The sequence below is a fragment of the Micromonospora sp. DH13 genome, assembly GCF_020873825.1.
GTDB lineage: Bacteria > Actinomycetota > Actinomycetes > Mycobacteriales > Micromonosporaceae > Micromonospora > Micromonospora haikouensis.
Map to the genome: position 1 here is coordinate 1 of NZ_JAHWGR010000023.1, position 57671 is coordinate 57671.

46 protein-coding genes (1 of these 46 running past the window's edge) are annotated in these 57671 nt (G+C 74.0%); 25 read left to right on the top strand and 21 right to left on the bottom strand.

Going from position 1 to position 57671, the window contains the following annotated elements; genetic code table 11:
* Positions 1-84 precede the first annotated feature (84 nt).
* The 10 genes from LPA42_RS21185 to LPA42_RS21230 form a co-directional block, all read right to left on the bottom strand.
* Positions 85-1659 carry a DHA2 family efflux MFS transporter permease subunit gene (locus LPA42_RS21185; RefSeq protein WP_043963454.1) on the bottom strand — a complete coding sequence of 525 codons (1575 nt, stop codon included), beginning with the start codon at positions 1657-1659 and terminating at the stop codon, positions 85-87.
* A 254-nt stretch (positions 1660-1913) separates the two neighbouring features.
* Positions 1914-2363 (bottom strand): hypothetical protein, encoded by a 450-nt coding sequence (locus tag LPA42_RS21190; RefSeq protein ID WP_077937834.1) that lies wholly within the window; start codon positions 2361-2363, stop codon positions 1914-1916.
* Positions 2360-2983 carry a hypothetical protein gene (locus tag LPA42_RS21195; RefSeq protein WP_077937835.1) on the bottom strand — a complete coding sequence of 208 codons (624 nt, stop codon included), beginning with the start codon at positions 2981-2983 and terminating at the stop codon, positions 2360-2362. Before LPA42_RS21195 ends, LPA42_RS21190 begins: the two co-directional genes overlap by 4 nt.
* A 169-nt stretch (positions 2984-3152) precedes the next feature.
* Positions 3153-5270, bottom strand: coding sequence for an alpha-glucuronidase (locus LPA42_RS21200; protein ID WP_077937836.1), 2118 nt, complete (start codon positions 5268-5270; stop codon positions 3153-3155).
* Positions 5267-5959: a hypothetical protein gene (locus tag LPA42_RS21205; protein ID WP_077937837.1), complete on the bottom strand. Its 693-nt coding sequence runs from the start codon at positions 5957-5959 to the stop codon at positions 5267-5269. The genes LPA42_RS21200 and LPA42_RS21205 overlap by 4 nt, the downstream gene beginning before the upstream one ends.
* Entirely contained in the window at positions 5956-7542 is a 1587-nt protein-coding gene (locus LPA42_RS21210; protein ID WP_077937838.1) for a xylan 1,4-beta-xylosidase, read from the bottom strand. The genes LPA42_RS21205 and LPA42_RS21210 overlap by 4 nt, the downstream gene beginning before the upstream one ends.
* A gap of 85 nt (positions 7543-7627) precedes the next feature.
* Positions 7628-9262, bottom strand: coding sequence for an extracellular solute-binding protein (locus LPA42_RS21215; RefSeq protein WP_077937839.1), 1635 nt, complete (start codon positions 9260-9262; stop codon positions 7628-7630).
* Between the two features lie 49 nt (positions 9263-9311).
* Positions 9312-10244 carry a carbohydrate ABC transporter permease gene (locus LPA42_RS21220; RefSeq protein WP_228986802.1) on the bottom strand — a complete coding sequence of 311 codons (933 nt, stop codon included), beginning with the start codon at positions 10242-10244 and terminating at the stop codon, positions 9312-9314.
* A complete protein-coding gene (locus LPA42_RS21225; protein ID WP_077937840.1) occupies positions 10241-11239 on the bottom strand; it encodes a sugar ABC transporter permease in 999 nt (332 codons plus the stop codon). Before LPA42_RS21225 ends, LPA42_RS21220 begins: the two co-directional genes overlap by 4 nt.
* A 29-nt stretch (positions 11240-11268) precedes the next feature.
* Entirely contained in the window at positions 11269-13665 is a 2397-nt protein-coding gene (locus tag LPA42_RS21230) for a glycoside hydrolase family 3 N-terminal domain-containing protein (protein ID WP_077937841.1), read from the bottom strand.
* A gap of 225 nt (positions 13666-13890) precedes the next feature.
* Between LPA42_RS21230 and LPA42_RS21235 the strand changes: the two genes are divergently transcribed.
* The 4 genes from LPA42_RS21235 (at position 13891) to LPA42_RS21250 (ending at position 20182) form a co-directional block, all read left to right on the top strand.
* Positions 13891-14931: an acetylxylan esterase gene (locus LPA42_RS21235; RefSeq protein WP_077937842.1), complete on the top strand. Its 1041-nt coding sequence runs from the start codon at positions 13891-13893 to the stop codon at positions 14929-14931.
* Entirely contained in the window at positions 14928-16136 is a 1209-nt protein-coding gene (gene manD, locus LPA42_RS21240) for a D-mannonate dehydratase ManD (protein WP_077937843.1), read from the top strand. The genes LPA42_RS21235 and manD overlap by 4 nt, the downstream gene beginning before the upstream one ends.
* 63 nt (positions 16137-16199) lie before the next feature.
* Positions 16200-17534 carry an SWIM zinc finger family protein gene (locus LPA42_RS21245; RefSeq protein ID WP_077937844.1) on the top strand — a complete coding sequence of 445 codons (1335 nt, stop codon included), beginning with the start codon at positions 16200-16202 and terminating at the stop codon, positions 17532-17534.
* Entirely contained in the window at positions 17531-20182 is a 2652-nt protein-coding gene (locus LPA42_RS21250) for a DUF6493 family protein (protein ID WP_228986803.1), read from the top strand. The genes LPA42_RS21245 and LPA42_RS21250 overlap by 4 nt, the downstream gene beginning before the upstream one ends.
* A 188-nt stretch (positions 20183-20370) precedes the next feature.
* Here LPA42_RS21250 and LPA42_RS21255 read toward each other — a convergent pair whose 3' ends face one another.
* Positions 20371-21174, bottom strand: coding sequence for an IclR family transcriptional regulator C-terminal domain-containing protein (locus tag LPA42_RS21255; RefSeq protein ID WP_077937847.1), 804 nt, complete (start codon positions 21172-21174; stop codon positions 20371-20373).
* A 56-nt stretch (positions 21175-21230) separates the two neighbouring features.
* On the bottom strand, positions 21231-22679 hold the full coding sequence (locus LPA42_RS21260) for an amidohydrolase family protein (protein ID WP_077937869.1): 1449 nt from the start codon (positions 22677-22679) through the stop codon (positions 21231-21233).
* 252 nt (positions 22680-22931) lie between these two features.
* Between LPA42_RS21260 and LPA42_RS21265 the strand changes: the two genes are divergently transcribed.
* Genes LPA42_RS21265 through LPA42_RS21280 form a run of 4 tightly spaced genes read left to right on the top strand, consistent with a single transcriptional unit; the run spans position 22932 to position 26122 of the window.
* Positions 22932-24095, top strand: a complete 1164-nt coding sequence (locus tag LPA42_RS21265; protein ID WP_228986804.1) for a CaiB/BaiF CoA-transferase family protein — start codon at positions 22932-22934, stop codon at positions 24093-24095.
* On the top strand, positions 24080-24883 hold the full coding sequence (locus LPA42_RS21270) for a citryl-CoA lyase (RefSeq protein WP_077937848.1): 804 nt from the start codon (positions 24080-24082) through the stop codon (positions 24881-24883). The genes LPA42_RS21265 and LPA42_RS21270 overlap by 16 nt, the downstream gene beginning before the upstream one ends.
* Positions 24884-24899: 16 nt before the next feature.
* Positions 24900-25763 (top strand): extradiol ring-cleavage dioxygenase, encoded by an 864-nt coding sequence (locus tag LPA42_RS21275; protein ID WP_077937849.1) that lies wholly within the window; start codon positions 24900-24902, stop codon positions 25761-25763.
* Entirely contained in the window at positions 25760-26122 is a 363-nt protein-coding gene (locus LPA42_RS21280; protein WP_077937850.1) for a hypothetical protein, read from the top strand. The genes LPA42_RS21275 and LPA42_RS21280 overlap by 4 nt, the downstream gene beginning before the upstream one ends.
* A gap of 124 nt (positions 26123-26246) precedes the next feature.
* On the opposite strand, the gene LPA42_RS21285 is transcribed toward LPA42_RS21280, so the two are convergent.
* On the bottom strand, positions 26247-27701 hold the full coding sequence (locus LPA42_RS21285) for a family 43 glycosylhydrolase (RefSeq protein WP_228986805.1): 1455 nt from the start codon (positions 27699-27701) through the stop codon (positions 26247-26249).
* A 22-nt stretch (positions 27702-27723) separates the two neighbouring features.
* Complete coding sequence (locus tag LPA42_RS21290) at positions 27724-30264, bottom strand: alpha-L-arabinofuranosidase C-terminal domain-containing protein (protein WP_077937852.1); 2541 nt, start codon at positions 30262-30264, stop codon at positions 27724-27726.
* A 510-nt stretch (positions 30265-30774) separates the two neighbouring features.
* On the opposite strand from LPA42_RS21290, the gene kdpF reads away from it, so the two are divergent.
* The 6 genes from kdpF (at position 30775) to LPA42_RS21320 (ending at position 39028) form a co-directional block, all read left to right on the top strand.
* Positions 30775-30864: a K(+)-transporting ATPase subunit F gene (gene kdpF, locus LPA42_RS21295; protein ID WP_077937853.1), complete on the top strand. Its 90-nt coding sequence runs from the start codon at positions 30775-30777 to the stop codon at positions 30862-30864.
* Positions 30864-32519, top strand: coding sequence for a potassium-transporting ATPase subunit KdpA (kdpA, locus tag LPA42_RS21300; protein ID WP_077937854.1), 1656 nt, complete (start codon positions 30864-30866; stop codon positions 32517-32519). Before kdpF ends, kdpA begins: the two co-directional genes overlap by 1 nt.
* Positions 32520-32539: 20 nt before the next feature.
* Positions 32540-34738, top strand: a complete 2199-nt coding sequence (gene kdpB / locus LPA42_RS21305; RefSeq protein ID WP_077937855.1) for a potassium-transporting ATPase subunit KdpB — start codon at positions 32540-32542, stop codon at positions 34736-34738.
* Positions 34738-35619: a potassium-transporting ATPase subunit C gene (locus LPA42_RS21310; protein ID WP_077937856.1), complete on the top strand. Its 882-nt coding sequence runs from the start codon at positions 34738-34740 to the stop codon at positions 35617-35619. The genes kdpB and LPA42_RS21310 overlap by 1 nt, the downstream gene beginning before the upstream one ends.
* Positions 35620-35711: 92 nt before the next feature.
* Positions 35712-38345, top strand: a complete 2634-nt coding sequence (locus LPA42_RS21315; RefSeq protein WP_077937857.1) for a DUF4118 domain-containing protein — start codon at positions 35712-35714, stop codon at positions 38343-38345.
* Entirely contained in the window at positions 38342-39028 is a 687-nt protein-coding gene (locus tag LPA42_RS21320; RefSeq protein WP_077937858.1) for a response regulator, read from the top strand. The genes LPA42_RS21315 and LPA42_RS21320 overlap by 4 nt, the downstream gene beginning before the upstream one ends.
* A gap of 22 nt (positions 39029-39050) precedes the next feature.
* Here LPA42_RS21320 and LPA42_RS21325 read toward each other — a convergent pair whose 3' ends face one another.
* Genes LPA42_RS21325 through LPA42_RS21335 form a run of 3 tightly spaced genes read right to left on the bottom strand, consistent with a single transcriptional unit; the run spans position 39051 to position 40897 of the window.
* Entirely contained in the window at positions 39051-39695 is a 645-nt protein-coding gene (locus LPA42_RS21325; protein WP_144082652.1) for a hypothetical protein, read from the bottom strand.
* Between the two features lie 38 nt (positions 39696-39733).
* Entirely contained in the window at positions 39734-40114 is a 381-nt protein-coding gene (locus LPA42_RS21330) for a YccF domain-containing protein (RefSeq protein WP_043963476.1), read from the bottom strand.
* A gap of 48 nt (positions 40115-40162) precedes the next feature.
* The gene (locus LPA42_RS21335) at positions 40163-40897 is read right to left on the bottom strand and encodes a DUF2470 domain-containing protein (protein WP_077937861.1); all 735 of its coding nucleotides are present in this window, start codon (positions 40895-40897) and stop codon (positions 40163-40165) included.
* A 46-nt stretch (positions 40898-40943) separates the two neighbouring features.
* Here LPA42_RS21335 and rpsD point away from each other — a divergent pair, with 46 nt between their 5' ends.
* On the top strand, positions 40944-41552 hold the full coding sequence (gene rpsD, locus LPA42_RS21340; RefSeq protein WP_077937871.1) for a 30S ribosomal protein S4: 609 nt from the start codon (positions 40944-40946) through the stop codon (positions 41550-41552).
* A 33-nt stretch (positions 41553-41585) separates the two neighbouring features.
* On the opposite strand, the gene LPA42_RS21345 is transcribed toward rpsD, so the two are convergent.
* Complete coding sequence (locus LPA42_RS21345) at positions 41586-42368, bottom strand: alpha/beta fold hydrolase (RefSeq protein WP_077937862.1); 783 nt, start codon at positions 42366-42368, stop codon at positions 41586-41588.
* A gap of 156 nt (positions 42369-42524) precedes the next feature.
* Between LPA42_RS21345 and LPA42_RS21350 the strand changes: the two genes are divergently transcribed.
* Complete coding sequence (locus LPA42_RS21350; protein ID WP_077937863.1) at positions 42525-44954, top strand: glycogen debranching N-terminal domain-containing protein; 2430 nt, start codon at positions 42525-42527, stop codon at positions 44952-44954.
* A 16-nt stretch (positions 44955-44970) separates the two neighbouring features.
* Here the strand turns inward: LPA42_RS21350 and LPA42_RS21355 are convergent, their stop codons facing one another.
* The gene (locus LPA42_RS21355; protein WP_077937864.1) at positions 44971-46056 is read right to left on the bottom strand and encodes an SRPBCC family protein; all 1086 of its coding nucleotides are present in this window, start codon (positions 46054-46056) and stop codon (positions 44971-44973) included.
* A gap of 205 nt (positions 46057-46261) precedes the next feature.
* Here LPA42_RS21355 and LPA42_RS21360 point away from each other — a divergent pair, with 205 nt between their 5' ends.
* Positions 46262-47518 (top strand): family 16 glycosylhydrolase, encoded by a 1257-nt coding sequence (locus LPA42_RS21360; RefSeq protein WP_077937865.1) that lies wholly within the window; start codon positions 46262-46264, stop codon positions 47516-47518.
* A 144-nt stretch (positions 47519-47662) separates the two neighbouring features.
* Complete coding sequence (locus LPA42_RS21365; RefSeq protein ID WP_077937866.1) at positions 47663-48625, top strand: hypothetical protein; 963 nt, start codon at positions 47663-47665, stop codon at positions 48623-48625.
* A 56-nt stretch (positions 48626-48681) separates the two neighbouring features.
* On the opposite strand, the gene LPA42_RS21370 is transcribed toward LPA42_RS21365, so the two are convergent.
* Positions 48682-49896 carry a S8 family peptidase gene (locus tag LPA42_RS21370; protein ID WP_077937867.1) on the bottom strand — a complete coding sequence of 405 codons (1215 nt, stop codon included), beginning with the start codon at positions 49894-49896 and terminating at the stop codon, positions 48682-48684.
* A 68-nt stretch (positions 49897-49964) separates the two neighbouring features.
* A complete protein-coding gene (locus LPA42_RS21375) occupies positions 49965-51200 on the bottom strand; it encodes a S8 family peptidase (RefSeq protein WP_077937868.1) in 1236 nt (411 codons plus the stop codon).
* Positions 51201-51601: 401 nt separating this feature from the next.
* On the opposite strand from LPA42_RS21375, the gene LPA42_RS21380 reads away from it, so the two are divergent.
* The 7 genes from LPA42_RS21380 to LPA42_RS21410 form a co-directional block, all read left to right on the top strand.
* Positions 51602-52516 (top strand): ribokinase, encoded by a 915-nt coding sequence (locus LPA42_RS21380; protein ID WP_228986806.1) that lies wholly within the window; start codon positions 51602-51604, stop codon positions 52514-52516.
* Between the two features lie 5 nt (positions 52517-52521).
* A complete protein-coding gene (locus LPA42_RS21385; RefSeq protein ID WP_228986807.1) occupies positions 52522-53553 on the top strand; it encodes an ABC transporter permease in 1032 nt (343 codons plus the stop codon).
* A 55-nt stretch (positions 53554-53608) separates the two neighbouring features.
* Entirely contained in the window at positions 53609-54631 is a 1023-nt protein-coding gene (locus LPA42_RS21390) for a substrate-binding domain-containing protein (RefSeq protein WP_077937873.1), read from the top strand.
* 3 nt (positions 54632-54634) lie between these two features.
* Positions 54635-56179: a sugar ABC transporter ATP-binding protein gene (locus tag LPA42_RS21395; protein ID WP_198956573.1), complete on the top strand. Its 1545-nt coding sequence runs from the start codon at positions 54635-54637 to the stop codon at positions 56177-56179.
* Positions 56176-56631 carry a D-ribose pyranase gene (gene rbsD, locus LPA42_RS21400; protein ID WP_043963491.1) on the top strand — a complete coding sequence of 152 codons (456 nt, stop codon included), beginning with the start codon at positions 56176-56178 and terminating at the stop codon, positions 56629-56631. Before LPA42_RS21395 ends, rbsD begins: the two co-directional genes overlap by 4 nt.
* A gap of 44 nt (positions 56632-56675) precedes the next feature.
* A complete protein-coding gene (gene deoC / locus LPA42_RS21405) occupies positions 56676-57383 on the top strand; it encodes a deoxyribose-phosphate aldolase (protein WP_077937876.1) in 708 nt (235 codons plus the stop codon).
* Positions 57384-57459: 76 nt separating this feature from the next.
* Positions 57460-57671 carry the 5' end (the start) of a GntR family transcriptional regulator gene (locus LPA42_RS21410; RefSeq protein WP_043963493.1) on the top strand. 556 nt of this gene lie beyond the right edge of the window, so the window shows 212 of its 768 coding nt (coding positions 1-212); its start codon is at positions 57460-57462; its stop codon lies beyond the right edge, outside the window.

Below are 57671 nucleotides of genomic sequence, written 5' to 3' on the forward strand. Positions count from 1 at the left end.
GGGGGGGGGGGGGGGGGGGGGGGGGGGGGGGGGGGGGGGCCCGCCCCCCCCCCCCCGCGACCGGTGGATCGGCGGATCAGCGGTTCAGTGGATCAGCACCGGGGCCGGCGCCTGCTCGTCGTCGAGCAAGTGGGACACCTGCCGCCGGCGCGGCAGGAAGAACGCCGGCACGAACGTCACCAGCACCAGGGCGAAGCCCACCCAGAACGTCGTGGCGAACGAGTCGGCGACGAACTCCAGGCCGCGCTGGAGCAGCCCCGGGTCGACCGGGAACTGCTGGGCCAGGTCCGGGTTCTGCTTGACGGCGATGGCCAGCCCGGCCTCGGTGACCGGCGCGCCCGTGTTCGGGTCGACCACCCCCGGGATGACCGGCGCGTCGTTCAGCTTGCTGGTCAGGATCACCGACATGATCGCCGAACCCACCGACCCGGCGATCTGCTGGAGGATGTTCAGCAGCGTGGAACCCCGGGCCACCTCGTGGTTGGTCAGCGTCTTCAGCGCCGAGGTCATGATCGGCATCATCGTGCCGCCCATGCCCAGGCCCATGACGAACAGCGAGCCGCACAGCAGCAGGTAGGACGTGTCGGTGTCGACCTGGGTGAACGCGAAGAAGCCCGCCGCGATCAGCACCAGCGCGAACGGCACCGTCCGGCCCACCGGGATCTTGTCGGCCAGCATGCCGGCGATCGGCATGGTGACCATCGCCCCGATGCCCTGCGGCGCCATCAGCAGGCCGGCGTCGAGCGTCGACTCGCCGCGCACCTGCAGGAAGTAGCTCGGGAACAGCAGCCCGGCGCCCATGAACGCGACCATGAACACGGCCATCGTGACGGACGCGACGGTGAGGTTGCGGTCGCGCAGCAGCCGCAGGTCGAGCAGCGGGTGCTTCGGCTTGAACGAGTAGACGACGAACGCGACGACCAGCAGCCCGCCGACGAGCATCGGCAGCCACACCTTGCGGTCGGCGAACGTGCCGGTCTCGGGCAGCGACGACACCCCGTAGAGGAAGAGGGCCAGGCCCGGCGAGAGCATCAGCATGCCGACGAAGTCGAACGACTCCGACGGCTCCGGGGCGTCCTTCGGCAGCGCCCACTGCGCGTAGGCCAGCGCGACGACGCCGATCGGCAGGTTGATCAGGAAGATCCAGTGCCAGCTCGCCACGTCGATCAGCCAGCCGCCCAGGATCGGGCCGCCGATCGGGCCGAGCAGCATCGGGATGCCCAGCACCGCCATCAGCCGGCCGATCCGCTCCGGCCCGGCCGCCCGCGTCATGATCGTCATGCCGAGCGGCATCAGCATGCCGCCGCCGAGGCCCTGCAACACCCGGAAGCCGATGAGCTGGCCGATGGAGTCGGCGGTGGCGCACAGGCCCGAGCCGAGCGTGAACAGCACGAGCGCCGCCATGTAGAGCCGCTTCGTGCCGAACCGGTCGGCGGCCCAGCCGGTCAGCGGGATCACCGTGGCCAGCGCGAGCGTGTAGCCGGTCATCGTCCAGGCGACCCGGGCGTAGGAGGCGTCGAACTCGGTCTGGAACGTGGGCAGCGCCACGCTGACCACGGTCACGTCGAGGATCGACATGATCGCACCGAGGACCACGACCCCGGCGATCTTCAGTACGGCGGCGTCGAGCTTGGCCGGCGCCGCGGGTTGACTGCTCACAGAATCTCCTGATGAAGCCGGCGGGTGCCGCCGATCGGCCGCGTGCCGCACCTCGGGCGGCAGCACGTTGTGGGTTACCTGTCGGGCGGGGCTGTCGCACACGGCGGCCCCGTGCGCCCGGTTGGATGCAACCGCCCTCCTGGTGGACGCGCGGCCACGCGAACGCACCGCGAAACGGTAACAAGGCGGTCCACGGTTTCACGCGCCCAATTCGGCCGCGTGAACTGTGGTTACGATCACGGCAGCCGGGGTGGTCAGCGGGTCGGGCATTCCTCGCCGGGGAAGCCCTCGATGAGCGTGCCGGTTTCCGCGTAAAAGCAGCGTGAACGCCCCTCGCCGCCCGTGAGCAGCGGAAGCCCGTCCAGTTCGTCCACGGTGAGGGTCCCCCGCCGGCCCTGCGACGCCCAGTCGATCTCCAGCCGCCAGGAGAGGACCTGCCGCTGGCCGGACTGCGCCCGCACGGGCAGCACCGACGCGGACCGGGTGACGGCGAGCGGGAATCGGACGCCCCCGGTCGAGCGGGCGGGTTCGACGTCGAGGTCGAACCGGAGCGCGTCGCCCACGGGCTCGTCGTCGCCGGGCCCCCCGCAGACGAGGCCGACGGTGGTCGAGGCCTCGGGCGGCTCACTCCGCCGGGCCACCGTGGCACGGATGTCCGTGACGGTGACGGTGGCATCCGAGCGGGACCGCATGGTCAGCGTCACCCGGCGGCGCCGGTCCGGGTGCCCCCGAGCCGGGTGAACCAGTCGGCCCAGCCCCCGGGCGTGTACCGCTGCGGCAGGGCCGGGAGCCGGGCGGGCGCCGCCGCGGCGAGCACCGCAACGTCGCACCACGGCCAGTCGACGGCGGCGACGACCGCGAACGGCGGCGGCTCGTCGACGGGGGGCGGCGCGTTCAGGCTCGACTGCGTGGTCGTCGCCACGGTGCACGAGAGGATCGTGGTCCCCACCACGCCGGCGGTGAACCCGAACGTTCGGCTGCGCTGCTGCGAGCGGGGGCCGCTGGACTCGCGACCACCGCCTCCCGGGCCGCCGTTCTCCGGGTTCCCGTTGCCGCCGGGACCCGCCTGCCGGTCCCGCCGGCGCGGAAGCAGCGACACGAGGCCGACGAGCACGCTGGAGATCCCCGCGAACAGCCCGAACACGCTCGCGTACTTGTCTGCCCTGTCGATCCCCTCGGTCGCGAGGAAGACGATGGTCACCGGCACCAGGAAGACGAGGGCCGCGACGAGCACGACGAGCAGGACACGCGGCCGGTCGCCCGCGCCCCGGCCGTCGTCCTCCGGCACGGCCGGCAGCGGGTCCGGACCAGCGGGTTCGATCACCGTGCGAGCCTAGGCAGGCGGGCCGCGCCGTGGGAACGCCGTCCGGGCCGCCCGCCGGCGTCGCCCCGGGCCCGCCGCCGACGCTCCACCTTCCGACCTGCGGGAACCCGGGCTGACGCGGGGCGGCGGCCGGGAAGCTGTCACATGATTGACAGCCCGCCGCCCGCGTTCAGTGGATCGTCCGCCCGCGCACGTCCGGCACCCCTGACTTGCGGAAGAAGTACGTGTTGACCTGGTCACGCCACTCGATGGCGCAGCGCAGCTGCTCGTCGAGGCGCTCGGCCACCCGGGCGTGCACCGCCGGGTCGATCACCCCGGTGAGGCGTCGCCACCGCTGCCGCATCTGCGCCACCTGCTGCACCCCGGCGAAGTGGGTGTCGTAGATGTGCTGGATGACGGTCGACCCGCTGCGCAGCACGTGCCCGTACGGGACGTGGTGGAAGAACAGCAGCAGCTCGTCCGGGCAGTCGGACAGCGACTCGTACACCTGCGACCACGGCTGCGGATACTGGCCCGTGAAGCCGGTGCCCGTGGCGCGGGTGCGGTCCACGCCCACCCCGTCGCGGTCGGCGAAGTGGTAGGTGCCCCACCGCGAGTACTCGTAGCCGTCGACGTCGGGGCCGTAGTGGTGGCGGGCCGGGCTGACCATGAAGCCGACGCCCAGCGGGGCGGTGTACCGCTCGTAGGTGCGCCACGAGTTGTCCATGACGGCGTGCAGCGTCTCGCGCACCAGCGCCGGGTCGCCGACCGTCGACGCGGGGAAGGTGAGGTCGATCCACTCGTCGAGGACCGCGATCGGGTCGAGGCCGGGGTCCCAGGCGAGCCGGCCGTAGGCGTACAGGTTGGCCTGGGCGAGGGGGTGCCCGGTCCAGAACGGGTCGTCGCCGACGTTGGCCACGGCGGCCAGGCCGCCGCCGGTCGCCGGACCCGGCCCCGAGCCGGCGGCCACGTCGGCGACCGTCGGCCCGCCGGGCCCCCACGGCGCGAACGTCAGCACCTCGCTCCAGCAGGGCGCGAGATAGCACACGTGCTGCTGCTGGCCCGTGTATTCCTGGGTGACCTGGAACTCCACCGCCAGCCGGGTCGCCGGCATCGCGGCCAGCACCGGCGACACCGGCTCCCGGGGCTGGAAGTCGATCGGGCCGAACTTCGCCTGCACCACCACGTTGTCGCGGAACCGGCCGTCGAGCGGGGCGAAGTGGTCGTACGCGGCCCGCGCCCGGTCGGTCGAGCGGTCCCGCCAGTCCTGCCGGTGGTTGTAGACGAACGCCCGCCAGTACACGACGCCCCCGAACGGCGCGAGGGCCTCCGCGAGCAGGTTCGCGCCGTCGGCGTGGTCGCGGCCGTACGTGAACGGGCCCGGCTGCCCCTCGGAGTCGGCCTTCACCACGTAGCCGCCGAAGTCGGGGATGCGCTCGTACACCTGGCGGGTCGCGGCGGCCCACCACGCGCGCACCGCCGGGTCGAGCGGGTCCGCGGTCGGCAGGCCGCCGAGGACGACGGGCGCGGCGAAGGTGACCGACAGGTGCACCCGCACGCCGTAGGGGCGCAGCGCGTCGGCCAGCTCGGCGACGTCGCCGAGGCGGTCGGTGAGCAACCGCGCCTCGGTCGCGTGGACGTTGACGTTGTTCACCGAGATCGCGTTGACGCCGCACGCGGCGAGCAGCCGCCCGTACGCGCGGACCCGGTCGAGGTCGCGGCGCGCCGCCCCGGCCCGCCAGAAGATCGACCCGCCCGCGTAGCCCCGCTCGACCTGCCCCATCACCGGGTCCACGTCGACGTTGTCCCAGTGGTCGAGCATGCGCCGCGCCATCGCCGGCGCGTGCCGCCGCGCCGGGTGGTCCCCCTCGAACGCCGCCGCGCCGAGGCGCACCACGTGGAACAGCCCGTAGAGCAGGCCGGCCGGCGCGTCGGCCAGCACCACCGTGACGCCCTCGGCGCGGGCCAGCGCGAACCCCTCCGCGCCGAGCGGCCCGCCGGCGCCGGCCGTCCGGGCCAGCGCCGCCGCCGGCGCGGGCAGGGGACCGGCGTCGCGCAGCGCGAGCACCAGGTCCACCTCCCGGTCCCCGGCGGTCCGGTCCGCCCGCCCGCCGTGCCGGGCGCAGGCCCGCTCGACCTCGTCGAAGACGGTGTCGACGAGCATCCCGTCGCCGCGCACGAGGACGCGACGCGAGCCGAGCGGGGCGAACGCCTCCGGCGGCAGCCAGGCGGCGTGCACGCCCCCGCCGTGGCCCGTCGTGTCGTGGCCGGCGGTGGCGGGGCCGGTCGTGGCGGGGGGCAGGTTCATGCGGTGAACTCCTTGCGGATCGTGTCGACCATCGGGGCGGCGACGCGCAGCAGCGCGAGGGCGCACACCGAGCCCGCCAGCGCGAGCACCGCCTCCGAGGTGACCGCCGTGACGGCGGCACCCGCCACCAGCACCAGAGCCGTGCCGATGCCCACCCCGGGGGCGCGCACCACGAAGTGCAGGGCGAGGCGGGCCACGTCGCGGGCCCGGAACGCGAACAGGGAGGTGATCACCAGCGCGTTCGACCCGACGAGGGCCGCCAGCGCGGCGACGCCGACCAGCGGCACCGCCCACCACCGGGGCACGCCCGCGACGTCCAGGTGGGCGAGGTTCACCGCGACGACGGTGAGCAGCGCCAGCAGCGGCAGCCAGATCCGCAGCACCCCCGCCAGGTTGGCCCGGTAACCGCGCCGGAACGCGGCGGCGGGCCGCAGGTCGGTCAGGTCGGGGCGCTGGTGGTGCAGCGCGTACAGCGCGGCCGACAGCGCCGGGCCCAGCGGCAGCGCGCAGGCGGCGTAGAGCGGGATGTTGCTCGCGTCGGCGTCGAGCAGGACCAGCGGCACCAGGCCGGGCAGGCAGGCCAGCAGCAGGAGCAGCTCGACGACGAGCAGGGTGTAGACCCGCGCGGCGGACCGCGACAGCGGGCCCTCGCCGAACTGCCGGGCGGCGCGCGCGGCGTCGCCGCTCACGGGCGGTCGTCCCCGCCGGCCCGCCCGCCGTGGGCTCGCCCGTCGCCGCCGTGGCCGGTCCCGTCGCGGCCGGGCAGGCCGAGCAGCCGGTCGCCGTCCCACCACGGCGGGGTCTCGTCGCGCACCGCGTCGATCTCCACCAGGGTCACCTCGTGCCGGGCGAGGGTGAGGTCGACCTCCACCCGGCCGGCCGTCACCGGCAGGCTGCGGTGGGCGCGGGCCGGCTCGGCGGCCTCCCGCAGCGCGTCGAGCTGGCGCGGCAGCGGGGACCGGGGCCGGCCCATCTCCGCCCAGGCCGCGTGGACGTTGCCGGCCTCCTCGCTCACCGACGAGCGCGCCAGGTACGCCGACGTCGCCCCGGGCGCGTCCAGCGGCACCGACAGCGCCAGGGTGTGCCGCTGCGGCACCGGCTCGCGGCCGGTGACGTCCACCGGTGCCCACGCCAGCACGGTGACCCGGCCGTCGGCGTCGCGGGTGACCAGGTGGTCCGCGCCGCGGGCGAGGACCTGGTCGCCCATCCGGGCCAGGAACGCGTACAGGTGGTAGGTGGGCTTCTTGAGCTGCCGGTGGGTGAGCAGGCCGAAGCCGCCGTGCAACAGCGCCGTCGGGATCCCCACCTCCTCGAACATGTCGCTGAACGTCCAGTACGAGAAGGAGTCGACGAGGTCGCCGCCGGCGGCCACCACGGGGGCGAGGTACGCGGCGTGGAACGCGGTGTCGTGGATCGGGTTGTCGGGCCGGTAGGAGGAGTTGAACTCGGTGATGTGCACGGGCAGCTCCGCCAGGGCGGTGCCGGCCAGCAGCCGGCGCGGCGTGGCGAACTGCTCCAGCAGGTGTTCCGCCGGGGCCAGGGTCTGGTGGGTGCCGAACGGCACGTGCTGCGCCGGGCCGGAGGTGTAGGCGTGCCGGCTGACGAAGTCGCACGGCACGTCCCGCGCGGCGACGAACTCGGCGAAGGGCACCAGCCACTCGTCGGAGCCGGGGGAGATGGCCGGGCCGCCGACCTGCAGGGACGCGTCGACCTCCTTCACGGCGTGCGCCGACACCTCGTACAGCCGGTGGTAGGCGTCGCGGTCCGCATCCTGCCAGAAGGCCGTCAGGTTCGGCTCGTTCCACACCTCGATGGGCCAACCGCGCACCTCGTCGAGGCCGTACCGGTCGACCAGGTGCGCGACCGTGGCCCGGACCAGGTCCGCCCACTCGGTCCAGGACCGCGGCGGGGTGACGTTGCCCTGCCACCAGAACACCGTCTGGTCGCCGGAGGCCAGGCCCGAGGGCATGAAGCCCAGCTCCACGAAGGGCCGGATCCCCAGCTCCAGGTACGCGTCGACGACCTGGTCGACGTACGTGAACGAGTGCCGCACGCGCCGCGACCCCGCGTACTCGTAGGGGCGGTGCACGCCGACGCCGTCGCTGAGCAGGCCGTGCCCCCGGATGTGCCGGAAGCCGATGTCCCGCTGGACGAGCGCCAGCGAGTCCTGGTAGTCGCGCCGCAGCGCCAGCTCGAACCGGCCGGTGCCGACGCAGGCCCGCCAGGCGTCGGTCAGCCGGCCCGTGGGCCGGTCTGGAACGTGGATCCGCATGTCGTCCTTGTCCTGCTCGTCGTGCCGGCCGGGCCCGCCGGTCCCGGCCGGCCCCCGGTGGTGGGGCCCGGCCGGGACCGGACGGTCAGCCGTTGTCCTTCTTGAACCGCTCGTACGCCTTGTTGACCACCTCGATGTACTGGTCGGCGTTCTTGGCCTTCAGCTCACCGACGTAGGCGTCCCACTCGGTCAGCGGTCGCTGGCCCAGGATGAACTTGAGCGTGTTCTGGGTGACGTAGTCCTTCAGCGGTGTCTCCCACAGCGACACCTGCTCGCGCTCGGCGTCGGTGAGCGGGGCCGGCGGCGGCACCTCGACCGGCTTGCGCGTGTTCATCACCTTCTGGAACTCCAGCTCCTCCGGGGAGAAGAAGGACTGCATCAGGTCCAGCTTGCCGCCGTAGGCGAAGACCCCGTTGGCGAAGCCGAAGTCCTTCTGCAGGTGCTTGGTGCCCTTGGGGTTGAGCCCGATCATGTCGACGTCGGGGGCGGGCATCCGCTTGCCGGCGGCGTCCTTGACGAACGTGGTGCCCTCGATGCCCCACTTGGCGAACTCCTGGCCGGCGTCGGAGTAGTAGAGCCAGTCGATGAACTGCATCATCGCCACGAAGTTCTTGCTGTCCCGGGCCTTCTTGGAGATCATGACGCCGTTCTCCAGCCGGGAGGCGGGGTTGATCTCGCCGGCCGGGCCGACCGGCAGCGGGATGTTGACCAGCTTCGCGCCGGGGATGGTCTTGGCCAGGTCCGGCCGGTAGTCGTTGACCAGGGTCTGGGCGTTGCTGGAGATGACGAAGGACTTGCCGTTGGCGAGCTTCTGGCGGGCGGCCTCGTCGCTCTGGGTGAAGCTCTCGGGGTCGAGCAGCCCCTCGGTGACCAGCTTGTTGAGGTACTGGATCATCTGCTTGTACTGCTCGGTGGCCCCGGTGTAGACGAACTTGCCGGCGGCCGGGTCCCAGGTGCTGTGCTGGAAGGACCAGCCGGCCTGGGTGCCGAAGGAGCTGCCGGCGATCCGCAGCAGCGCGCCGCCGGGGGTGGGCTTGCTCCACCGGTCCGAGTACGGGTACGAGTCCGGGTACTTCGCCTTCATCGCCTTGAGCACGGTGTAGAGCTCGTCCCACGTCTTCGGGACCGGCTGCTTGAGCTCGTCGAGGATGTCGGTGCGGACCGCCACCGTGTATTCCTGCCAGGGCTTCTCGTGCAGGCCCGGCAGCAGGTAGAACTTACCGTCGGACTGGCGCAGGGTGTCGATCTCCGGCTTCAGCCCCCACTTGTCGATCTTCTCTTTGAAGTTCGGCATCAGGTCCAGGTAGTCGCTCACCGGCAGGATCGCCCCGGAGGAGACGAACTGGTTCTCCGCCGGGTGGTAGGTCTTCGGGATGATCAGCGGGGCGTCGCCGGCGCCGACGAGCAGGCTGCGCTTCTGCTCGTAGTCGCTCAACGGCACGGCGACCGGTTCGAGCTTGACGTTGGTCCGCTTGGTCAGCTCCGACCAGAACAGCCACTCGTTCTTCAGTGGATAGTTCGGGTGGTTGTTGTAGAGGATGGAGAAGGAGAGCGGCTCCGTCGCCGTGAACTGGGTGCCGACGGCGTAGTCCGCCATGGCGCCGGCCCGGTTGCCGGACAGGTCCTTGGCGTCGCTGGCTTCCTCGGAGCAGGCGACGAGGGTGAGGGTGAGCAGGCTGGCTGCGGCTATGGCCGCGCGCCGCCACGTTCTGTGGAGCACGGCTCGTCCTTTCCGAACGGTGGTGGGGTGGTGGGGGAACATCGCCGGGCTACCCCTTGACCGCGCCGAGCATCACGCCCGACACGAAGTAGCGCTGGATGAAGGGGTAGACCGCCAGGATGGGCAGGGTGGTGAGCACGATGGTCACCGCCTGCAGGGTCGCGGCGGCCTGGACGGCGTCGGACTCGGCGACGCCGCCGGCCGACTGGGCGGTGGTGGCCCCCGCGATGAGGTTGCGTAGGTAGACGGTCACCGGGAACATGTCCTGCTGGTCCAGGTAGAGGAACGCGGTGAACCACGAGTTCCAGAACGACACGGCGTAGAACAGCACCATCGTGGCGATGATGGCCTTGGACAGCGGCAGCACGATCCGCAGCAGCGTCCCGTACGTGTTCAGCCCGTCGACGGCGGCGGCCTCCTCCAGCTCCTCCGGCAGGCTCTCGAAGAACGCCTTCATCACCAGCAGGTTGAACACGTTGATGGCGTTGGGCACGACGACCGCCCAGATGGTGTTCTTCATGCCCAGGCTGGTGATCAGCACGTAGTTGGGGATCAGCCCGCCGGAGAAGAACATGGTGAACACGGCGATGCCGACCAGCGCACCGCGCCCCTTGAGCCGCGGCTTCGACAGCACGTACGCGTAGCAGGTGGTCAGCACGATGGAGATGACCGTGGCGACCACCGTGTACACCACCGTGTTGCGGTAGTTCGTCCAGAACAGCGCGTCGGACATCACCAGCTTGTACGTCGTCAGGTTGAACCCGCGCGGGACGAGGTTGACCCGCCCGGCGATGATGTACGCCTCGTCGCTGAGCGAGCGGGCCACGATGTTGACGAACGGGTACAGCGTCACGATCACGACGCCGGTGAGGATGACGGCGTTGACCGCCTGGAAGACCCGGTAGCCCCGGGTCGGGCGGATCCCCTTCGGCCGGCGGGTCACCCGCCGGGTCTCGCCGGTCTCGGCGGCTTCCACGGTCACCACAGGCTCGTCCCCACCGTGCGCTTGGAGATGGCGTTCGCCGACAGGACCAGGGTCAGCCCGATCACGGCCTCGAACAGGCCGATCGCGGCGGCATAGCTGAAGTTGCTGGACTCGAAGCCCATCCGGTAGAGGTACGTGGAGATCACGTCGGCGGTCGGATAGGTCAGCGGGTTGTACAGCAGCAGGATCTTCTCGAACCCGACCGCCATGAACGTGCCGATGTTGAGGATCAGCAGCGTCACCATCGTGGGCCGGATGCCGGGCAGCGTCACGTGCCAGGTCTGCCGCCACCGGTTCGCCCCGTCGATGCGGGCCGCCTCGTAGAGGTTCTCGTCGATGGTGGTCAGCGCGGCGAGGTAGAGGATCGTGCCCCAGCCGACGGTCTGCCAGACCTCGGAGGAGACGTAGATGGTGCGGAACCACTCCGGCTGTTGGAGGAACGGCACGGCCTCACCCCCGAGGCCGCGCACGATCTGGTTGACCGTCCCGTCCATCGACGTCAACTGCATGACCATGGCGGCCACGATCACGATGGACAGGAAGTGCGGCAGGTAGGACACCGACTGCACGAACCGCTTGAGCCGGCGGGCGCGGACCTCGTTGAGCAGCAGCGCCAGGACGATCGGCAGGGGGAAGCAGAACAGCAGGGTCAGCGTCCCGAGCACGAGGGTGTTGGTGAACACCTCCCAGAACGTCGGGTCGGCCAGGAACAGGCGTACGTAGCGCAGGCCCACCCAGGTCTCGCCGAACAGGCTGCCGCCGGGGGAGAACCGCCGGAAGGCGATCACGTTGCCGGCCATCGGCAGGTAGCGGAAGACCAGGAAGAACACCAGGGGTGCCACGGCGAGCGAATAGAGCTGCCAGTCCTTGCGCAGCGCCTGCCGCCAGGTGCGGCGCCGCCCCCGGCGGCGCCGCGCGGGGCGGCCCGCCGGCCGGGCGGCGTCCCGCGTCGGGGGCACCGGCGGCGGGGTGAGGGTGTCGGGGGTGGTCATCGACGGCCTCCAGGACGGGGCGGAGGTGCCTAGGCGGACTGCGGGACGGCGGCGGGGGCGATGCGTGCGGTCGACACCAGTCGACGCTGGTGGCCGACGGTGCGTTCGGCGCCGACGAGGCGCAGCGGGAGGGCGGCGGCGAACTCGCCGCTGGACCGGCCGAGCCGCAGCTCCACGTCGCCCGGCTCGACGACGCGCCGGCCGTGCGCGCCGGTGAAGGACGTGACGTCGGCGGGCACTGCGAACGTCACCCGCGCGCTCTCGCCCGGCGCGAGCGGGACGCGGGCGTAGCCGACCAGGCGGACCACCGGCCGGGTGGTCTGCGCGACCGGGTCGTGCAGGTAGAGCTGGACGACCTCGGTGCCGGCCCGGTCGCCGGTGTTGCGGATCGTCACGTCGACCTCGACCTCGCCGTCGACCGCCCAGTCGAGGCGGTCGCCGCCGGTGGCAGGGGCCTCGTCGACCCCGCGTACGCCCGCGTCGTGCCACTCGAACGTCGTGTAGCTCAGCCCGTGGCCGAACGGGAACACCGGGGTGGGATCGACCGACGACACCTCCGACCGGCGGCCCAGCGCCGGGTTGAGGTAGGTCGACGGCAGGGCGCCGGCGTCCCGGGGCACGCCGACGGGCAGCCGCCCGGACGGGTTCACCGCGCCGGTGAGCACCTCGGCGATGGCCTGCCCGCCGCGCTGGCCGGGGAAGAACGCCTGCACCACGGCCGCGGCGGAGTCGACCTCGGGCCCGAGAGCGTACGGCCGCCCGGTCAGCAGCACCAACACCACGGGCGTGCCGGTGGCGAGCACCGCCCGGATCAGGTCGGGCTGGACCCCGGGCAGCCGCAGGTCGGTGGCGTCGCAGCCCTCGCCGGACGTGCCACGGCCGAACATGCCGGAACGGTCGCCGACGGCGAGCACGCACACGTCGGCCTCGGTGGCCGCCGCGACCGCCGCGGCGAAGCCGGAGGTGTCGTCGCCGGTGACCGCGCACCCGGGGGCGTGGGTGAGACCCGGGAGCAGGCGGCCGAGGGCCTCGCGCAGGGAGGCCAGCTCCACGCCGAGCCCGTGCTCGGGGTGGCGCACCCCCACGTGGGAGGGGAACGTGTAGCAGCCGAGCATCGCCATCGGGTCGTCGGCGACCGGACCGACGAGGGCGACGCGGCGGCCGGCGGCCAGCGGCAGCAGCCCGCCGTCGTTGCGCAGCAGGACCACGGACTCGCGGGCCAGGCGCAGGGCCACCTCCTGCGCGCCCGCGTCGTCGAGGCGTAGCCCGTCGACGCCGTCGGGCAGCGGCTGCCAGCCCTGGTCGAGCAGGCCCAGCTCGGCCTTCTGCGCCAGCACCCGGCGCAGCGCGCGGTCGATCAGCGCCTCGTCGACCTCGCCGGCGCGGACCGCCTCGACCAGCGGGGGACCGAACGCGTCGACGGTGGGCAGCTCCACGTCGATCCCGGCGCGCAGGGCGAGCCGGGCCGCCTCGACGCCGTCGGCGGCGACCGCGTGCAGCGTCTGGAGGAAGCGCACCGCGAAGTAGTCGGCGACCACGGTGCCGGTGAAGCCCCACTCGTCGCGCAGCAGCCGGGTCAGCAGTCCCTCGTCGGCGGCCACGGGCAGGCCGTCGATCTCGGCGTAGGAGTGCATCACCGAACGGGCGCCGCCGAGGCGCAGCGCCATCTCGAACGGCGGCAGGATGACGTCGGCCAGCTCACGGCGGCCCATCGACACCGGGGCCAGGTTGCGTCCGCCGCGCGAGGCCGAGTAGCCCGCGAAGTGCTTGAGGGTGGCGACGATGCCGGCGGCCTCCAGGCCACGCACGTACGCCGCGCCGGTCGTCCCGACGAGGTACGGATCCTCGCCGATGGTCTCCTCGGTGCGGCCCCACCGGTAGTCGCGGGTCACGTCGAGCACCGGCGCCAGGCCCTGGTGGACCCCGGCCGCCCGCATGGACCGGCCGATCTGGCCGGCCATCTGCTCGACCAGCTCGGGGTCGAAGGACGCGCCCCAGCTCAGCGGCGTCGGGTAGACGGTCGCGCGCCAGGCGGCGAAGCCGGTGAGGCACTCCTCGTGCACCTGTGCCGGGATGCCGAACCGGCTCGCCGCCGCGATCCCGGCCTGGGACGCGGCCAGCGAGCGCGCGCCGGCCACGGGGTCGACCGGTGCGGTGCCGAACGGCCGGGTCAGCTGCCCCAGCCCGTGCCGGATGACGTCGCTCCACCGCAGCTCGCCGTCGACCATGTCGGCCTGGTGCGGCGCGACCCCCTCGCCGGAGGCGTCGGCGCCGACCCACACCCCGACGAGCTGGGCGATCTTCTCCTCAAGCGACATCAGCGGCAGCAGGGCGTCGGCGCGCTCGGTCGGACTCAGCCGCGGGTCGCGCCACCGCGCGGCGTCCGGGGACGCCTCCGCGTCGTGGACGGGCAGCTGACTGTTCATGCCACACCCCTTCAGCCGGGCCCGGGAGGCTCCCCGGTGGCCCGCGACGACTGGCGACGGCGAGCCGGCCCGAAATTTTCGGAAATCCCCGCGTGACCTATTTCGGGCAACTTAAGGGCCCTAAATGGGCATGTCAAGGCTCGTCCCGCCCGGAGTGGATCGACGGGGGTCATCGTACCTGGGCATCGCGCGTGTTACAGTCCTCGAAAATTTCGGAGAGGTTCCATGCCCCACTTCGACCTGCCCCTCGACCAGCTCCGGCAGTACGCCCCCACCGTGGCCGAGCCCGCCGACTTCGACGCGTTCTGGCGGGCCACCCTCGCGGCGGCGGCCGAGCACCCCGTGCTCGTCAACGTCCGGCCCGAGCCGACCCACCTGCGACTCGTCGACACCTGGGACGTCACGTTCGCCGGCTACGGCGGTGACCCGGTGCGGGCCTGGTACACCCGTCCCGCCGGCGCGGACGGGCCGTTGCCCCTCGTCGTGGAGTACGTCGGCTACGGGCGCGGCCGGGGCCTGCCGCACGAGCGCCTCACCTGGCCGGTGGCCGGCTACGCGCACCTGTTGATGGACGCCCGGGGCCAGTCCGGCCACTACGCGGCCGGCGACACCCCCGACCCACGCGCCGGCGCCCCGGGCGGCCCCTGGCCGGTGACCTGGGGAATCCTCGCGCCCGAGGACTACTACTACCGGCGGCTGATCACCGACGCCGTGCGGGCCGTGCAGGCGGCCCGTGCGCTGCCGGGCGTCGACCCCGGCCGGATCGTCGCCGCCGGCAACAGCCAGGGCGGGGGGATCGCCCTCGCGGTGGCGGGCCTCGTCGACGACCTGGCGGCCCTGATCACGACCGCGCCCTTCCTGTGCCACGTCCAGCGGGCCATCGAGATCACCGACGCCGAGCCGTACGGCGAGATCGCCCGCTACCTCGCCGCCGACCGGACGGCCGAGGAGGCGGTGCGGCGCACCCTGTCCTACGTCGACGGCGTCACCTTCGCCCGCCGGGCGGTCGCGCCCGCGCACTTCGGCGTCGGCCTGCGCGACACCGTGTGCCCGCCGAGCACCGTGTTCGCCGCCCACAACCAGTACGGCGCCGCCAACGGCCGGCCGGAGCCGCCGCAGCGGGTGGTGCACGTCTACCCGTTCAACGGCCACGAGGGAGGGGAGGCGGTGCAGGTCCGCCGGCAGCTCGCGTGGCTCGCCGGGGTGCTCGCCGCGCCGGCCGACGCCACCGGCCCCGCCACCGACACGACGGAGGAGAGCGCGTGAGGATCGTCGACGCCCGGGTCATCGTCACCTGCCCCGGCCGCAACTTCGTCACCCTGAAGATCATCACCGACGAGGGCGTCACCGGGGTCGGCGACGCCACCCTCAACGGCCGCGAGCTGGCCGTCGAGGCGTACCTGCGCGAACACGTCGTGCCGCTGCTGATCGGGCGCGACCCGGCCCGGATCGAGGACACCTGGCAGTACCTCTACCAGGGGGCGTACTGGCGGCGCGGCCCGGTCACCATGAGCGCCGTCGCGGCGGTGGACACCGCGCTGTGGGACATCAAGGGCAAGGTCGCCGGCCTGCCGGTCTACCAGTTGCTCGGCGGCCGGTCCCGCGAGGGCGTCACCGTCTACGGCCACGCCAACGGCGAGACCGTGGACGAGGTGCTGGCCGAGGTGGCCCGCTTCGTCGACCTCGGCTACCGGGCGGTGCGGGTGCAGAGCGGCGTGCCGGGCCTGGCCAAGACGTACGGCGTCAGCGCCGACAAGATGTTCTACGAGCCGGCCGACGCGGCGCTGCCCACCGAGACGGTCTGGTCGACGGCCCGCTACCTGGCCCACACCCCCGGCGTGTTCGCCCGGGTCCGCGAGGAGTTCGGCCCGACGCTGCGGCTGCTGCACGACGTGCACCACCGGCTCACCCCCATCGAGGCGGCCCGGCTCGGCCGCAGCCTGGAGCCGTACGCGCTGACCTGGCTGGAGGACCCGGTCCCCGCCGAGTTCCAGGAGGGCTTCCGGCTCATCCGGCAGCACACCACCACGCCGATCGCCACCGGCGAGGTGTTCAACTCCGTCTGGGACGCCACCACGCTCATCCGCGAGCAGCTCATCGACTACGTCCGCACCACCGTGGTGCGGGCCGGCGGCATCACCCACCTGCGGCGCATCTTCGACTACGCCGCGCTGCACCACGTGCGCAGCGGCTCCCACGGCGCCACCGACCTGTCGCCGGTCTGCCTGGCCGCCGCCCTGCACCTGGACCTCGCGATCCCGAACTTCGGCCTGCAGGAATACATGCGGCACACCGAGGAGACCGACGCGGTGTTCCCGCACGGCTACCACTTCGCCGACGGCTACCTGCACCCCGCCGAGACGCCGGGGCTCGGGGTGGACATCGACGAGGAGGCCGCCGCCCGCTACCCCTACTCCCCGGCGTACCTGCCGGTCAACCGCCTGGAGGACGGCACCCTGCACCCCTGGTGACCCAAGGGCGCGAGAGGCCCGGCCGGGGCGCGGTGTCGGGGGGATCTTGTACCGTCCGGGCCCGTGAGCGCCCAACAGACGTACAGGTACCTCGGATCCTCCGCCCTGAGCCGGTCCGGCCTCGCCCTGTCCACCAGCGGCGGGCCCGCCCCGAACCCCCGCTTCTTCAGCGGCTTCCTCACCACGCCGCAGGCCGCCGCCGTCGGGCTGCTCGCGGTCGCCGAGGTCGCCCGCACCCGCTACTTCCGGCCGGTGAGCCCGGCCAGCCTCGACCCGGTGGTCACCGGCAGCCGCGACCGGCTGCGCTTCGAGTCGTTCTCCGGCTGCTGCGGCGTCTACGCCCGCCTGGACGCCCTGCCCGACGGGCTCGACGGCGACGTGCTGGAGCACGGCACCACCAACGTGGACGTCAACAACCCGCTGCGCGAGGCGCTGTCGCGCGTCGGCGGCCTCGACCCGCTGCGCCTGTCCGTTGGCCCCGACGACCTCACCGTGGAGACGATGGACGGCGCGGTCGTGGAGAAGAAGGTGCCCCTACCGCAGCGGTGGCTGCGCGGCTTCGCCGAGGTGCAGGTGCTCGCCGCCGGGTTCGAGCCGCGCGCGCAGCTTCCGGCGGCCGAGGCGGCGACGTTCCTGCGCCGGCTGCCGACCGCCGGGGACCGGTCGGTGCTCTGGGCCGTGCCCGCCGGGCGGAGCCTGCGGCTGACCTCCCGGCCCGTGGCCGGCGCGGTCTGCCTGGCCGGCGCGGGCCGGCTCGCCGCCCTGCGCGGCCTGCTGCGCCACGCCCGCACCCTGACCGTCTACGGTCCGACCGTCGCGCCCGGCGCCGGGGCGCTGCCCAGCACCTGGGAGCTGGACACCGGGGCGCTGCGGCTGTCGCTGACCCTGTCGCCGGAGCCCTACCGGGGCTTCTCCGGCGAGGGCGCCGCGCTGGCCGCCCTCGCCGGCGACGACGTCGCCGACGACGCCGAGCTGGTCTCGGCCCTGTTGGCCTGGGACCCGACGATCGACGTGGACGCCCTGGCGAGCGCCGCCGGCCTCGACGCCGCCCGGGTGCGGGGCGCCCTCGCCCAGCTCGGCACCGCGGGACGGGTCGGCTACGACGTCGCCGAGGCGGCGTACTTCCACCGCGTCATGCCCTACGACGCGGGCCGGGCCGAGCGCGACAACCCCCGCCTGGTGGGCGCGCGGGCGCTGGTCGAGTCCGGCGCCGTCGACGCGGACGACGCCGGGGCCACCGTCCGCAGCGCAGACCAGGTCTACCGGGTGCGGCGGCTCGCCGACGACGCGTACACCTGCACCTGCCCCTGGTGGGCCAAGCACCGCGGCCAGCGCGGGCCGTGCAAGCACGCGCTGGCCACCCGGATGGCCGGCTCCGTCGCGCGGGAGGCGGTGTGAAGTCCACGGTCCGGCGTCAGTGGGAGCTGGCGGCTGGCGGCAGCAGCGACCTGTTCGACCTCGTCGACGCCGGGTCGGCCGACCTCGTCGCCGCCGCCCTGACCGGGCTGCCCGAGCAGCGCCGCCGCGCCGTCGGCGTCGAGCTGACCGAGTGGTTCAAGACGCGCCGGTCCACCTTCTGGGGCAGCGCCAAGGGCACCGCCCTGGCCGTCGCCGTGGTCGGCTGCCTGCCCACCGCCGCCCAGGCCGCCGCGATCCTCACCCGCCGCTCCGTCACCGTCGACGGCGACCGGGCGGCCCGGCTCGTCCGCGTCGTCGCCGCCGAGCGGGGCATCGACTGGCTGCCCGAGCTGGCCCGCCGGCTGGCCGACAAGCTGGCCCGCGACGCCTGGATCGGGCACTGGCGGTTCGCCGCCGGGCTGCTGCCCGCCGACGCCGCGCCGCCGACGGGGGAGCGCTTCGTCGAGCTGTGGGTGCAGTCGCTGGCCACCCCCGACCGCCGCCGCGGCGCGCCCGTGCCGCTGCTCGACCGGCTACGCAACGACCCGCTGCTGCCCGCGCTGCTGCCCCGGCTGTTCGAGATCGACGGCATCGGCGCGCCCATGATGTTCGACGAGGTCCACACCGACTGGGAGAGCCGGCACCGCCACGTCCTGCCCACCGCGCTCGCGCGGCTCGCCGCCGACGGGGTCGTCGACCGGGCGGCCCTGCTCGACGGTGCCGTCGGCCGGCTGCTGCGCGGCGACCGCCCGGCCGCGCTGCGCGCGTTCACCGTCCTGCTGCACGAGCTTGCGCCCAGCGCGCAGGAGGTCGCCGCCCGCGCCACCGACTACCTGCGCCTGCTCGCCGACGCACCGGCCCCGGTCGCCGTCATGGCGCAGAAGGCCCTGCGCGCCCTGCCCGACCCGGAGCCGGAGGCCGTGCTCGCGGCCTCCCGCGAGGTCCTGCTGCGCCCCGACAAGGCGCTGGTGCGCGGCCAGCTCGCCTGGCTCGACCGGCTCGCCCGCCGGCACCCGGACCGGGCGGCCCAGATCGCCGAGGTGATCGCGGTCGCCGCCGGGCACCCCGCCGTCGACGTGCGCGACCGGGCGGCGGCCCTGGCGGCCCGGCACGGCCCCGCCCCGGCGGTCGGCGGTCCCGTCCCGGCCGGCGGCGACACGGCACCGGCGGTCGCCGTCGCGCGCGGCGACGACCTGCCCCACCCCGGCCCGCCCGCGCCCGCCCCGGCCCCGATCACCGACCTCGACGAACTCACCGAGGAGGTCGCCGCGCTCGTCGGCACCGAACACCGCGGCGAGCCCTTCGACCGGATCCTCGACGGGCTGGTCCGTCTCGCCCCGACCGACGGCCCGCGGCTGCGCGCCGCGCTCGACCCGGTCCTCGCCCGCCGGCACTGGGCCTGGGCCGCCGAGCACAAATGGGACCCGTGCTGCCTGTGCGGCCTCGTCAGCGACCTGCTGGAGACCGCAGGCGAGCCCCGCCCGGCCGTCCCGCAGCGTGGTCGGTGGGCCGCGCTGCTCGCCGCCGTGCGACGCACCGGCCCGCAGGGGCCGCCGCGCGAGCTGGTCGTCACCGATCCCCGGGTGCCCGCGCCGCACGCGTTGCTGCGCGCCCGCCTCGCCGAGGTCGGCCACCACCTCGGCGGGCCCGGCCCCGCCGGCCTGCTCGCCGCCCCCACCTCGGCCAACGGCGCGCTCGACCCGCTGGCCCTGCTGGAGCGGCTCACGGCGCTCGGCGAGCGCCAGCCCTGGCGGTGGGACCTCACCCAGGCGCTGCTGCGGCTGCCCCCCGGCGTCGACGACACCCTCGCCGGCAAGGCGGAGGCGCTGCGCACCCCGGCCGGCGACCGGCTCGCCGCCTGGCTGCGCGGCGGCGGGCTGCCCGACCCGGTCGCCCGGATCATCCCGCTCGCCCGCCGCCCCCGCAAGGTCGGCTACGACTGGCAGCACGACCAGCTCCCGCCCCGGCGGATCGCGGTCGAGCTGCGCCCGCCGGCCGGCTACCCCGACCCGTACGGGCTGCTGACCGTCGACCCGCCGCCGATGGAGACGGACCACGCCACCTGGGCGCGGATGTGGCCGTCGGTGCTGCCGCACCACCTCGGCGTCGTCGCCGCGTACGTGCTGCCGCAGGTGACCGCCGCCGCGGACCTGGACCGGCGCGACGGCGCGCTGGCGCTGCCCCTGCTCGCCGAGTGCGGCGGTGCCGGCGGGCCCGCCGTCGACGTCGCCCTGGCCTACGGGCTCGGCGCGCGCCACGGCGCCGACCGGGTCGCCGCGCTCGACGCCCTGCTCGGCCTGGCCGCCACCGGCCGGCTCGACGCCGCCGGGGTGGGCGCGCGGCTCGGCGACCTGGTCGCGGGCAACCTGGTGAAGCTGACCCGCGCCGTCGAGCCGCTGCGCGACGCGGCGGGGGCGGGCGCGCCGCTGAGCGTGTGGCGGCTGACGGCCGCGGCGCTGCCCCCGCTGCTCGCCGCGGCGACCCCGCCCCGGGGCCTGCCCGACCTGCTGACCCTGGCCGCCGAGACGGCCACGGCCACCGGGGTGCGCGTCGAGGTGCCGGGGCTGGCCGAGGTGGCCGGCCGGCGCGGGACGAGCCGGGTGGTGACCGAGGCGCGCCGCCTGCACCGGGCGCTCACCGCCGGTTGACGGGGCTCACCGCCGGTTGACGGGGCTCACCGCCGGTTGACGGGGCTCACCGCCGGTTGACGGGCGGCCCGGCCCGGCGCGTGCTGCCGCCGGTCGGGCAGCGCGGTCGACCCCAGCCGACGCGGGGCTGTCCGGCGTCGGGCTCGGTCGCCCGGCCGAAGCCGGTGCCGGGCCTGGCCTGGGGGCGCTCAGCCCGGGGCGGGCGCGGCCAGCGGGACGCTGTCGCGCAGCGCCCAGTCTCGGCTGATGTCGGCGGCGGTGCGCAGCAGGCGCGGCAGGTGCTCGTCGACCAGGGTCTCCACGGTGGTGTCGGCCGCATGCACGGTCACGTTCAGCGCGGCGACGATGCGGCCGTCGCCGTTGCGCACGCCGGTGGCCACGGAGCGGATGCCGGGGGCGAGGTCCTGGTCGGCGAGCGCCCAGCCCTTGGCCCGCACGTCGCGCAGCGCCCGGTCCAGCTCGGCGCGGTCCGGCTGCCACCGGGAGACGACCCCGGAGCGGCCCGGCTCGGCCAGCGCCCGGTCGAGGCCGGCGGGGTCGAGCGCGGCGAGCAGGACCTTGCCCATCGACGTGGCGGGGGCGGGGAAGCGGGTGCCGATGGTCACCGCCAGGGTGACGATCTTCGGTACGGCGACCCGCGCGACGTAGACGATGTCGCCGCCGTCGAGCTGGGCCATCGAGGTGGACTCGCCGGTCTGCGCGACGAGCCGCTGCATGTGCGGCCGGGCGACGTCCCACATGGTCAGCGAGTTGATGTAGGACATGCCGAGCTCCAGCACCCGGGGAGTCAGCGCGTACCCCCGGTCGGCGACCCGGACGTAGCCGAGCTCCTCCAGGGTGAGCAGGATGCGGCGGACGGTGGGCCGGGCCAGGCCGGTGACGCCCGCGACCTCGCTGAGCGTCATCACCGCCTGGCCCGGCCGGAAGCAGCGCAGCACGTCGAGCCCGCGGGCCAGGGCCTCGATGAAGTCCGGTCCCGCCTCGCGTGCCATCGGGCTCCCTCCGTCCGTGCTCGACCGGCCGCCCGGGCGGTCACCCGGGCGGCAGGCTAATGCTTCCACTGGGCCGAGCCGGCGTCCCACTCGGTGTACGTGTACGGGTTGTCGAGCACCGCCGTGGCCGGGATGTCGGGGTTCATGCCCCTGCGCCAGGCCTCCTCGCCCATGGCGTCCATCAGGTACGACACCGTCGCCTCGACCCCGCGCCGCGCGGCGGCCAGGTCCACCCCGACCAGCCGGTGCTCGTGCTTGACCACCCGGCCGTCGACCAGCACGGTGTGCACGTCGCCGCGCTGCGCCTGGAAGGCCACGTGCCCGTACGGGTTGAGCAGCGGGAACATCACCGGCGAGGCGTCGTTCTTGAGCAGCACCACGTCGGCCTTGCGGCCGACCTGGAGGCTGCCCACCTGCGAGTCCATGCCGAGGGCGCGGCTGCCGCCCCGGGTGGCCCAGTCGACGACGTGCTCGGCGCGCAGGTGGGCGTGGGTGACGGTCTCCTGGCGGGCGTGCGCGTCGAGATGCTCCCGGGCGCGGTCCGCGCCGAGGGTGGCGCGCATGGCCGAGAAGAGGTCGCCGCTCCACCAGACGCTGGTGTCCATCGACAGCGAGACGCCGATGTCGTGCCGGCGCAGCGCCCAGGTGGGCGGGTAGCCCTGGCCGGCGCTCTGCTCGCTCTCGGTGGACACCGACACGGAGCCGCCGGTGGCGGCGATGCGGTGGTACGAGTCGGGGTTGAGCGTGGCGGCGTGCACGTAGACCGTGGACGGGGTCATGAAGCCGTGCTCGTGCATGAGCCGGATGCCGTCGTCGTTGGTGGCGCCCCAGACCCCGGCATGGGTGGTCACCGGCACGTCCAGTTCCCGGGCGACCTCGAAGGCGGCCTTCTCGGGGAACGACGGGTCGCCGGTGACGTCGAAGGCGAGCTGGAAGCCGAGGCGACCCCCGTCGATGCGGCGGCGGTGGAAGTCGCGGAACTCGGGGCTGGTGGCCCACTCCCAGGGGCCCTGCTGGATGTTGCCGTAGGCGAGGACGAAGCGGCCGGGCACGGATTCGAGGGCGTCGGCCGCCGCGTCGGCGTGCTCGACGGTGCGCAGGCCGTGCGACCAGTCGACGGTGGTGGTCACCCCGGCGTCGATCGCCTCCAGGGCGGCGAGCACGTTGCCGGCGTGCACGTCCTCGGGGCGGAACAGCCGGCCGTGGTCGAGGTAGTACCAGACGAAGTACTGGGTGAGGGTCCAGTCGGCGCCGTAGCCGCGCATGGCCGTCTGCCACATGTGCCGGTGCGTGTCGATCATGCCGGGCATGAGGATCCCGCCGGTGGCGTCGATCTCGACCGCGTCGGCGGGCGCGTCGAGGCCGACGCCGACGGCCGCGATGCGGTCGCCGACGACGAGGACGTCGGCGTCCGGCAGCACCGTGTGCCGGTCGTCCATGGTCAGCACCAGCCCGTTGCGGAACACCACCGGCCTGCCGTCCGCCACCGGGTCGCCTGCGCTCATCGCGGCCACCACCCCTTCCCGGGTCGGGGCCCGCCGGGTGTGCGGACGGATGTCCGTCCAGCGGTCGGCGGGCCGATTGGCGCAAGTGTGTTCCGGGCCACCGGGCATGTCAAGAACGTGTTTCGGTACCGGTCATAATAGTTCTTAACGTGCATCTCGGTCAGACTTCGCGTCCAGGGTGTTGCCAGCGTGCGACCGTTGACAGCGGCCCGGTCGGCGGCAAGACTGGCGGCACGGCGGACGGTTGTCCGCATGGCGGTCGAGGAGGGTGATCGGGTCATGGGGGAGCAACGCTCGGGGCCACTGGACGGGCTCCTCGTCGCGGACTTCTCGCGCATCCTCGCCGGGCCGTACGCGACGATGCTCCTGGCCGACCTCGGCGCGCAGGTGATCAAGGTGGAGGGCCCGGCCGGCGACGACACCCGCACCTGGATGCCGCCGGTGCGCGACGAGGTCTCCACCTACTACCTGGGCATCAACCGCAACAAGCGCTCCATCGCCCTGGATCTGAAGGATCCCGCCGACCTCGACGTCGCCCGGCGGCTCGCCGGCCGCGCCGACGTCATGATCGAGAACTTCCGGCCCGGCGGCCTGACGCGTTTCGGCCTGGACTACGCCACCGTCGCCGCCGGCAACTCCCGCGTCGTCTACGCCTCCATCAGCGGCTTCGGCACCGGCGCGGGCGCCAACTACCCCGGCTACGACCTGATGGTCCAGGCGATCTCCGGCCTGATGAGCCTCACCGGCGACCCCGACGGCCCGCCCTACCGGGCCGGCATCTCCGTGTTCGACGTGATGGCCGGCCTGCACGCCAGCATCGGCATCCTCGCCGCCCTGCACCACCGCGACCGCACCGGCACCGGCCAGCACGTCGAGGTCAACCTGCTCTCCTCGGCCCTGTCCGGCCTGGTCAACCACAGCAGCGGGTACGTCGCCGGCGGCACCGTGCCGTTCCGGATGGGCAACGCCCACCCCAGCCTGTTCCCCTACGAGCCGTTGCCCACCGCCGACGGCGAGCTCATCGTCATCGCCGGCAACGACGGGCAGTTCCGCAAGCTGTGCCAGGTGCTCGACCTGCCCGACCTGCCCGACGACCCCCGCTTCGGCCGCAACCAGGACCGCACCGCCCACCGCGAGGCCCTGCGCCCGATCCTCGTCGAGCGGCTGGCCCGGCGCACCAAGGACGAGTGGTTCCGCGACCTGCTCGCCGCCGGGGTGCCCTGCGCCCCGATCAACACCATCGACGGCGGGGTCGCCCTGGCCGAGGAGCTCGGCCTCGACCCCGTGGTCACCGTCGGCGACGTGCCCGGCGTCCGCAACCCGATCACCTTCTCCGACACCCCGGCCCGGTACGAGCTGCCGCCGCCGGGTCTCGACGAGCACGGCGAGGAGATCCGCGCATGGCTGACCAGCTGAGCTTCCCCACCTCCCTCGGCACCTCCGACCCGACCACGATCCGGCTGCTCGGCCACGACCTCGCCGCCGACCTGATGGGCTCGGTCGGCTTCGGCGAGCTGGCCTACTGGCTGGTCGCCGGCCGCCGCCCCACCCCGGGCGAGGTGCGCGTGTTCGAGGCCGTGCTGGTGGCGCTCGCCGACCACGGCTTCACCCCGACCGCGATCGCCGCCCGGCTGACGTACCTCAGCGCCCCCGAGTCACTTCAGGGCGCGCTCGCCGCCGGCCTGCTCGGCGGCGGCTCCCGCTTCCTCGGCGTCACCGAGGACTGCGGGCGCTTCCTCGCCGACACCATCGCCGCCGCCGGGGACGCCGCGGCCACCGCCGCCGAGACCGGCGACTGGGACGCCATCGCCCTCGACGCGGTGCGCCGCGCCCGCGCAGACAGGCGCCTCGTCCCCGGGCTCGGCCACCCGGTGCACAAGGAGCGGGACCCGCGTACGCCGGTGCTGATCCGCATCGCCGACGAGGAGGGCCTGCGCGGGTCGCACCTGCGCCTGTTCGAGGCCATCGGCCGGGTCCACCCGCAGGTGCTGGGGCGCACCCTGCCGCTCAACGGGGCCGGCGTGTGCGGCGCGGCGCTGGCCGACCTGGGCCTGCCCGTCGAGCTGCTGCGCGGCTTCGCCCTGCTCGCCCGCGCCGCCGGGCTGCTCGGCCACCTCGCCGAGGAGCGCCGCAACCCGATCGGCATGGACGTCTACCTCGCCGTCGACCGCAACGCCGTCTACCAACCACCCGAGAGCATGTGACCGTCAAGGAGCCGCCATGGCCACCGTCGTCGCGGTGATCGCCTCCACCCACCACCCGTTCTACTACCGGGCCAGCACCGCCACCGGCGCGGACCGTCCGCCCTTCGCCGACGAGTGGGTCAGCAAGATCCTCGCCTTCCGGGAGACCCTGACCAGGGCGAAGCCGGACGTGCTGGTGATGGTCGGCTCCGACCACTTCCACCAGCTCTGGCTCGACAACATGCCGCAGTTCCTCGTCGGCAAGGCCCCGTTCTACGACGCGAACTGGTACAACGAGGAACGCGAGTTCGGGCTGCCGCGGATGCTGCTCACCGGCCAGGAGGACCTGTCCGGGCACATCCTGCGCGCCGGCCTCGACGCCGGCTTCGACCTGGCGTTCAGCAACGAGCTGCGCATCGACCACAGCATCACCTGCCCGATCGTCACGCTGCGCCCCGAGGCCGACCTGCCGATCGTGCCGATCTACACCAACATCTTCGCCCCGCCGCTGCCGCAGCCGAAGCGCTTCGTGCAGCTCGGCGAGGCCATCCGCGAGATCGTCGAGTCGTGGCCGTCGCACCTGCGGGTGGCGATCATCGGCACCGGCCACCTGTCGCTGGAGCTCGGCGGGCCCCGCCAGTTCGGCCCGCACGGCCCTGACCCCGAGTTCGACCGCCGGGCCGTGGAGTGGATCGCCAACGGCGACCTCGACGGCTGCCTGTCGGAGGTGACCCTCGACAGCCTGCACGCCCCCGGCAACGCCACCCACGGGTTCATGGACTTCATGCTCATGATGGGCGTCGCGGGCGCGGGCGCGAAGGCCGACCACGTCGACACCCTCGACCTGTTTCACACCATGGAGGCCTACTTCACCTGGTACCCGAACGGAGCGCCGGCATGAGCAGGTACCTGCTGGACAAGTTCCTCTACACCGTCGACCGGGACCCGGAGCTGGTGGAGCGCTACCGGGCCGACCCAGAGGCTCTGGTGCGGTGGTGGGAGGCCGAGCGGGCCAACGCCGTGCTCAACTGCCACACCGGCGAGGCCAGCACCTGGCTGCGGTTCACCCCGGCCGAGCGGGCCGCCCTGATCGCCCACGACCACGTCGCGCTGTTCCAGCTGGGCGCCCACCCGTTCCTCACCCTGACGCTGTTCATCGCCATGTTCGAACGGGACAACACCGAGCCGCTGGAGTACCAGAAGGCGTACGCCGCCCGGCTGGCCCACTTCGACCTGCCGTACCCGGACATCGCGACCTGACGGGCGGGCGCGGCGGCCGGGAACCGACATGTGCGCGCTCACACCGACCGGCTCCACCCATTCGGGTACGTCGATCAGTGGCGCGTCGTGGCGGGGGCCCGGCCGGGCCACCGCCACGCGCCGGTCAGCTCAGCAGGAACGTCGTCCGGTTCCCGGCCGCCGGCCCGACGATCAGCCGGCCCCGGTCGTGCCGCAGGTACGCGGTGGCGTCACCGGCGAGCTGGAGGGAGATCCCGCCACCGTCGCGGGGGACCCGACGGAAGCTCGCCGAGGTCGCCTCGGGGCTGCCGGCCGCCACCGGGACGATCTGGACGGTCCCGTCGACGACGCGGACGTACCGGTCGGGGAAGTTGACCGACCGCAGCGACTCGGTGCCCGCGCCGGCCAGCCCCGGCACGAACCGGAACTGGGTGTCGGCCAGCTCGCGCACGCCGGAGTCGACCCGCAGCACGTACTCCCAGTGCCGCACGTACGCGGTGCGGGCGTCGGCGGGGGACAGACGCACGATCGGGCCGCCCTCGCCCACGGGCACCCCGAACAGGGGCGAGCCGTCGCCGTGCCAGTACAGCCGCTGCACCCGGGTGTGCCGGTTGGGGTCGTAGAGCGGGTCGCCGGTGATGTCGCGGTAGTCGCGGGCGTGGTAGACGAGGACGTCGGTCACCCCGTCCTCGGCGACGGTGAACGAGTTGTGCCCCGGGCCGTACCGCCGGGTCTGCTCCCAGGTGGCGAAGACCGGGTCGGGGGTCTTCACCCACGACCGGTTGTCCAGCAGGTTCGCGCCCGCGTCGGCGGTCAGCAGGCCCATGCAGTAGCGGGCGTCCGTGGCGCTGGCGGAGAAGGTCAGGAACACCCGCCCGTTGCGTACGAGCACCGCCGGGCCCTCGTTGACCGCGAAGCCCTGCGTCTCCCACGCCCGCGTCGGGGTGGCGATGCGCACCGGCTTGGTGCGGATGGACCACGGCGTGTTCATCTCGGCGATGTACAGGCTGGTGTTGACCGCGATCTCCGGCTCGGCCTGCGCCCACACCAGGTAGCGCCGCCCGGCGTGCGCGAAGGTGGTCGCGTCGAGGGAGAAGTCGTCCCACTCCGTGGCGATCTGGCCGCGCAGCGTCCACCCGGCAGGGTCGCGCGGGTCGGCCAGCCCCGACTCCAGCACGTACATCCGGATGCGGAACACGTTGTCGGAGTCGCCGGCGGCGAAGTAGACGTACCACCGCCCGTCGATGCGGTGCAGCTCCGGTGCCCAGATGTGCCCGGCCATCCGTCCGCTGGCGGGCCGCCGCCAGATCACGGACTCGGCCGCGGTGGCCAGGCCGGCGATGGTGGACGCGCCCCGCACGACGATCCGGTCGTACTCCGGCACGGAGCCGGTGAAGTAGTACGTCCCGGCGACCGGCCGGGTGATGAACGGGTCGGCGCGCTGGGTGATCAGCGGGTCGACGGTGGTGACGCCGTAGACCTCGGCGTCGGTGCGGGCCACGCCCGGCCGGGGGCCGGCGGTGGCCGCGGAGGACAGCCCGGCGACCATGCCGGTCGCCGCCACGCCTAGCCCGCCGCGCAGCAGGACACGTCGGCTCATCGGGTACGTCATCGTGGCTACCTCACTTGGTCCGGATGCGCAGGAAGGTGACGGAGTTCGGCGCGAAGGTGCGGGTGAACGTGCCGGCGATGCCGCCGACGGTCCGGGTTACCGGCTGGATCGGCTCGGCCGAGCGGGTGTTCTGTTCGCCCGGGTCGCCGGTGATCACGGTCATCCGGGCCCGGTCGCGCACCCGCAGCCCGCCCAGGTCGACCCGGGTCACGGCGGGCCTGTCCTGGGCGTTGACCACCTTCACGATCAGCTCGCCGGTGGCGTCGTCGCGGGTGACGACCTGCGTGAACGTGCGGGTGACCCGGTCGTCGGTGAAGCTGGCCCACTCCTGGCCGTCGAGGAACAGCGTGACCTTCGTGCCGCGCACCTGCACCCGCACGTCGTACGTGGTGCCGGTGGTGATCCGGTTCGGCTTGGCGAGCAGGGTCTCCTTGGCCCCGTTGGTGGCCTTCTCCACCGCGCCCTGGGTGTTGTTCCAGCCGCCGAGGTTCCACCAGTAGAAGTTGCCGGAGTCCTTCACCCCGAACGCGATGAGGAAGCCCTCCGCGCCGGCGTTCTTGCGGGCCCTGAGCGTCAGGTCGTAGTCGCTGGCCGTGACGTCGGCGGCCCTGACCAGGGTGTCCTGCGCGCCGGTGTCCGACTGGGTGTACGCGCCGTCGACCACCGACCATGCGCCCCGGTTCGCCAGCGGCGTCCAGGCGTCCGCCCCGGCGGAGAAGTCGTCGGCGAACAGCACGGTGCCGTCGGGGGCGGTCACCCGCACGTCGTCGTACGTGGCCGAGGTGGCCCAGGTCGACAGGCCGATCCCGCCGGTGATCGGCGCCGGCGCCGTGGACGGGCCGGTGACCCGGCTCGGCACGGTCCGGTCGCCGACGTTGTTCATGAACAGCTTCTGCACCTGGTAGCTGGTGGAGCCCCACGACTCGTCGTTGTCGAACCAGATCAGGTCGGGCCGCCACTGGACGTTGTCCACGTTGGCCAGCAGCGGCGCGTACGAGGCCATCCGCACCACGTCGGCGTTGCGTTCCAGGCCGGTCAGGTACGACGCCTCGGCCAGCGAGTTGGCCAGCTTGTTGCCCTGCGAGGCGTACTCGCCGAGGAAGACCTTCGGGCCGGCGCGGTCGTAGGAGTCGTAGCGGGTGTTGTTCTGCAGGAACCACGCCGGGCTGTTGTAGTAGTGCTCGTCGACCATGGCGACGCCGGCGTCCCGGTTGAGCTGCCAGAGCCGGTCGAAGGTGCCGCCGGCGTCGTCGGGGCCGGAGTTGCCGATCACGGTGATCCCCGGGTGCGCCGCCTCGATCGCCGTGCGGAACCTCTGGAAGTTGGCGAAGTACGCGTCCGGCAGGTTCTCCTCGTTGCCGACGGCGAGGTGGGTCAGGCCGAACGGCCTGGGGTGCCCCATCGAGGCGCGCAGGCGGCCCCAGGTGGAGCTGGTCGGGCCGTTGGCGAACTCGATCAGGTCGAGGGTGTCGGCGATGTGGCGTTGCAGCAGCGCCTCGTCGACGGTCGCCTGGTTCTGGCCGCAGCCGGTGACCAGGGCGGGCACGACGGGCAGCGGCATCGCGCCGATGTCCTCGGCGAACTGGAAGTACTCGTAGTAGCCCAGGCCGTAGGACTGGTTGTAGCCCCAGAAGTTGGCGTTGGTGGCGCGGGTCTCGACCGGGCCGACCGTGTCCTTCCACTGGTAGGAGCGGGCCCGGGGCCAGTTCGAGGCGGCGTCGTAGCCGGACATGCTGCCGGTGTTGACCAGGCAGCCGCCGGGGAAGCGGACGAAGCCGGGCTTCAGCGCCGCGATCTTCTCGGCGAGGTCGCGGCGCAGGCCGTTCGGGCGCTGGCGGAAGGTGTCGCGGGGGAACAGCGAGACCATGTCCAGCCGCAGGACGCCGGTGCCGCCCGCGCGCACGGACAGCCGGCCGGCGTCGGTGGTGCGGGTCGCCTTCAGCGTCCCGGTGTACCGCGTCCAGCCGTCGCCGCGCACGGCACGCCTCAGGGGCGCGGCGAGCGGCCGGCCCGCCGCGTCGTGCAGGGTGACGGTCAGGGGGGTCCCGGCGGCGGCGTCGGTGCGGGCCCAGACCGAGAAGTCGTACGCGCCGCCGGCGCGCAGCGCGATCCCGGTGTTGTAGCCCGCGTTCGTCACGCCGTACCAGCCGTCGCCGGGGTTGGCGAGGTCGAGGCGCAGGTAGGTGCGGTTGCGCTCGTGCAGCCGGGCGGCGTCGTCCGCCGTGGACGCGGTGCCGGCGCCGCCGGCGTCGGCGGTGGGCGTCCAGCCGGTCAGCGGCGTGTAGGAGCGGTTGTCGGCTGGGCCGAACTCGAAGGAGCGGTTGTGGACCAGTTCGGCGTAGAGCCCGCCGTCGGCGGCGAAGTTGATGTCCTCGAAGAACACCCCGTACATGGAGTCGCTGATCGGGGTGCCGGCGGCGGCCGGGTCGACGGTGATGGTGTATTCGGGCTTTGGGGCCGGCGTCCTGGCCAGGCCGGGCGCGGCGGTGGCGACGGTGGTGGCCACCAGCGCGGCCGCCGCGAGGCCGAGCAGTGGGTGTGGTCGGAACATGTGTGCCTCCTGGACATCGGCACCGCCCCGGCGTGCCGTGGCCGGGGCCCGACGCGCCGCGCCCCGGTCGGACGGCCCTGCATGTGAGCGCTAACACGGGCGAGTATTGCCGGCCGATGAAAACCGGTCAATAGCCGGGTTACCGGGAAGTACCTCCGGAGCCCCTTCTCGCCCCGCCGACGCGCGTCCCGTCGCGCTGCGGCACCGGGCGACCACCCGGCGCGTCCGGGCCCGCCCGGTCCCGACGGGGGCGGCCGGCGGGGTGACCGCGCTCACGGCCGCGGCCGGTCCGCGTGAAAACGGCGTCAAGAAACGGCCCGTCGCCGTCACGGTCGCGTTATGGCCCCTGTCCCCGGGCCGCGCGGCGGGTTGTGATGGCCCGGCGACCGGCCCCGGTCGCGACGACCGTGTCCGGTAGGAGGAACCGACCGTGTCCGACCTGGTGTACGTGCTGGTGACGGCGGCGCTGTTCGCGGCGCTCGCCCTCGTGGTGAGGGGCGTGGAGAGGCTGTGAGCGCCGTCGACGCCGTCGGCCTGCTGCTGGCGATCGGCCTGGGCGTGTTCCTGGTGATCGCCCTGCTGCGCCCGGAGCGGTTCTGATGACCACGACGACAGCCGGCGTGCTGTCCGCACTCTCGCTCGTGGCGGCCCTGGTCGCCGTCCACAAGCCGTTCGGCGACCACCTGTACCGCGTGGTGGCGGGTGCCCGGCACACCCGCGTCGAGCGGATCGTCTACCGGCTGGTCGGCGTCGACCCGGCCGCCGGGCAGAGCTGGGGCGTGTACGCCCGCGCGGTGCTCGCCTTCTCCGCGGTGTCGATCCTGTTCCTGTACGCGTTCCAGCGCGTGCAGAACCACCTGTGGCTGTCCCTCGGCTTCGCCCCGGTGGTGCCGCACGGGGCGTGGAACACCGCGGTGTCGTTCGTGACCAACACGAACTGGCAGTGGTATTCGGGCGAGTCGACCATGGGGCACCTGGTGCAGATGGCCGGGCTGGCGGTGCAGAACTTCGTCTCCGCCGCCGTCGGCATCGCCGTCGCGGTCGCCCTGGTCCGTGGGTTCGCCCGCGCCCGCGCCGGCGAGCTGGGCAACTTCTGGGTCGACCTGACCCGGATCACGCTGCGGGTCCTGCTGCCCGTGGCGGTGCTCGGGGCGCTCGCGCTGATGCTCGGCGGCGTGGTGCAGAACCTGTCCGCCGGCACCGACGTCACCACGCTCAGCGGCGGGACCCAGACGCTCACCGGCGGGCCCGTGGCCAGCCAGGAGGCGATCAAGGAACTGGGCACCAACGGCGGCGGCTTCTTCAACGCCAACAGCGCCCACCCGTTCGAGAACCCGACCGCCTGGACGAACTGGCTGGAGATCTTCCTCATCCTGGTGATCCCGTTCAGCCTGCCCCGGGTGTTCGGCCGGATGGTCGGCCAGCACCGGCAGGGCTACGCGATCGCCGCGGTCATGGCGATCCTGGCGGCGGCGAGCGTCGCCCTGACCACCGTCTTCGAACTCGCCGGCCACGGCACGGTGCCGCAGGCGGTCGGCGCGGCGCTGGAGGGCAAGGAGGTGCGCTTCGGGGTGCCGGGCTCGGCGACCTTCGCCGCCGCGACGACCCTCACCTCCACCGGCGCGGTGAACTCGTCCCACGACTCGTACACCGCCCTCGGGGGGATGCTGCCGCTGGTCAACATGATGCTCGGCGAGGTGGCTCCCGGGGGTGTCGGCTCCGGCCTCTACGGGATGCTGGTCCTCGCCGTGCTCACCGTCTTCGTGGCCGGCCTGATGGTCGGCCGGACCCCGGAGTACGTGGGTAAGAAGATCGGTGCGCGGGAGATCAAGCTCGCGTCGCTGTTCTTCCTGGTCACCCCGGCGCTGGTGCTGGCCGGGACGGCGGCGGCGTTCGCCACCGGCAACAACTCCACGGCCCTCAACGCCGGCCCGCACGGCCTGTCCGAGGTGCTGTACGCGGTCACCTCGGCGAGCAACAACAACGGCTCCGCGTTCGCCGGCCTCACGGTCGGCACCCCGTGGTGGAACACCGCCCTGGGCCTGTGCATGCTCCTGGGCCGGTTCCTGCCGATCATCTTCGTGCTCGCCCTGGCCGGCTCCCTGGCCCGCCAGGCGCCCATCCCCGCCACCGGGGGAGCCCTGCCGACCCACCGGCCGCTGTTCGTCGGGATGGTCGTCGGCGTCACGGTGCTCCTGGTCGCGCTGACCTTCCTGCCCGCGCTCGCGCTCGGCCCCCTCGCCGAGGGGCTGTGACCACCATGAGAGAGAAGGACATGACAACGTCCACGCCGGCACCGCACGGCACCGCCGACGCGGGGACAGCCGGCACGCCCGCCACCCGGGGCAACCCGGCCGGCGGCGGCCTGCTCGACCCGGGGCAGCTCCTGGCCGCCCTGCCGGACGCGCTGCGCAAGCTCGGCCCGCGCACCCTGTGGCACAACCCGGTGATGCTGATCGTGGCGATCGGCGCGGCCTTCACCACCGTTCTCGCCGCGACCGACCCCTCGGTCTTCGCCTGGGCCATCACCGGCTGGCTCTGGCTCACCGTCGTCTTCGCCAACCTCGCCGAGGCGGTCGCCGAGGGGCGCGGTAAGGCACAGGCCGCCACCCTGCGCCGGGCCAAGCAGGAGACCATCGCCACCCGGCTGGTCGGCTGGACCCCGGGCGCGCCGGCCAACACGTACCGGGACGAGGCCGTGCCCGCGCCAGAGCTGCGGCAGGGCGACGTCGTGCTCATCTGCGCCGGCGGGATCATCCCCGGCGACGGCGACGTCGTCGAGGGCATCGCCAGCGTCGACGAGTCGGCCATCACCGGCGAGTCCGCCCCCGTCATCCGGGAGTCCGGTGGCGACCGCAGCGCCGTCACCGGTGGCACCAGGGTGCTCTCCGACCGGATCGTCGTGCGGATCACCCAGCGGCCGGGGGAAAGTTTCATCGACCGGATGATCGCCCTGGTCGAGGGCGCGAACCGGCAGAAGACGCCGAACGAGATCGCCCTCAACATCCTGCTCGCCGCGCTCACCGTCATCTTCCTGCTGGCCGTGGTCACACTCCAGCCCCTCGCCGTCTTCTCGAAGGGCTACCAGGGCGCGGCACCGGACACCGGCGCGATCACCGACGCCGGCGTCAGCGGCGTGGTCCTGGTGGCGCTGCTGGTCTGCCTCATCCCCACCACCATCGGCGCGCTGCTCTCGGCGATCGGCATCGCCGGCATGGACCGCCTGGTGCAGCGCAACGTGCTGGCCATGAGCGGCCGGGCCGTCGAGGCCGCCGGTGACGTGAACACCCTGCTGCTGGACAAGACCGGCACCATCACCCTCGGCAACCGGCAGGCGGCCGAGTTCCTGCCCGTCGACGGGGTCACCGCCGCCGAGCTGGCCGGCGCGGCCCAACTGTCCAGCCTCGCCGACGAAACCCCCGAGGGCCGGTCCGTGGTCGTCCTCGCCAGGAACGGGTTCGGGCTGCGGGAGCGGGAACCGGGCCTCGTGCCGCACGCCGCGTTCGTGCCGTTCACCGCCCAGGCCCGGATGAGCGGCGTCGACCTCACCCCGGCCGGCGACGCCACCGACCCCGCCCGGCGGGTCCGCAAGGGCGCGGCGACAGCCGTGCTGAAGTGGGTCCGTGAGCACGGCGGCCACCCCACCGAGCAGGTCGGCCAGGTGGTCGACGAGATCAGCGGGCTCGGCGGCACCCCGCTCGTGGTGGCCGAGCACGTCCAGGGCGAACCGGCGCGGGCGCTCGGCGTGATCCACCTCAAGGACGTGGTCAAGTCGGGCCTGCGGGAACGCTTCGACGAGATGCGCCGGATGGGCATCCGCACCGTCATGATCACGGGCGACAACCCGCGCACCGCGAAGGCGATCGCCGACGAGGCCGGCGTCGACGACTTCCTCGCCGAGGCCACGCCGGAGGACAAGCTTCACCTGATCAGGCGGGAGCAGGAGGGCGGCCGGCTGGTCGCGATGACCGGCGACGGCACCAACGACGCACCCGCCCTCGCCCAGGCCGACGTCGGGGTGGCCATGAACACCGGCACGTCGGCGGCGAAGGAGGCCGGCAACATGGTCGACCTCGACTCCGACCCGACCAAGCTCATCGAGATCGTCGAGATCGGCAAGCAACTCCTCATCACCCGGGGCGCCCTGACCACCTTCTCCATCGCCAACGACATCGCGAAGTACTTCGCGATCATCCCGGCCATGTTCGCCGGCATCCACCCGGGCCTGGACACGCTGAACGTCATGCGGCTGGCCAGCCCGGAGTCCGCGATCCTCTCGGCCGTCGTCTTCAACGCGATCGTCATCGTCGCGCTCATCCCACTGGCCCTGCGCGGCGTGCGGTACCGGCCGGCGGCGGCGGCGACGCTGCTGCGCCGCAACCTGCTGGTCTACGGCCTCGGCGGCATCGTCGTGCCGTTCGTCGGCATCAAGCTCATCGACCTGCTCGTCCAGCTCGTCCCGGGGATCTCGTGATGCGTCCACCCACCTGGCTCGCCCAACACCTGGCCGCCCTGCGCGCCCTGCTCGTCTTCACCGCCCTGCTCGGCCTCGCGTACCCGCTCGCCCTGGTCGCCGCCGGCCGGCTGCCCGGCCTCGACGCCCGCGCCGACGGCTCGCCCGTCACCGCCGACGGCCGCACCGTCGGCAGCGCGCTCATCGGCCAGGCGTTCACCGACGCCGACGGCGACCCCGTTCCGCGCTACTTCCAGTCCCGCCCCTCGGCGGCCGGCGACGGCTACGATCCCACCGCCACGGCGGCGAGCAACCTCGGCCCGGAGAGCGTCGTCGACACCCTCGCCGCCGACCCCGCCGAATCGACGCCGAGCCTGCTCACCCGGGTCTGCGCCCGCAGCCGGGCCGTCGGCGCGCTGAACGGGGTGGACGGGCGGCGGCCGTACTGCACCGCCGACGGGGTCGGCGCGGTCCTCGGCGTGTTCCACCGCGACGGGTTCACCGGCCCGGTCACCCGGGTCGTCAGCGTCAACCAGACCGCACCCGCCACCCCGTTCGTGGCGGCCTGGCAGGGCGTCGCGGTGGAGCTGGCGCGGCCCGGCGAGGACTACGTCGCGGCCGGGGCGGTGATCGTCCCCGTGCGCGGCGACGCCCCGGCCGACCCGGCTGTGCCCGCCGACGCGGTCACCGCCGGCGGCAGCGGCCTCGACCCGCACATCAGCCCCGCGTACGCCGAACTGCAGGTCGCCCGGGTGGCCCGCGAGCGCGGCGCGGACCCGGCGGCGGTGCGGCGGCTGGTGGCCGAGCACACCACCGGCCGGGTGCTGGGCTTCCTGGGCGAGCCCGGCGTTAACGTGCTGGAGCTGAACCTCGCCCTCGACCGGCGGCTGCCCGCTCGTTGAACCCTCGCCGGGGCGGACCACTGACGACCCGCCCCGGCCGGCCCGCCGACGATTCGCCCCGACCCACGTCGACCCACGGAAGGAGGAGCGCCGTGCCCACCGGAGAGCTGCGCGTCTACCTCGGGGCCGCGCCCGGCGTCGGCAAGACGTACGCGATGCTCGAAGAGGCCCGACGGCGGGCCGCGCGCGGCACCGACGTGGTGATCGGGCTGGTCGAGACCCACGGCCGCCCGCACACCGCCGCCATGGTCGGCGACCTCGAACTGGTGCCCCGGCGCGTGCTCACCCACCGGGGCGTGGAGTTCACCGAGCTGGACCTCGACGGCGTGCTGGCCCGCCGCCCCGAGGTCGTCGTCGTCGACGAGCTGGCCCACACGAACGTGCCCGGCTCCCGCCACGACAAGCGCTGGCAGGACGTGCGGGAACTGCTCGACGCCGGCATCACCGTGCTGACCACCGTCAACGTCCAGCACCTCGAGTCGCTCAACGACGTCGTCGCCCGGATCACCGGCACCACCCAGCGCGAGACCGTCCCCGACGCCGTGGTCCGCGCCGCCGAGCAGGTCGAACTCGTCGACATGACCCCGGAGGCGCTGCGCCGTCGGATGGCCCACGGCAACGTCTACGGTCCCGACCGGATCGACGCCGCCCTCGGCAACTACTTCCGGGTCGGCAACCTGACCGCCCTGCGCGAGCTGGCCCTGCTCTGGCTCGCCGACACCGTCGACGACCAGCTCGGTGCCTACCGCGCCCAGCAGGGCATCTCCGACACCTGGGAGGCCCGCGAACGCGTCGTCGTCGCGCTGACCGGCGGGCCGGAGGGGGACACGCTGATCCGCCGCGCCGCCCGGATCGCCGCCCGGGGCCGGGGCGCGGACCTGCTGGCCGTGCACGTCGCCCGCAGCGACGGCCTGGCCGGCGCCGACCCCGCCCGGCTGGCCCGCCAGCGGGTCCTCGTCGAGGGCCTCGGCGGCACCTACCATCAGGTGCTCGGCGCGGATGTCCCGGCCGCGCTGCTCGACTTCGCCCGGGGCGTCAACGCCACCCAGCTCGTGCTCGGCGCGAGCCGGCGGGGCCGCTTCGCCCAGCTGTTCTCCCGGGGGGTCGGCGTCACGACCACCGCCCTGTCCGGGCCGATCGACGTGCACCTGGTCACCCACCCCGAGGCCGGGCGGGGTCGGCGGGCCGCCACCACGCCGGCCGCCCTGTCGCGGCGGCGCAGGCTGCTCGGCTTCGCCCTCGCGGCGCTCGGCATGCCGGCGCTCACCCTGGCGCTGCGCACCCTGCCGGATCTCACCCTCACCAACGACATCCTGCTGTTCCTCGCCGGCGTCGTGGGGGTGGCCCTGGTCGGCGGCCTCTGGCCGGCGCTGGTCGCTGCCCTCGGCGGATCGCTGCTGCTCAACTGGTTCTTCACCCCGCCGTACCGCACGCTGACCATCGCCGAGGCCGACAACCTGTTGGCGCTGGGCGTCTTCGTCGGCGTCGCCGTCGCCGTGAGCTGGGTCGTCGACGTTGCCGCCCGGCGCACCCGGGAGGCCGCCCGGGCCTCCGCCGACGCGCAGACCCTCGCCACCGTGGCCGGCGGCGTGCTGCGCGGCGAGCGTCCGCTGCCGGCCCTGCTGGACCGGCTGCGCGAGACGTTCGCGCTGCGCGCGGTCAGCGTGCTGGAGCTGGTCGCCGAGGCGCGGGGCCGCCCCGACCGGGCCCGCGACCGGGCCGCCTGGCGGGTGGTGGCCAGCGTCGGGGACGCCCCGGCCGGCAGCCCCGACGCCGGGGAGATGGCCGTGCCCGTCGACGACACGCTCACCGTCGTGCTGTCCGGCCGGCGGCTGGAGGCCGCCGACCGGCGCGTCGTCGAGGCGTTCGCCGCCCAGGCCGCCGTCGCGCTGCGGCAGGAACGCCTCGCCGTCGCGGCGGCCGCCGCCGGGCCCCTCGCGGAGGCCGACCGGATGCGCACCGCGCTGCTTGCCGCGGTCAGCCACGACCTGCGTACGCCCCTGGCGTCGGCGAAGGCGGCGGTGAGCAGCCTGCGCAGCCCCGACGTCGAGTTCGACGCCGACGACCGCGAGGAGCTGCTCGCCACCGCCGACGAGTCTCTCGACCGGCTGGGTCGCCTGGTGGCGAACCTGCTGGACATGAGCCGGTTGCAGGCCGGCGCGCTCGGCGTCACCGCCACCGCGGTCGGGCTGGAGGACGTGGTGCCCCGGGCACTGGACGAGCTCGGCCCGGCCGCCGCCGACGTCGGCACCGACCTCCCCGCGGACCTGCCTGCCGCGTTGGCCGATCCCGGGCTGCTGGAACGCGTGCTGGTCAACGTCGTCGCCAACGCCCTGCGGCACAGCCCGCCGGGCCGGCCGCCCACCGTCGCCGCCAGCGCCCACGCCGGCCAGGTCGAGCTGCGGGTGGTCGACACCGGCCCCGGCATCCCGGCCGACCAGTGGGAGCACGTCTTCCTGCCGTTCCAGCGCCTCGGCGACCGGGACAACCAGACCGGGGTGGGCCTCGGCCTCGCCCTGTCCCGCGGCCTCGTCGAGGCCATGGGTGGCACCATCACCCCCGAGACCACCCCCGGCGGAGGGCTGACCATGGTGCTGCGCCTGCCCGCCGCCGGTCCGCCGGGCCGCCCCGGTCCGCCGGAGGCGGAGGAGCCGCACGGGCCGCCGGAGGCGGGGGAGCGGCACGGGCCGCAAGCGCAGCGGGAGCCGGAGGGGCCGCAGGAATGAGCCGCATCCTCGTCGTCGACGACGAACCCCAGATCCTGCGCGCCCTGCGGATCAACCTGCGCGCCCGCGGCTACGAGGTGCGGGTCGCCGAGACCGGCACGGCCGCGTTGAAGGCCGCCGCCGCTTACCCGCCGGATCTGGTGGTGCTGGACCTCGGGCTGCCCGACCTCGACGGCGTGGAAGTGATCCGGGGCCTGCGCGGGTGGACGAGCGTGCCGATCATCGTGCTGTCGGGCCGGGCCGGCAGCGAGGACAAGGTCGCCGCCCTCGACGCGGGTGCCGACGACTACGTCACCAAACCCTTCGGCGTCGACGAACTGCTCGCCCGCATCCGCGCCGTCACCCGCCGTCTCGCCGCGCCGTCGGCGGACGGCGCGACCCCGGCCCCCCGGGTGGGGCGGCACACGGTCGACCTGGTCGACCGCACCGTCACCCGCGACGACGGCGCGCCGGTGCGGCTCACCCCCACCCAGTGGGCCGTGCTCGACAAGCTGCTGCGCCATCCCGGCAAGCTGGTCAGCCAGCGGCAGCTGCTGCACGACGTGTGGGGCCCGGAATACCAGAACGAGACCAACTATCTGCGCCAGTACATGGCCCAACTGCGGCGCAAGCTGGAGGACGACCCGGCCCGGCCCCGGCACCTGATCACCGAGCCGGGCATGGGCTACCGCTACCGCCCCTGACCCGGGGCCCCGACGCCGCAGGTCATCCCCGAACCGCCGGCTCGGCGGCCTCGCGTTCCCACGGCGCCGGACCCCGCACGCCTGCCCCGAGCAGGCGGCCATGGTTCCACCAGTCGTCCTCGGCGGCGGGGAGCTGGTCCAGCACCAGCCGGGCCGGCGGGAACGGTCGGCCGGCGCGCAGCTGCGCCAGGTCGGTCAGGTGCCGCCGGGCGGCGGCGGGATCGCCGGGCTGGTCCAGGGCGGCCAGCCCGGCGCGCAGGGTGTCGTAGAACTCCCGCTCGTCGACCAGCACGGCGATCTCGTAAGGATCGACGGTGACGAACCGGCCCGGCATGGCCGCCACGCCCGCACGCAGCAGCGCGGCGTGCTCGTGCAGCGGCCCCTCCGCGGCGAAGATCCGGGCCAGGGCCGGCAGCGCGGCGTCGAGCTGGTCGAGGGCCCGCCGGCGGGGCGCGATCGGGGCGGTGACCGCCACGTCGCCCTCGTCCTCGTCGTCGGACGGGAACGTGGCCGTCACCAGGTCACCCGGCCGGAACATGGCCAGCCACAGCAGCGGCACGGCCGCCACGTCCTCGGCGAGGACCTGCTCCGCGACGCCCGGGGCCCCCGCCCAGGCGGGGCAGATGCCGTCGTGGTCGGTGACGAAGAGGTACGAGAGGTTGGCCATGCCGGGGAACGTACCGGCCGGCACCGACAGCCGGCGGGCTACGGCGCGTCGACGACCTCCCGCCCCAGGGGCCAGAACGCGGCGGGGACGAGCTTGAAGTTGGCGATCCCGAACGGGATGCCGATGATCGTGACGCAGAGGGCGACGCCGGCGACGATGTGGGACAGGGCCAGCCACCAGCCGGCGAGCACCACCCACAGCACGTTGGCCAGCCCGGAGCCGACGCCCGCGCCCGGCTTGGGCACCACCGTCCGGCCGAACGGCCACAGGGAGTAGCTGGCCAGGCGCAGCGACGCGACGCCGAACGGGATCGTGACGACCAGCACGAAGCAGATCAGCGCCGCGATCCCGTATCCGACGGCCAGCACGATCCCGCCACCGAAGACGAGCCACAACACGTTCAGCAGAAAGCGAATCACCCTTCGAGCATGACCGACGCCCGCCACCGGCCGGTCGGGCGCGGGCCCTCAGCGCCCGGCGCGGGACACGCGGCGCGGGGGCCGGCCGAGCAGCGCGTCGATGCGCGCGCCGAGCTGGTCCGGGTCGCGCATCGGCCGGGCGAAGGGCAGCCGTACGTCGTGCGGACGCGCGGCGGACCCGGCGGGGGACTGCACCCGCAGGACGATGCCGGCGCGGTCCAGCCGCAGCAGGTGGATCCGGGCGTCGGCCTGCCGCAGCCGCGCGGGGAGCAGCCCGGTGAGCTGCTCCACGGTGCGGGCGTCGGCGTCGAGGCGGCGCAGCAGCTCCGTCTCGGCGGGGGCGATCGGGTCGGGCCGGGCCGTGGCGAACGCGTCCGGGTCGACCGGGGCGGTGCCGCCGGTGTCGGTGATCCCGGCCGTGGCGAGGTGCAGCACCGCGACGAGGTCGGGCCGTCGGCCGCGCAGTCCCTCGACGGTCAGCCAGCCGGTGAGGGCCGCCCGGCCGCGCACCCGGTCCGGCATCGGGATCGGGGCGAGGTCCACCACGTGGACGACGGCGGGCAGGTCCCCCTCCCGGGCCAGCTCGTGGGCCGCGCCGGAGTCGGCCGGCACCTCGACGCGGAGCCGCCCGTCGGGGCCGACGCGGTGCCGGCCGGTGAGCTCGGCCCGGTGCGTCGGGGTCAGCAGCGTCACCGAGTCGGCGGCCACGAGCAGGGTACGCAGCCGCTCGGCCGGTGTGCCGGCGGCCACCGCGACGGCGGCCGGGGGGATGTTGCCCGACATCTGCACCTCCTATTAGGTTAGCCTTACCTTACCTGAGAGGCAGATGATGAATCAGTCCCGCCCCAAGGCCAAGCGGTCGCGTCGACTCGGCATCGCCCTGACCCCCAAGTGCGTGCGGTACGTCGAGCGCCGCCCGTTCCCGCCCGGAGACCACGGTCGGGCCCGGACCAAGGACAGCGACTACAAGGTCCGGCTGGTGGAGAAGCAGCGCCTCAAGGCGCAGTACGACCTGCGGGAGGGGCAACTGCGGCGCGCGTTCGACCGGGCGGCGCGCCGGCCGGGCAAGACCGGCGAGGAACTCGTGGTCGACCTGGAGACCCGGCTCGACGCCCTCGTGCTGCGCGCGGGGTTCGCCCGCACCATCTACCAGGCGCGGCAGCTCGTCACCCACCAGCACCTGACCGTCAACGGCCGGCGGGTGGACCGCCCGTCGGCGCGGCTGCGCCCCGGCGACGAGATCGCGGTGGCCGCGCGCAGCCGGGGCAAGGCGCCGTTCCTGCTCGCCGCCGCGGGAGCACACGCCCCGCGCCGGCCCGCGCCGTACCTCGACGTCGACCTGGCGGGTCTCGCCGCCCGGCTCACCCGGCTGCCCCGGCGGGCCGAGGTGCCGGTGATCTGCGAGGAGCAGCTCGTCGTCGAGTACTACTCCCGCTGACGGGGCGGGCCGGCCCGCCCCGTCAGCGGGTGCTCAGCCGGTGAGCTCGAGGTGCCGGTCGATCATCGCGTTGACCTGGTCCGGCACCTCGAGCTGCACGAAGTGGCCCGAGCCGGCGGCCTGGCCGATGTTCGCCTGCGGGGCCAGCCGGGCGAGCCGGGCGTAGTCGGCGAACGGCGCGTTGCTGCCGACCAAAAGCAGCGGGCGGTCCCACCGGGTCAGGGCCGCCTCGTCGCCGCCGGAGCCGACGTACGCGGCCAGGGCGGCGATCGGCGCGTACGCGACCTCGGTGGAGGGGCGCGCCATGGCCGAGACCACCCACTCCACCAGCCGGGGATCGGACTGCGGCAGGAAGTACGACCGGACGATCGCCTCCCGGGCCGCGCCGGAGGTGTCGTCGCGCAGCGACCGGGCGACCTCCTCGATCGCGGCGGCGGCGCCCGGCGGCCCGGCCACCGCGGAGTCGAGCATGACCAGGCCGGCGAAGCGCTCCCGGTCGCCGGCGGCGGCGAGCGACCAGACCCCGCCCAGACTGTGCCCGATCACGACGACCCGCCGCAGGTCGAGCTCGGCGACCAGGGCCCGGAGCCGGGCGGCGAGCTGCTCCACGCCGTAGCCCTCGGGTGGTGGCGGGCTCTCCCCGTGCCCCGGCATGTCGACCGCGATCACGCGGGCGGGTCGGCCGGCCAGGTGTCGGGCGATCGGCTCCATGAACCGGTGGTCGCAGCACCAGCCGTGCACCAGCAGGAACGTGTCGCGCCGGCCGCGCCCGTACGTCCAGTAGCGCATCCCGGCGGCGGTGTGTCGGTCTGTCATCGGCCCTCCCGGGCGGTGGGTGGGTGGAGGGTTCTCGTTCCACTGAAGCGCGGCCGTCGCGGGCCGCCATAGCGTACTGTGGCCTTCGTGCCATTACATCCGTTTCGTCGGCTATAGCGAAAGGGGTGTGCGGGTGCGTGGCGACAGGAGCACCCCGTGAGCGCGGAGATCGACCGGTTTTTCGCCGGCCTCCCGGAGGCCTCCCGGGGTCGACTGCCCACCACGCCCGCCGGGCTCGTCGCCTTCCGCTTCGTCACCGACGACGGGCCGGCCAGCACCTGGTTCGTCACCCTCGACGGCGGGCGGGCGCGGGTGGACCGCCGCGGCCACGACCCGGACTGCCTGGTGGAGATGCGGCCCGAGACGTTCGAACGGCTGGTCGCCGGCGCCGACCACAGCGTGGCGATGCTCTTTCGCGGCGTGGTGTCCGTCGAGGGCGACCTGCCGTTGTTCCTGGTGTTCCGCCGGCTGCTGCCGATCCACGCCGACAGCGGCGCCGCCGAGCCGATCGCCGACGTCCGGCCCGGCGTCGAGCACGACGGCGTCGGGTCGCACGACACGACCAGCATCTTCTACGGCAACATGTTCATGATCAGCTCGCGCAACGGCGACGTCGCGGCCGAACCGGTCACCCCGCTCGGCCTCTTCTTCTTCGACACCCGCTTCCTGTCGACCTGGCGGCTGAGCCTCGACGGCGAACAACTCACCGAACTGTCGATCGACGACGTGCGCTCCTTCGAGTCGAAGTTCGCCCTGGTGCCCGGCCAGCCCACGCACTACGTCAACGCCACCACGTCGGTCCTGCGGCACCGCTCGGTGGGGGAGTCCTTCGAGGAGGAGGTCACCCTGTTCAACTACGGGGCGGAGCCGGTGCGGTACACCGTCCGCCTGGACGTCGGGGCGGACTTCGCGGAGGTGCAGGACATCCGCGACGGCCTGCGGCGGGAGCGCGAGGTGACCACCACGGTCGACGACAGCTCGCTGCGGCTGCACTACCGCAGACACACCCTGCACCGCGAGACGGTCGTCTGCGCCAGCGCGCCCGCCCACGTCGACGAGCGCGGATTCACCTTCACCGTCTCCGTCGACCCGCACGACACCTGGACGGTCCGGCTGCGCGTGCTGACCCTCGTGCGGGACCTGCGCCGGCGCGACCTGCGGGAACGGCTGCGCAGCTCCACCCACCGGTCCCGCGCCGAGGCCGGCCGGGAGATCGACGACATCGTCGCCGGGGTGCCCGAGCTGCGCGCCGACCACGGGCCGTTGGCCGAGGCGTACCGGCGCAGCGTGCTCGACCTCGCCGCCCTGTACTACCAGGGCCTCAACTACCGCGACCGGCTGCCCGCCACCGGGCTGCCCTGGTCGATGACCCTGCTCGGCCGGGAGAGCCTGGTCAGCAGCCTCCAGGTGCTGCCGTTCCTCCCGCACCGGGCCGTCAGCACGCTGCGGATCCTGGCGCTGAGCCAGGGTGCCCGGATCGACCCGTTCCGCGGCGAGCAGCCGGGCCGGATCGTCCAGGAGAGCCGGTACGGCGAGTCGGCCGCCTTCGCCGACACCCCCGACGCGGCCGACTTCTCCGCCGCCGACACCACCCCGCTGTTCGTCATCCTGCTCGACGAGTACGAACGCTGGACCGGCGACGCCGAGCTGGTCCGCCGCTACGAGTTCGAGGTCCGCGCCGCCATCGCCTGGCTCGACGACTACGCCGACGTGGCCGGTGACGGCTACGTCTGGTCCACCCGCCGGCAGCGTCGGGCCGGGCCGGTCAACGAGAGCTGGCGCAACTCGGTGCAGGCCGTCTGCTTCCGCGACGGCCGGCTCGCCACCTTTCCGCAGGCGATCTGCGAGATCCAGGGGTACGCCTACGACGCCCGGCTGCGGGCGGCCCGGATGGCCCGGCTGTTCTGGAACGACCCGGTCTACGCCGACCGGCTCGAACGGGACGCCGCCGCGTTGCGGGAGCGGTTCGACCGGGACTTCTGGCTGCCCGAGCGGGGCTGCTACGCGCTGGCGTTGCAGGCCGACGGCCAGCGGGTCGACGCGCTGGCGTCCAACGTCGGGCACCTGCTGTGGAGCGGGATCGTCGTGCCCGAACGCGCCGAGCGCCTGGTGGGCCACCTGCTCGGGCCGGCGCTGTTCTCCGGCTGGGGGGTGCGGACCCTGGCCAGCACCGAGGAGCAGTTCAACCCGCTGGGTCACCACACCGGCGCGATCTGGCCGGCGGACAACTCCCTCATCGTCTGGGGGCTGCGCCGCTACGGCTTCCGGCAGGAGGCCGCCCGGATCGCGCTGGCGCTGCTGGAGGCGGGACAGCACTTCCAGGGCGCGCTGCCCCCGTACTTCGCCGGCTACGACCGGGCCGTCACCCGCGTCCCCGTGCCGCACCACTTCACCGACAGCCCGTACGCCCCCTCCGCCGGGGCGCCGCTGCTGCTGCTGCGCGCCCTGCTGGGCCTCGAACCGCACGACGACCACCTGGCGATCGACGCCGGGGTGCCGGAGGAGATGGGCCAGATCGAGCTGCTCGACATCCGGGGCCGCTGGGGGTACGCCGACGCGCTGGGCCGGGGCCGGCCCTTCCGCTGACCCGACCCGGCGGCCCTCACAGGCCGGCGCACGGGGTGTCGGCCACCGCGCACGCCTCGGGCGCCTTGACGAACGGGTCGGCGTCGCGGACGTCGAACCGGACGGTCTGCGATCCGCCGGCCGGCACGGCCGGCCCGGTGATCGTGACGGACCGGCCGTCCTGCTGCCATTCGCCGCCCTCGACGTCGCCGATCGTGCTGCCCGAGGGCAGGCTGAGCACCACCGTCCAGTCGCGGGCCGCCGCGCCGGCCGCGTTGTCGACCACCACCTCGCCGGTGTAGCCGAAGATCCGGGTCGCCACGGTCTCGTACCGGGCGGCGAGGGGCGCCTGCGGCGCCGGGGACGGGGTGGCCGTCCGCGACGGCGTGGGCGAGGCGGAGCGGCTCGGGCGGGCGCTGCTCCGGCTCGCGCCGGGGGTGGGCCGCGCGGTCGGCGTGGCCCGGGGCGGACCGCTGGTGGCGGCGGTGGTCGCGACGGGCGGGACGGTCGCCGGCTCCGGGGCGGCGGCGCGGTCCGGGTCCGACGGCAGCAGCACCCACGTCGCCAGCCCGGTGACCAGCACGCCGCCGCCGAGCGCCGCGACCAGCGCGGTGCGGCGGCGACGTCGCGGCGGGGCCGCGTCGCCGGGCGTCTCGACGATCGGCATCTCGGCCGTCGGCGGGCCCTGGTCGCGGAGCAGGTCGACCTGCTGGAAGGCCAGCCAGTCGAGGATGGCGGGCAGCCGGCCGGTGAGCGCCTGCTGGTAGAACTGCTCGCGGCGCACGCGTTGCTCAACGGGCCAGGAACCGTGTTCGAGGGTTTCGTGGACCGTCAGCCGGCAACCCTCGGCGGTGGGGGTGACGGCGCAGCTCAGCAGCGTACGCCGGCCGGCCTCCTGGCAGCGCAGGGCGATGGCGTCCGGCTCCCGCCGCTCGGTCACCTGCGCGTCGACGGCGGCGTCGAAGCCGGGCAGCCCCGCCGTGTAGAGCAGCAGCCGGCCCGGCCGGCCGGCGGCGGGCTCGACCTCGGTGTACCAGCGGGCCAGCAGCGTCGGGTCCGTCAACGCGCGCCAGACCCGGCCGGTGGGATGGGGCAGGTCGATCCGGGCGCCGATCTCGATCACGGCGAGACTCTACGGGTCCCGGCGGTCGCCGGTCCGCCGGGGCGACGCCCCGGGGTTCCCCGGTGACCCTACGGAACTGGCAACAGTCTTGACGGAGAGGATCCGCATCGACAGACTTCGCTAGAGAGAGCGCTCTCTGCGCGCCGCCGCCGGTCGGCCCGCCGCACCCCGCGTCGCCGTCCGGACCGTCCACCGAGGAGACAATGTGACCAGACGCCGATCCGTCCCCCGGGCGCTCGCCCTCGCCGCCGCCGCGCTCGTCGCCTCCAGCGTGGCCCTCGTCCTGCCCGGCCACGCCGAGCCCGCCGCGGCGGCCATCGGCTCGATCACCTGGCAGGACGAGTTCAACGCGCCGGCCGGAACGCCCGTCGACCAGAACCGGTGGCGGTTCGACATCGGCGGCAGCGGCTGGGGCAACGACGAACGGCAGTACTACACCAACAGCACGAGCAACGCCGTGCACGACGGCCAGGGCAACCTGGTCATCACCGCGCGCAAGGAGAACCCCGCCAACTACCAGTGCCACTACGGTCGGTGCGAGTACACCTCCGCCCGACTGCTGACCGCCGCGACGTTCACCCAGGCGTACGGCCGGTTCGAGGCCCGGATCAAGATCCCCCGGGGCCAGGGCATCTGGCCGGCGTTCTGGATGCTCGGCAACGACATGGGCAGCGTCGGCTGGCCGAACGCGGGCGAGATCGACATCATGGAGAACATCGGCCGCGAGCCGAACACCGTGCACGGCACCATCCACGGCCCGGGCTACTCCGGTGGCGGCGGCATCACCAACAGCCGCACCATCGGCGCCCCGCTGGCCGACGCCTTCCACACCTACCGGGTCGACTGGGAGCCCAACTCGATCGTGTGGTACCTCGACGGCGTCGAGTACCACCGCGTCGACCCGAGCCGGCTCGGCGGCAACCGCTGGGTGTTCGACCACCCGTTCTTCATGATCCTCAACGTGGCCGTCGGCGGCACCTGGCCGGGCTACCCCGACGCCACCACGCAGTTCCCGCAGCAGATGCTCGTCGACTACGTCCGGGTGTCCGGCTACACCTCCGGCGGCAACCCGCCGGCCGGCACCACCCGGCTGCGCGGCGCGCAGAGCGGGCGGTGCGTCGACATCCCCAACGCCGACCCGGTCGACGGGGCCAAGCTGCAGATCTGGGACTGCAACACCACCGCAGCCCAGGCCTGGACGTTCGCCTCCGACGGCACCGTGCGGGCGATGGGCAAGTGCATGGACCCGGCCTGGGCCGGCACCGCCAACGGCACCGAGGTCAACCTCGTGACCTGCAACGGCAACCCGGTCCAGCGGTTCACCCTCAACGGCAACGGCGACCTGGTGAACCTCAGCGCCAACCGCTGCGTCGACGTCCGCGACCAGAACCCGGCCAACGGCGGCAAGCTCCAGCTCTGGGACTGCACGGGCGCGGCCAACCAGAAGTGGTCGCGCTACTGACCCGACCCGCGTCCCGCCGCCGCCGGCAGGCCGGCGGCGGCGGGGCCGTCCGATGAAGATCGGAACGCCGCGCCCCGGCGTCGATCGATCCCGGCCCCGGATCCGTACTCCCCGGTGCCGTTCACCGGACAGAGAGGTCAGCGCATGTCCGCACCCGAGGCGCGTCCCGCACCGTCCGACGTCGACGGTCGCCGTCCGCGCGTCGTCACCGGCGTCGTCGTGGAGCCCGATCCCCACGTCGGCGTCGGCGCCGCACACCCGGCCGACGCGTACGCCGGGTCGGGCTTCTTCGCCGGCCCGGTGATCGACGTCGAACCGGCACGCCCCGCGACGCCCCGCCGGCGGCCCGTCGTCGGCATCGTCGGAGTCGGGGTGATCCTGGCCCTGCTTGCCGCCGCCGCGCTGGCCCTCGCCTCGGGGCCGCCCGGCCTGCGCGCGGCCGGGACCGCGCCGGCGCCGGCGGTCGACGGCGGTGGCCCCGCGGCCGGCGGTGGCCTCCCGCACACGGTCACCGCGCCCCTGGGTGGCCGGGCGCGGGCGGCGTTCGAGCTGGTCACCGGCACCACCGCCGTCGACCTGCGCCTCGTCGACCTCGGCGCGGACCTCTACCGGATCAGCACCCCGGCGGACGGCGACAGCGCCCCGCGGCCGGTGCGCACCGCCGAGGGCGTCGCGCTGCACCTGACGCCCACCGGCCGCGCCGGACCCGGGGCGGTGCAGATCCGGCTCACCTCGCGGGTCGCCTGGCGGCTGGTGATGGGCGGCGGCGCGAGCACCCAGCTGCTCGACCTGCGCGCCGGCCGGCTGATCGGCGTGGACCTGGCCGGGGGCACCGACCGCACGGAGCTGCGGCTGCCCGCGGGGGGCGGCAGCCTCGCCGTGCGGCTGACCGCCGGGGTCAACCAGCTCACGGTGTCCGTGCCGGACCTGCGGCCGGTGCGGGTGCGGGCCGTCCGCGGCGCCGGCTCGGTCACCGTGCACGCCGACCGCCGCGTCGGCGTGGCCGGCGGCACGGTCATCACCACCCCGGGTTGGGAGGCCGCCACCGACCGCCTCGACCTGGACCTGGTCGGCGGGGCCGACGCGGTCACCGTGCTGCGGCGCTGACCGGGCCACCCGCCACGGCCCGCCCGGCGGGCCGCGGCGGGGCGGTCACCGGAGTGTCAGGGGCCGCAGTAGAGCATCCGGTTCGGCGAGCCGACGCCCGGGCTGCCGACGACACCGACGGTGGCGGTGGCGGCGAGGTGCGCCGCCACCTGCGCCGGGGTCCAGGTGGGATGGTCGGACAACACGAGGGCGGCGCAGCCGGCGACGTGCGCGGCGGCCATCGGGCTGCCGCTGACCGTGTTGGTGGCGGTGTCGCTGGTGTGCCAGGTCGAGGTGATGCTGCCGCCGGGGGCGAAGATGTCCACGCAGGTGCCGTAGTTGGCCGAGCCCATCTTCGCGTCGGTGGCCAGGGTGCCGGATACCGTGAGCGCCGTGGGCACCCGCGCGGGCGAGAAGTTGCAGGCGTCGCTGGACGAACTGCCCGAGGGCACCGCGTACGTGACGCCGGAGTTGATGGAGGCCGTCAGCGCGGCGTCGACGGCGCTGCTGGCGCTGCCGCCGAGGCCCATGGTGGCCACGGCGGGCTTCACCGCGTACCGGGTGACCCAGTCGATGCCGGCGATGACCTGGGCCCAGGTGCCGCTGCCGGTGCAGTTGAGCACCCGCACCGGCACCAGCCGGGCGTCCTTGGCCACGCCGTGCAACTGGCCGCCGACGGTGCCGGCGAGGTGGGTGCCGTGGCCGTTGCAGTCGTCGGCCGGCAGGGCCCCGTCGACCGCGTCGTACCCGCCGGTGACCGAGCCGCCGAAGTCGACGTGGCTGGCGCGGATGCCGGTGTCCAGGACGTAGGCGTGCACGTTCGGCGCGGTGTTCGGGTAGGCGTACCGGCCGTCGAGCGGGAGATTGCGCTGGTCGATGCGGTCCAGCCCCCACGACGGCGGGTTGAGCTGGACGCCCGCCGCCAGCGCCGTCACGTGGTTCTGCTCGACGTACGCCACGGCCGGGTCGGCGGCGAGGCGTCGGGCGGCCCGCTCGGGCAGGCGGATCTCGAAGCCGCGTACGGCGGCGTGGTAGACGTGGCCGCGTACGCCGCCGAACCTGCCGGCGAGGCGGTCGGCGGTGGCGGCGACCGCGGCGGCCGACCCGGCGGTGGCCCGGTCGTCCAGCAGCACGAGGTAGCTGTCGGGCACGGCGGTCGCGCCGCCGGCGTGCCGGATGGGTCCGGTGGCCGCGGCGGCCGGCGACGCGGCGGCCGGGCCCGCACCGAGCGCGAGGGCGACGCCGAGGGTGGCCGCCAGCGACCGCCGGCGTCGGGTGCCAGGAACGATCATGTCCGGTCCTTTCCTCCGACGCGCCGGCCCCGGGGTGGTCACCCCGGGGCCGGCGGCTGGTCGTCAGGTCAGCTGGTGGGGGCGAGGTAGAGCAGGCGGTTCGGCGAGCCGCTGCCGGGGCTGCCCACCGTGCCGGTGCTGGCGGTGGAGGTCAGGTACGACGCCACCTGCGCCGGGGTCCACGACGGGTTGTTCTGCAGCACGCGGGCGGCGCCGCCGGCCACGTGCGGCGAGGCCATCGAGGTGCCGCTGATGGTGTTGGTGGCCGTGTCGCTGGTGTACCAGGCGGACAGCACGGCCGAGCCCGGCGCGAAGATGTCCAGGCAGGACCCGTAGTTCGAGTACGACGCGCGGGCGCCGTCGCTCTGGGTCGCGCCGACGGTGAGGGCCGTGGGCACGGCGGCCGGGGAGGTGTTGCACGCGTTGGCGTTGGAGTTGCCGGCGGCCACCGCGTAGGTGACGCCGTCGGCGATCGAGTTGGCCACGGCGGTGTTCAGGGAGGTGTTGAGGCCGCCGCCGAGGCTCATGTTCGCCACCGCCGGCTGGCCGGCCTGGTGGTTGGAGGTCACCCAGTTGATGCCGGCGATGACGCCCGCGGTGGTGCCGCTGCCGGCGCAGTTGAGCACCCGCACGGCCACCAGCCGGACGCTCTTGGCCACGCCGTAGGTCGACCCGCCGACGGTGCCGGCGACGTGCGTGCCGTGGCCGTTGCAGTCCGCGGCCGGCAGGGCGTTGTCGACCGCGTCGTAGCCGTCGACGGCCCGCCCGCCGAACTGGCTGTGGGTGGTCCGGATGCCGGTGTCGATGATGTACGCGGTGACGCCCGAGCCGGTGCTGACGTAGCTGTAGGTGCCCGACAGCGGGAGGGCGGCCTGGTCGATCCGGTCCAGGCCCCACGGCGGGTTGGTCTGGGTCGTGGTGGCCGTCACGGTCTGGTTCTGCTCGACGTACGCCACGGCCGGGTCGGCGGCCAGCCGCTTGGCGGCCCGCTCCGACAGCCGGACCTCGAAGCCGTTGAGCGCCTCGCCGTACACGTGGCCGACGGTGGCGCCGTACCGGCCGGCGAGGGTGCCGGCCGAGTTCGCGACGGCGGCGGCCCGGGTACCGGCCCGGCCACCGACGGCGCTGTCCTTCAGCACCACGATGTAGCTGTCCTTGACCGCCGTGGCGCTGCCGGCGGACAGGATCTCGCCGGTGGCGGGTGCCGCGCTGGCCGGCGCACCGACCGTGGCGGCGGCCAGCGCGGCGGTGGTGAGGACGCCGAAGGCGGCCAACCGGCGGGGGCTCGTGCGGGGGAGTGTCATCTCCCGGTCCTCCCTTGTTCTGGCCGGCCCGGGCTTCGTGAACCCGTAGGGCCGGTCCGAGCGGTTGTGGGGAGCCTAAGGTCAATCCGCGAACATCGATATATACCGAACGGTTCATAGCGTGGCCCTATGGCCGGCGGGTCGGATCCCGGGCTCGTCCGCGCGGTCGGCCGCGGCGTTCCGGCCCGGCGATGCCGCCGGAAACAAAAGCCCCATGTGGTACGAAAGCTTCGGGGATCATTCTCGCGAAGGTGGCCTAAGCCGCCTTTCGGCACTGGTCGGCGCGTTTCCAGGTTGCGGGAATGTTGCCGCGAAATGTCGGCGCAGCCCTTGACGCCGCCCTTCGGCGATCCTTACGGTCCCCTGAGTTGTACATGGTTGTCCATGAACATGGGGTCGGGATGAAGATAGCAGTGATCGGCAGCTACGGCGCCGGGCTGACCATGCGGGTGCCCCGGGTGCCGGTGGCCGGGGAGACCCTCTCCGGCGGCAGCTTCGCCTCGGGCCACGGCGGCAAGGGCTCGAACCAGGCCGTCGCCGCCGCCCGGCTCGGCGCGCGGGTCAGCCTGCTGACCGCCGTCGGCGCCGACCAGTTCGGCGCCGCCGCCCGGGAGCTCTGGGCGCGGGAAGGGGTGGACGCGGCGGGCGTGCGCACCACCACCGCGTCCGCGACCATGGTCGGCGTCATCCTCGTCGACGCCGACGGCGAGAACCGCATCGCCATCGCCCCCGGCGCGCTCGACGAGCTGACCCCCGCCGACGTCGCGGGCTTCGCCGACCGCATCGCCGAGGCGGACCTGGTCGTGGTCTCCCTGGAGATCCCGCTGCCGGTGGCCCTCGCCGCGCTGCGCACCGCCCACGAGCGCGGCGTGCGCACGCTGCTCAACCCCGCCCCCGCCGTCGCGCTGCCCGACGAGGCGTGGGCCTGGATCGACGTGGTCACGCCCAACGCCAGCGAGGCCCGGGTGCTCACCGGTCGCGCCCCCGGGGACCCGGCCACCGGCGACGAGCTGGTGGACCTGCTGCGCACCCGGTACGCCGGGACGATCGTGCTCACCCTCGGCGCCGACGGCGCCCTCGTCGACCACGACGGGCGGCACACCTGTGTCGACCCGGTCACCGTCGCCCGCGTCGTCGACACCACCGGCGCGGGCGACGCCTTCACCGGCGCGCTCGCCGTGGCCCTGGCCCGTGGCGACGCCCTCACCGACGCGGTGCGCTTCGCCGCCGCGGCCGGCGCGCACGCCGTCGGCGTCGCCGAGGTGATTCCCGCCCTGCCCTACCCGGACGACGTCGCGGCCCTGCTGAGGAGATGAGACCGATGGCCCAGACCACCACCCCCGTGGCGCCCCCGGTGGCGAAGCCCGCCGCCGCCCCGCCCGCCCGTTCCCCGCTGCGCCGTTTCCTGCACGCCCGGGAGGCCAGCACCTTCCTCGCCCTCGTCGTGCTGTTCGCCCTGGGCACCCTGATCGCCCCGGGCTTCGTGGGGACGGACAACTTCCTCACCGTCGGCCAGCAGATCGCCCAGATCGGCATCATGGCCGTCGGCGTCACGTTCGTGATCATCAACGCCGAGATCGACCTCTCGGTGGGCTCGATCTACGGCCTCGGCGCCGTCGTCTGCGGGCTGCTCATGACCTCCGACGTCGCCTGGCCGTTGGCCGCCCTCGGCGGGATCGCCGCCGGCGCGGCCGCGGGCCTGCTCAACGGCCTGATGACGGTCGGCTTCGGCATCCCGTCGTTCATCGTCACGCTCGGCACGCTGAGCGTCTACCGGGGCGTGACGCTGCTGCTCAGCGGCGGCGCGCCGATCTCGCTGTCGGCCAAGGACCCCGCCGTGGCCGAGTTCAACCTGCTCGGCCAGGGCAAGCTGTTCGGCGTCGTGCCGATGCAGCTCGTGCTGTTCGCGCTCGTCGCCGTCGTCGGCACGATCGTGCTGTCCCGCTCCCGCTACGGCTTCAACACCTACGCCGTCGGCGGCAGCGCCGAGGCCGCCCGGCTGTGCGGCATCAACACCGGCCGGGTGAAGGTCGCCGCGTTCACCCTGTCCGGGACGCTCGCCGGCCTGGCCGGCGTGCTCGGCCTGTCGTTCCTGTCCTACGTGCAGGGAGTCACCGGCACCGGCATGGAGCTGACCGCGATCTCCGCCGTGATCATCGGCGGGGCGGCCCTGTTCGGCGGCTCCGGCACCATGCTCGGCACCGTCATCGGCGTCGCGTTCATCGGCGTCCTGCAGAACATCCTCAACCTGCGCGGCATCTCCTCGTTCTGGCAGACCGTGGCGACCGGCGCGGTGATCATCCTCGCCGTCGCCGCCGACACCTGGCTGCGCAGACGCTCCGGGCGTCGGTGACCGTCCCCGGCCCGCGCCTTCCCCCCTTTCCCCCCACACCCAAGGAGCCACCCCGATGAAGCTGTCCCTCCGGCGCCGGGTCGCGGTCGTCGCGACCCTCGGCCTGGCGCTGCTGGCGAACTCCGCCTGCGGCGCGGTCACCCCGGCCAGCACCGCCTCCGCCGAGAACGGCGGCGGGTTCAAGCTCGCCGACTACATCAAGGAAGCCGTCGAGAAGGGCGAACCCCTCAAGATCAAGCTCAGCTACCACGACCCGTCGCTGGCCTTCGCCGTCCCGATCCGGCAGGGCATGGAGCGCGGCGCCAAGGAGTTCGGCGTCGATGCGCAGATGATCGGCCCGTCCGGCGGCAACCCCGCCGATCAGGTCGCCGAGCTGCAGACCCTGATCAACCAGAAGCAGATCCACGGCCTCGCGGTCTCCTCGGCCAGCAACGACGCCCTCAAGCCGGTCATCGCCCAGGCGTACGACGCCGGCATCCCGATCATCTCGTTCAACACCAACAACCCCGAGTCCAAGCAGATGGGCTTCGTCGGCCAGGACCTCGTCGCCTCCGGCCGGTCCCTGGCCAAGGAGCTGCTGGGCGTGCTCAAGGGCAGGACCGGCAAGGTCGTCGTCGCCTCGGTCGACTCCGGCGCCGGCTGGTCCAACGACCGGTTCTCCGGCTTCCAGGAGGGGGTCAAGGACTCCGGCCTGCAGATCGTCGGCCCGGTGAACACCGGCAACGAGCCCAGCGCCGCGTACAACACCATCGAGTCGACGATGGCCGCGCAGAAGGACGCGATCGCCCTGGTCTCGCTCGACTGCTGCAGCTTCACGGCCGGCGCCAAGTGGCTCCAGCAGTCCGGCAACGTCGGCAAGATCCACTCGGTGGGCTTCGACGTGCAGCCGCAGACCGTCGAGTACCTCAAGGCCGGCGTGGTCGACCTGACCATCAGCCAGGCCCCGGCCGAGCAGGGCTACCAGGCGGTCAAGCTGCTGGCCGAGTTCCTCAAGAACGGCACCCCGATCGCCGGCGTCGACACGGGCGTCCTCGTCGTCACCCCCGCCACCGTCGACGACGTGCCGGTGGAGGGCTGACCGATGACCAGCCCGGCCACGATCGCCGCACCGCCGACGGCCGCCGTCGAGGTGACCGGCCTGTCGAGGCACTTCGGCGTCGTCCGCGCCCTGCAGGACGTCACCCTGAGCGTCCCCGCCGGCAGCCTCACCGCCGTGATGGGGGAGAACGGCGCCGGCAAGTCGACACTCATGAAGATCCTGGCCGGGCTGGACACGCCCACCACCGGCACGGTCCGGGTGGCCGGCGAGGAGGTACGCCGCTTCGACCCGGCCACCCTGCTCAGCCGCCACCGCGTCGCGCTGGTCCCGCAGGAGCTCGCCCTGGCCCAGGACCGCACGGTCGCCGAGAACATCATGCTCGGCGCCGAGCCGGGATCCCGGCCCTTCCCGCACCGGCGGCGGATGGACGAGCGCGCGGCCGAGCTGCTGGACCGGCTCGGCCTGCGGGTCGACCCCCGGCGCACCGTCCGCCACCTCGACGCCGCCGCGCAGCAACTGGTGGTGGTCGCCCGGTCCCTGGCCCGCGAGGCACGGGTGGTCATCCTCGACGAACCGACGTCGATCCTGTCCCCGGCCGAGTCGGACCGGCTGTTCGAGGTGATCCGCTCCCTGCAGGCCGACGGCGTCACCCTGCTCTACGTCTCGCACCGGATGCCCGAGGTCTTCGCGCTGTCCCAGCACATCCACGTGCTGCGCGACGGCCGGCACGTCGCCGACTGGCCCACCGCCCGGGTCAGCCCCGACGAGGTGGTCTCGGCGATGGTCGGCCGCGAGCTGGCCGCCGAGTTCGCCCGGCACGACACCGTCGCCCCCGCGGCGACGGCCACCCCCCGGCTGCGGATGCGGGCCGTGACCGGGGCCGGGTTCACCGGCGTCGACCTCGACGTCGCGCCCGGCGAGGTGCTCGGCGTGGCCGGCCTGCCCGACAGCGGCCGCGTCGAGCTGCTGCGCGGCGTCTTCGGCGCCGACCCGGTCCACGGCGGCGAGCTGCGGCTCGACGGCGAGCCGTTCGCCGCGCGTACGCCCCGCGACGCGATCCGCGCCCGCGTCGCCTACCTGCCCGGGGAACGCCGGCAGCAGGGCATCCTGCCGACGATGAGCGTCGCCGACAACGTCAACGTCCTGACGCTCGGCCGCCGGCAGCGCCTCGGCCTGCTGCGGCGCGGGGCGCTGCGCCGCGACGCCGACACCCGGGCCCGCGAGCTGACGGTGAAGACGTCCGGCACCGCGCAGGGCATCACCCAGCTCTCCGGCGGCAACCAGCAGAAGGCCCTGCTCGCCCGCTGGCTGTCCATCGAGCCCCGGCTGATGCTGCTCGACGAACCCACCCGCGGCGTCGACGTCGGCGCCAAGGCGGAGATCTACCGGCTGTTCCGCCGCCTGACCTCCGACGGCGTGTCGATCGTCGTCTCCTCCTCGGACCTGCCCGAGCTGCTGACCGTCAGCGACCGGATCGCCGTCATGGCCGCCGGGCGCCTGGTCGGCGTGCTCCCGGCGGAGCAGGCCACCGAGGAGAAGGTCATGGCGCTGGCCACCGGCGCGCACACCATGAAGGAGAACGCATGAAACGCACAGGCCTGCTGCACGCCGAGCTGTCCGGGGTGCTCGCCACCCTCGGCCACACCGACCTCCTGCTCGTGGTCGACGCCGGGTTCCCGATCCCCCGCACGGCGCACCGCATCGACCTCGCCGTCGCCGAGGACCTGCCCGGCCTCACCACCGTGCTCGACCTCGTCGCCGACGAGATCATCGTCGAGGGCGTCGTCGTGGCCGAGGACGTGACCACCCACAACCGTCCCCTCGCGGACTGGCTGGGGCAGCGCTTCCCCGGCGCGCCGCTGACCACCCGCCCGCACGCCGAGATGCTCGGCGAACTGGCCCACCAGGCCAAGGCGATCGTCCGCACGGGCGCGTTCAACCCGTGGGGCAACGTCGGGCTGGTCTGCGGCGTGGACGTGCCGCGCTGGTTCGACGAGCCCGGCGTCGTCGTCCCCGACTACTACCGGGACCGCATGTAGCCCGGCATCCGCCCGCACCACGACGCACCGACTTGGAGAAGAACGTGAGCACAGCCATCCTGCCCGACGCCGAGATCACCCCGGCGGCGCTGGCGCCCTACATCCAACACACGCTGATCGACGTCGGCGTCACCCGCGACCGGATGGTCGCGCACGCCGAGGAGACCCTCCGGTACGGCTTCGACGCCGCCATGGTGCCCGGCTCCTGGGTCGCCGAGGTGGCCGAGGTGCTGCGCGGCACCGACGCCGGCGTCGCCTCGGCCCTCGACTTTCCCACCGTCGGCGTGACCACCAGCGCCGGCAAGGCCGCCGAGGCGGAGAGCCTGGTCCGGGCCGGTGCCACGCAGATCGACATCGGCGTGCAGATCGGCTGGCTCAAGAGCGGCCGGTACGACGCGTTCCGCGACGACATCGCCGGCGTCGTTCGGGCGGCCGGCGTGCCGATCAAGGTCATGCTGGAGCTGCCGCTGCTCACCCCGGCCGAGCGGGAGGCCGCCGTCGAGATGTCCATCGAGGCCGGCGCCGCGTTCCTGAAGAACGCCAGCAGCGGCGCGGTGGAGATCGCCAACCCCGACAGCATCGCCTGGCTGGTCGACCGCGCCCCGCAGGGGGTACGGGTCAAGGCCTCGGGCGGCATCAAGTCCTTCGCGCAGGCCGTGTCCCTGCTGCGGGCGGGGGCGGTGCTGCTGGGCACCAGCGCCGGGGTGGCTATCGTCACCGACGAAGTCAACGAGCACACCACGAGCTACTGACCGTCCGTCGCCCCTCGACGGCGGTGGCGGCACCGGCCACCACGTCGAGGGGCGACGGCCCCCACGGGAAGGCACCATGTCCGACCAGTCCAGCCCGCACGAGGCGACCGAGCGGCTCGACCGCGACGCTCCGGCGCCCCTGCACGCCCAGGTGTCGGAGCAGATCCGGGCCCGGATCCTGGCGGGCGAGTGGCCGCCGCACTACCGGCTGCGCAGCGAGCCCGAGCTCGCCGCCGACCTGGGCATCTCCCGGGGCACCCTGCGCCGGGCCCTGTCCACGCTGATCCG

Excerpts from the sequence above, each read along its gene's own strand:
- kdpB (WP_077937855.1), top strand. The coding sequence starts at position 32,540 with ATGACAACGTCCACGCCGGCACCGCACGGCACCGCCGACGCGGGGACA.
- LPA42_RS21395 (WP_198956573.1), top strand. The coding sequence starts at position 54,635 with ATGACCAGCCCGGCCACGATCGCCGCACCGCCGACGGCCGCCGTCGAG.
- rbsD (WP_043963491.1), top strand. The coding sequence starts at position 56,176 with ATGAAACGCACAGGCCTGCTGCACGCCGAGCTGTCCGGGGTGCTCGCC.
- LPA42_RS21260 (WP_077937869.1), bottom strand. The coding sequence starts at position 22,679 with ATGAGCGCAGGCGACCCGGTGGCGGACGGCAGGCCGGTGGTGTTCCGC.
- LPA42_RS21285 (WP_228986805.1), bottom strand. The coding sequence starts at position 27,701 with ATGAGCCGACGTGTCCTGCTGCGCGGCGGGCTAGGCGTGGCGGCGACC.
- LPA42_RS21290 (WP_077937852.1), bottom strand. The coding sequence starts at position 30,264 with ATGTTCCGACCACACCCACTGCTCGGCCTCGCGGCGGCCGCGCTGGTG.
- LPA42_RS21385 (WP_228986807.1), top strand. The coding sequence starts at position 52,522 with ATGGCCCAGACCACCACCCCCGTGGCGCCCCCGGTGGCGAAGCCCGCC.
- LPA42_RS21230 (WP_077937841.1), bottom strand. The coding sequence starts at position 13,665 with ATGAACAGTCAGCTGCCCGTCCACGACGCGGAGGCGTCCCCGGACGCC.
- LPA42_RS21310 (WP_077937856.1), top strand. The coding sequence starts at position 34,738 with ATGCGTCCACCCACCTGGCTCGCCCAACACCTGGCCGCCCTGCGCGCC.
- LPA42_RS21210 (WP_077937838.1), bottom strand. The coding sequence starts at position 7,542 with ATGCGGATCCACGTTCCAGACCGGCCCACGGGCCGGCTGACCGACGCC.
- LPA42_RS21365 (WP_077937866.1), top strand. The coding sequence starts at position 47,663 with ATGTCCGCACCCGAGGCGCGTCCCGCACCGTCCGACGTCGACGGTCGC.
- LPA42_RS21225 (WP_077937840.1), bottom strand. The coding sequence starts at position 11,239 with ATGACCACCCCCGACACCCTCACCCCGCCGCCGGTGCCCCCGACGCGG.
- LPA42_RS21325 (WP_144082652.1), bottom strand. The coding sequence starts at position 39,695 with ATGGCCAACCTCTCGTACCTCTTCGTCACCGACCACGACGGCATCTGC.
- LPA42_RS21345 (WP_077937862.1), bottom strand. The coding sequence starts at position 42,368 with ATGACAGACCGACACACCGCCGCCGGGATGCGCTACTGGACGTACGGG.
- LPA42_RS21375 (WP_077937868.1), bottom strand. The coding sequence starts at position 51,200 with ATGACACTCCCCCGCACGAGCCCCCGCCGGTTGGCCGCCTTCGGCGTC.
- LPA42_RS21335 (WP_077937861.1), bottom strand. The coding sequence starts at position 40,897 with ATGTCGGGCAACATCCCCCCGGCCGCCGTCGCGGTGGCCGCCGGCACA.
- LPA42_RS21390 (WP_077937873.1), top strand. The coding sequence starts at position 53,609 with ATGAAGCTGTCCCTCCGGCGCCGGGTCGCGGTCGTCGCGACCCTCGGC.
- LPA42_RS21275 (WP_077937849.1), top strand. The coding sequence starts at position 24,900 with ATGGCCACCGTCGTCGCGGTGATCGCCTCCACCCACCACCCGTTCTAC.
- LPA42_RS21265 (WP_228986804.1), top strand. The coding sequence starts at position 22,932 with ATGGCGGTCGAGGAGGGTGATCGGGTCATGGGGGAGCAACGCTCGGGG.
- rpsD (WP_077937871.1), top strand. The coding sequence starts at position 40,944 with ATGAATCAGTCCCGCCCCAAGGCCAAGCGGTCGCGTCGACTCGGCATC.
- LPA42_RS21370 (WP_077937867.1), bottom strand. The coding sequence starts at position 49,896 with ATGATCGTTCCTGGCACCCGACGCCGGCGGTCGCTGGCGGCCACCCTC.
- LPA42_RS21380 (WP_228986806.1), top strand. The coding sequence starts at position 51,602 with ATGAAGATAGCAGTGATCGGCAGCTACGGCGCCGGGCTGACCATGCGG.
- LPA42_RS21235 (WP_077937842.1), top strand. The coding sequence starts at position 13,891 with ATGCCCCACTTCGACCTGCCCCTCGACCAGCTCCGGCAGTACGCCCCC.
- LPA42_RS21280 (WP_077937850.1), top strand. The coding sequence starts at position 25,760 with ATGAGCAGGTACCTGCTGGACAAGTTCCTCTACACCGTCGACCGGGAC.
- kdpA (WP_077937854.1), top strand. The coding sequence starts at position 30,864 with ATGACCACGACGACAGCCGGCGTGCTGTCCGCACTCTCGCTCGTGGCG.
- LPA42_RS21255 (WP_077937847.1), bottom strand. The coding sequence starts at position 21,174 with ATGGCACGCGAGGCGGGACCGGACTTCATCGAGGCCCTGGCCCGCGGG.
- LPA42_RS21200 (WP_077937836.1), bottom strand. The coding sequence starts at position 5,270 with ATGAACCTGCCCCCCGCCACGACCGGCCCCGCCACCGCCGGCCACGAC.
- LPA42_RS21270 (WP_077937848.1), top strand. The coding sequence starts at position 24,080 with ATGGCTGACCAGCTGAGCTTCCCCACCTCCCTCGGCACCTCCGACCCG.
- LPA42_RS21320 (WP_077937858.1), top strand. The coding sequence starts at position 38,342 with ATGAGCCGCATCCTCGTCGTCGACGACGAACCCCAGATCCTGCGCGCC.